Below are 56,866 nucleotides of genomic sequence, written 5' to 3'. Positions count from 1 at the left end.
GGAGCGCCTCGTCCTTCTCGACGTCGGAGCCCTCCTTCAGACCGCGGTGCGCGCGCCCGGAGCGACCCGGATCGTCGTACTCGATCGCGATGCGCAACTCGGCGACGAGGATGTCGGGCCAGACCTCCTGGCGGCCGTGGAACATGCGCGCGGTGCGCACGGCGTTCGCGCGGTGGTGGAGCCGGATCCGCTCGCCGAGCAGGACCCTGAGCCGCTGCTCGGTCATCGACGTGCCGACCCGCAGGCCGTGCTTCATGAAGGGCATGCCGGCCTCGCGGGCGGCACCCGGAGCGGCGGCGTTGGCGCGGCACTTCGCGCACCCGGTGCCGGTCAGCACCTCCATCACGCTCGCGCGGTACCGGTCGTGGCCGCGCACGCAGTTCCAGTCGTACTCGGCGCCGATGCGCGTCTCGGCGGCGAGTCGTCGACGCTGCGCGGGCGCCACGCGACCGAGCAGCTCACCGCGACTGCGCTGCGTCTCGTGCACGAGCATGCAGACGGGGCAGGCGCGGCGCAGCGAGACCGCCCCGGCGTCGTCGGCGTCGGCGCCGTGCCCGCACCCGAACCTCACCGCGACCATTCGACCCGCCGTCCTCGCATGACCCCATGCTCGCGGATGCCACCGACATGATCGGGCCGGCGGCGCGATGCCGCGGTCCGGGCGACGGCGGAGCCCGCTGTCGGCGGTCCGAGGCAGAATCGAGGCGTGCGGATCGCGATCGCGACGACGAGCGCGGGGCGCGTGGAGTTGCTCGACCCCGACGGCGGCCTGCACCTCGACTGCGACGCCGCCGAGCTGCCCGAGCGGGTCGCCCGGCTCGAGGCCGAGGCCGCACCGCGGTGGGTCTGGCGCGACACGCGCGAGTGGGCGCCACGCCTCCTCGGCGCAGGGGTTCGCGTGGCCCGATGCCACGACCTGCGCCTGTGCGGGGCGATTCTCGCCTCGTCGACCGCCGTCGCCGCGGGCGGCTCGATCGTGCGCGAGCGGCCGACGTGGTTGCCCGCCGGCCCCGCGGAGGGCGGGCTCGACCCGGCGGCGGCGCCCGCGCCATCCGTCGACCGCGGCCCCGCGCTGTTCGACTTCGAGCCGGCGCCCCGCGGCAAGGCGCACGGTTCGCCCTCCGTCGCCGACCTCGCGCGCGAGCACGACCGGCAGGTCGCCCTCGCCGCGGCATCCGATCGCCCGTCGTCGATGCGGCTGCTGCTCGCCGCCGAGTCCGCGGGTGCGCTCATCGCCGCCGAGCTCCACGCCGCGGGCCTGCCGTGGCGACGATCGGTGCACGAGCGCGTGCTCGAGGAATCGCTCGGGCCACGACGGCCGGTCGGCGGCAAGCCCGCGCGGATGGAGGAGCTCGCCGTGGCCGTCCGCCGCGAGCTCGAGGCACCCGCTCTGCGCCTCGACTCGCAGGCCGACCTGCTCCGCGCGCTGCGTGCGGCCGGCATCGGCGTCGACTCGACCGCGAAGTGGGAGCTGCGCGAGCACGAGCACCCGGCGGTCGCGCCGCTCCTGGCCTACAAGCGGCTCGCGCGGCTCCTGTCGGCGAACGGCTGGGCCTGGCTCGACGAGTGGGTGGTCGACGAGCGGTTCCGCGCGGACTACGTCGCGGGCGGAACGGCGACGGGGCGCTGGGCGACTTCCGGCGGCGGAGCACTGCAGCTGCCGAAGGCCGTGCGGGCCGCGGTGGTCGCCGACCCGGGGTGGAGCCTGGTCGTGGCGGATGCCTCGCAGCTCGAGCCGCGCGTCCTCGCCGCGCTCGCGCGCGACCCCGCGATGGCCGCGGCCGGGCGCGGGCGCGACATGTACCGCTCGATCGTCGATGCGGGCGTGGTCGCGACGCGTGACGAAGCCAAGGTCGCGCTCCTCGGCGCGATGTACGGTGCGACGACCGGCGACAGCGGCCGGCTCGTGCCGCAGCTCGCGCGCGCGTACCCGCGCGCCATGGCGCTCGTCGATCGCGCCGCTCGCGACGGCGAGGCGGGCCGCCAGGTGACGACGCTCCTCGGCCGTTCGTCGCCGCTGCCGCCGCCGTCGTGGCATGTCGCGCAGGCGGCGGCGTCGCAGCCCGACGCGACGGCCGTCGAGGAGCGCCGTGCCCGTTCATCCGCGCGCGAGTGGGGCCGCTTCACACGCAACTTCGTGGTGCAGGGCACGGCGGCCGAGTGGGCGCTCTGCTGGCTCGCGGGCGTGCGCACCCGGCTCGCCGCGATGGAGGCGGGCGGAACGCGGGCGGCGGCGTCCGGTCCGGTGTTCGAGCGCGCACCCCACCTCGTCTACTTCCTCCACGACGAGCTCATCGTGCACACGCCGGCCGATCAGGCCGATGCCGTCGCCGATGCGGTCCGCGCCGCCGCCGAGGAAGCCGGACGACTGCTCTTCGGCGACGCGCCCGTGGAGTTCCCGCTCGACCTCGCCGTGACCGGGAGCTACGCGTCGGTCGGCGCCTGAGCGGACGACGCCTGAGCGGTCCGCGACGGCCGGCGCCCGCGCTTCGGGCGCTCGGCGCTGGGTGCGAACGCCGCCGCGTCGAGGTCGGATGCCACGAGCTCCTCGAGCCACGCCAGCATCGCGTCGGCGCGGGCGTGCTCCGCCGAGGCCGCGCCGGCGGCGAGGCGAGCGCGGGCGTCCATCCCGGCATCCACCGTGGCATCCGCCGCCGCTCGCCGCCCGCTCCACCGCTCCCGCTCGGCCTCGATCACCGGGCCCGCCTCGATCGAGGGCATCGACACCGCGATGAGCACGCGGTCGACGCTCTCGTGCCACGGGTCCGTGCCCGCGCCGTCCTCCCCGCCGAGCCAGGCCTCACCCGCGGCCCGCCCGGCGCGCGTGAGCCGATGCAGGGGCAGTCCGTCATCGGTCGAGCCCGCGGGCTCCACGAGGCCCTGCGCGGTCAGCCGCTCGAGCGTCGAGTAGGTCTGCCCGACGTTCACCACGCGGCGGCCCCCGGTGCGCGCCGCGAGGTCGCCGTGCAGTTGGAAGCCGTAGGCGGGGCCGTTCATGAGCAGCACCAGCAGCGCATCGCGGACGGCCACATCGCCTCCTCGGTATCGGGGTGGAATCACTCACCGAGTAGGGAGTTTAGCGCCTGCGCCGCGGATCGCCGCGGATTCTCCTTGTCAGGCCGCGCGAACCGGGGCATACTCGACCTGACGACTCGCTCGTCACAACCGAACACGCCGCCGCCGCCAGGCTCGTTCCAGAGGTCGTAGGGGAAGACGCACCTCACGAGGAACGGAGCAGGAGATGGCGGAACAGGTCACGCGGGCCCAGCGCGCCGCGCGAGGCGTGCTGTTCGTGCACTCGTCCCCACGGGCCGTCGGCCCGCACGTCGAGTGGGCGGTCGGTCGCGCGCTCGGCACTCCGGTGAACTTCGAGTGGACCGAGCAGCCGGTGCTTCCCGGAACCCTCCGGACCGAGTACGCGTGGACCGGTGAGCCGGGCGCGGGCGCACGCATCGCCTCCGCGCTGCGCGGCTGGGAGCAGCTCCGCTTCGAGGTGAGCGAGGACCCCGGTGCCGAGTCCGACGGTGCCCGGTGGATGCACACGCCCGACCTCGGCGTGTACTACGCGCAGACCGACACGGCGGGCAACGTCGTGATCCCCGAGGACCGCATCCGCTACGCGATGGAGGTCGCGGCGTTCGACGCCGGCGAGCTGCACCGCGAGCTGAGGCTCGCGCTCGGCCAGGCGTGGGACGACGAGCTCGAGCCGTTCCGGCACGCGAGCGACTTCGCCCCCGTCATCTGGCTGCATCGCGTGGGCTGACGCGCACCGCGCGGTGGCGTGACGCGTCGACCGGTCGACGAAGCTCCCGGAGGCGTACGAGCGAAACCGCAGTCGGTGGACTGCATCGGGCCCCGACGCCGTGAGGCGATCGGGGCCCGATGCATGCGACGGATGCCGCGGCATCCGGTGTTCGCGACGGTCGTCAGCTCGCCTGTCAGACGGCGCGGAACGCGGCGACCGCGTTGTGCCCGCCGAAGCCGAACGAGTTGCTGATCGCGATGAGGTCGCCCTCGCCGAGCGCACGCGGCGAGGTCACCACGTCGAGCGTGATCTCCGGGTCCTGCTCGTCGAGGTTGATCGTCGGGGGAGCGGTGCGCTCGTGGAGCGCCAGCACCGTGAAGATCGACTCGATCGCGCCGGCGCCGCCGAGCAGGTGCCCGGTCGAGGCCTTCGTCGCGGTCACGGCGATGCCGTCGAGCGCGTCGCCGAACACGCGGCGCAGCGCGTTGTACTCGGCGATGTCGCCGACCGGCGTGCTCGTCGCGTGCGCGTTGACGTGCCGGACATCGGCCAGGCTCGCCCCCGCGCCCTCGATCGCGGCCTTCATCGCGCGCGCGGCCGCCGAACCCTCGGGGTCGGGCGCCGTGATGTGGTACGCGTCGCTCGTGATGGCGCCGCCGAGCAGCTCGGCGTAGATGCGCGCGCCGCGCGCCTTCGCGTGCTCCTCGGTCTCGAGCACCAGCGCGGCCGCGCCCTCGCCCATGACGAAGCCGTCGCGACCCACGTCGTACGGACGCGAGGCGATCGCCGGGTCGTCGTTGCGACGCGAGAGCGCCTGCATCGAGGAGAACGACGCGATGGTGACCGGGTGGATCGCCGCCTCGGAGCCGCCCGCGATGACGACGTCGGCGACGCCGTCCTGGAGGTGCTCCCACGCGTTGACGAGCGACTCGGTGCTCGAGGCGCAGGCCGACACGACGGTGCGGATGCCGGCTCGCGCGTGCAGGTCCATGCCGACCGCGGCGCCGGGGCCGTTCGGCATGAGCATGGGCACGGTCATCGGCAGCACGCGACGCGGGCCGCGCTCGCGCAGGGTGTCCCACGCGTCGAGCAGCGTCCAGACGCCGCCGATGCCGGTCGCCCAGTCGATGGCGAGCCGCTCCGGGGCCACCTCGGGGGCGCCGGCGTCCGCCCACGCCTCGCGCCCGGCGATGAGGGCGAACTGGCTCGACGGGTCGAGGCGCTTGATCTCGTGGCGCTCGAGCACGTCGGCGGGCTTCACCTTGGCCGACGCGGCGAAGGTCACGGGCAGGTCGTACTGGCCGACCCACTCGTGCGCGAGCGTGCGCGCGCCGGACTCGCCGGCGAGCAGGGCCTTCCAACTGTCACGGGCGGTGCCGCCGATCGGCGTGGTCGCACCGATGCCCGTGATCACGATCTTCTTGGTCATACGAAGTCACTCCGATGGGGCGATGGGAACGAGGCGTGGAACGGAACGGACGGGCCGGCTCCACGCCGGCCCGCCCGCACGTCACTAGGCCTGCGCGTTGACGATGAAGTCGACGGCGTCACCGACGGTCTTGAGGTTCTTGACCTCTTCGTCGGGGATCTTCACGTCGAACTTCTCCTCGGCGTTGACGACGATCGTCATCATCGAGATGGAGTCGATGTCGAGGTCGTCGGTGAACGACTTGTCCGCCTCGACCGTGTCGGTCGCGATGCCGGTCTCGTCGTTGATGAGCTCGGCCAGGCCGGCGAGCACTTCTTCGCGGGTCGATGCCATGGTTCTTCTCCTTGCAGGGGTATGTCTCGTATGACCGAGACACAGTCTAGATGGACGGGGGTCGGCGGCTCAGGGCAGAACCACCACTTGGGCGCCGAACACGAGTCCGGCGCCGAAGCCGATCTGGAGGGCGAGGCCTCCGGAGAGCTCGGGGTGCTCCTCGAGCAGTCGGTGCATCGCGAGCGGGATGGACGCGGCCGACGTGTTGCCGGTGGTCGCGATATCACGGCCGATCACGACCGAGTCGGGCAGCTTCAGCTGCTTGGCGAACTCGTCGATGATGCGCATGTTCGCCTGGTGGGGGATGAACGCGGCGAGGTCGTCGGACGTGATGCCCGCGGCATCCAGCGCCTGCTTGGCGACCTTCGCCATGTCCCACACGGCCCAGCGGAAGACCGTCTGGCCCTCCTGACGGAGCGTCGGCCACTCGGCGGCGCCGTCGCGGAACTCCACGAGCGTGTGGTTCATGCCGACGGCGCCCGCCTTCGAGCCGTCGGAGCCCCAGACGGTGGGAGCGATCGCCGGCTCGTCGCTCGGGCCGACGACCACGGCGCCCGCGCCGTCGCCGAGGAGGAACGAGATCGTGCGATCGGTCGGGTCGACGACGTCGGAGAGCTTCTCGGCGCCGATCACGAGCGCGTAGTGGGCGGCGCCCGCGCGGATGAGGGCGTCGGCCTGCGCGACCGCGTAGGCGTAGCCGGCGCACGCGGCGTTCATGTCGTACGCGGCCGCCGGGTTCGCGCCGACCCGATCGGCGACGACCGCCGCGATCGACGGCGTCTGCTGCACGTTCGAGATGGTCGCGACGATGACGAGGTCGATCTGGTCGGCGGGCACGCCCGAGCGCTCGATCGCCTCGCGCGCGGCATCCGTCGCCAGGTCGACCGCGAGCACGTCGGCACCCGCGCGAGCGCGGGTGATGATGCCCGTGCGCTGTTGGATCCACTCGTCGGACGAGTCGATCGGGCCGACGAGGTCGTCGTTCGGGACCGCGTTCTCGCCGCGTGCGGCGCCCACCGAGTACAGGCGGGTGTAGGCGGGACCGGTCGACTGGCTGAGCGTGGGGTGCGTCATGCGTTCTCTCGTGTCGTGGGTGCGGGGTTCAGGCGGCCTGCTGCTCGATGAGCTCGATCGCGGCGGGCAGGTCGTCGGGGGTCTTGACGGCGACGGTCGGCACACCCTTCAGCGCGCGCTTGGCGAGGCCGACGAGCGCACCGGCGGGGGCGAGCTCGATGATGCCCGTCACGCCGGCGTCGGCGAACGAGTCCATGCAGCGGTCCCAGCGGACGGGCGAGGCGACCTGGCCGACCAGCAGGTCGACGAAGGCGGTGCCGGATGCCACGGTCGAACCGTCGCGGTTCGTCCAGAGCGTCAGCTCGGGGTCGGCGGGCGAGAATCCGGCGGCGACCTCGGCGAGGCGCTCGCGCGCGGGCTGCATGTAACGGGTGTGGAAGGCGCCGGCGACCTGGAGCGGGATGACGCGGGCGCCGGCGGGCGGCTCGGCCTTCAGCTGCTCGAGCGCGTCGAGCGCGCCCGCGACGACGATCTGGCCGCCGCCGTTGAAGTTCGCGGGCTCGAGGCCGAGCGCCTCGAGGCGGGTGAGCAGGTCGGCCTCGTCGGCGCCGATGACGGCGCTCATGCCCGTCGCGATGAGCGCAGCGGCATCCGCCATGGCACGCCCGCGTTCGCCGACGAATCGCATGGCGTCGGCGTCGCCGAGCACCCCGGTGGCGGCCGCCGCGGTGATCTCGCCGACGGAGTGGCCCGCGACGCCGCCGAGGCGGGCGGCACGACCGCCGGCCGTGAGCGCGTCGAAGGCGAGGATGCCGGCCGCGACGATGAGGGGCTGGGCGATCGCGGTGTCGCGGATGGTGTCGGCGTCGCTCTCGGTGCCGTGCAGCGCGAGGTCGACGCCGGCGGCCTCGGAGAGACCCGCGAGGCGCTCGGCGAACGCGGGCTCGGCGAGCCAGGGAGCGAGGAAACCGGGGGTCTGGGAGCCCTGACCAGGGCAGACGACGACGATCACCGTCTCAGTCTGCCAATCCCGCGCAGGCGATGTGTGTGCACTCGCCACAAGGTATTCGTCGGACCCTTGTCCTGCCCGCACATACGCCGGTCAGCTCGAGGGGCGGCGGCGCGGCGTCGACTCGTGATCGCTCATCGACCCGATGATGAGGGCCGACTGCAGGATGAGGGCCTCGCGCGCGCCCGTGGCATCCCACCCGATCACGTCGGAGACGCGCTTCAGGCGGTACCGGACCGTGTTCGGGTGGACGAACAGCTCGCGTGCGGTCGCCTCGAGCGATCGACCGTTGTCGAGGTAGCTCCAGAGCGTCGTGAGCAGCTCGGTCGAGTGCGCCTGCAGTGGACGGTAGATGCGGTGCACGAGCGTCGCCCGCGCGAGCGGGTCGCCGGCGAGCGCGCGCTCGGGCAGCAGGTCGTCGGCGTGCACCGGTCGCGGCGCGTGCCGCCACGACCGCGCCACGGCGAAGCCGGCCAGCGCCGCCTTCGCGCTCTTCGACGCGTCGACGAGGTTCGGCACCTCGTGCCCGAGCACCAGGTGGCCGGGGCCGAAGTTCGACTCGAGCTGCGTCGCGATCTCCATGAACGACAGCGCCGGGGCGGTGCCCACGGGCTCGTCGGACTCGCCACCGCGCGGTTCTGCGCGACCGATCACGACAACGAGTCGGTTGCCCTGCACCCCGATCAGCACGTCGGCATGCATGTGACGGGCCGCGCGGCGCACCTGGTCGACGTCGAACAGCTTCGGCGCGGTACCGACGAGCACCGCGACCTCGCCATGGCCGTGCCACCCGAGCGCCGCGATGCGGCTCGGCAGCTCGTCGTCGTACTCGCCCGAGAGGATCGAGTCGACGACGAGCGCCTCGAGGCGCGCGTCCCAGAGGCCGCGCGCCTCGGCGGCGCGTGCGTAGACGTCGGCGGCGGCGAAGGCGATCTCGCGCGAGTACAGCAGGATCGCCTCGCGCAGCGGCTCGCCGCCGTCCTTCACGCGCTCCTCGACGACCTCGACCGTGACGCGGATGAGCTGCAGCGTCTGCTGCAGGCTCACCGAGCGGAGGAGCTCGCGCGGCGCCGCGCCGAACACGTCGGCGGCGATCCACGGCGTCGACCGCGGATCGTCGAACCAGGCGATGAACGACGAGATGCCGGCCTGCGCGACGAGGCCCACCGCCGAGCGACGGCTCGGCGGCATCTCCCCGTACCAGGGCAGCGTGTCCTCCAGACGCTTCAGCGTCTGCGTCGAGAGCTCACCCGAGATGGTTCGCAACCATGCGAGGGTCTCCGCCTTGGTCCTGGGCTTCGTCGCCACCGTCGGAACGCCTGCTAGCTCTCGCCGCCGGCGTTGCCGGTCGTGCCCGCGTTCACGTCGTGGAGCCGGTACCGCTCGATCGCCTGCGCCGGGAGCGAGCGATCGACCTCGCCGCGCTCGGCGAGGAGCTGCAGGGTCCGGACCACGACCGAGGGGCCGTCGATCTTGAAGAAGCGACGGGCCGCCGGACGCGTGTCGGAGAAGCCGAAGCCGTCGGCGCCGAGCGTCGCGTACTGGCCGGGCACGTACGGACGGATCTGCTCCTGTACGGCGTGCATGTAGTCGGAGACCGCGACGAACGGCCCGCGGGCGCCCGCGAGCTTCTGCGTGAGGTACGGCACGTGGCGGTCGGCCTCCGGGTGGAGGAAGTTGTGCTCGTCGGCACGGAGGCCGTCGCGCGCGAGCTCCGACCAGCTGGTCACCGACCACACGTCGGCCGAGATGCCCCAGTCCTGCGCGAGCAGGTGCTGCGCCTCGATGATCCACGGCACCGCCACGCCCGAGGCGAGGAGCTGGGCCTTCGGGCCCTCGCCCGAACCCTCGGAGATGCGGTGGATGCCGCGGACGATGCCGTCCACGTCGACCGACTCGGGCTCGGCGGGCTGCACGAGCGGCTCGTTGTAGACCGTCAGGTAGTACATGACGTTCGGGTCGGCATGGGTGCCCCCGTACATGCGGTCGAGGCCCGAGCGCATGATGTGCCCGATCTCGTAGCCGTACGCCGGGTCGTAGGAGACGACCGCGGGGTTCGTCGCCGCGAGGAGGGGCGAGTGGCCGTCGGCGTGCTGCAGGCCCTCGCCCGTGAGTGTGGTCCGGCCGGCCGTCGCACCGATGATGAAGCCGCGCGCCATCTGGTCGCCGGCCGCCCACATCGCATCGCCCGTGCGCTGGAACCCGAACATCGAGTAGAAGACGTAGATCGGGATGAGCGGCTCGCCCTGCGTCGAGTACGACGTGCCGACGGCCGTGAACGCGGCGAGCGCGCCCGCCTCGTTGATGCCGACGTGGACGATCTGGCCCTGCGGGCTCTCCTTGTAGGCCAGGAGCAGCTCGCGGTCGACCGACGTGTAGTGCTGGCCCATCGGGTTGTAGATCTTCGCATTCGGGAAGAACGCGTCCATGCCGAAGGTGCGGGCCTCGTCGGGGATGATCGGGACGATGCGGTTGCCGAAGTCCTTCGACCGCATGAGGTCCTTCAGGAGCCGGACGAACGCCATGGTCGTCGCGATCTCCTGCGTGCCCGAGCCCTTCTTCGCGATCGCGTACGCCGAGTCGTCGGGCAGCGAGATCGCGGTGTGGTTCGAGCGGCGCTCGGGAAGGTAGCCGCCGAGCTCGCGGCGACGCTCGTGGAGGTACTGGATCGCCTCGTCGTCGTGGCCCGGGTGGTAGTACGGCGGCAGGTAGGGGTTCTCCTCCAGCTGCGCGTCGGAGATCGGGATGCGCATGGTGTCGCGGAACGTCTTCAGGTTGTCCAGCGTCATCTTCTTCATCTGGTGCGTCGCATTGCGACCCTCGAAGGCCGGACCGAGGCCGTAGCCCTTGATGGTCTTGGCGAGGATGACGGTGGGCTGGCCCGTGTGCTCGGTCGCCGCCTTGAACGCCGCGTAGACCTTGCGGTAGTCGTGACCGCCGCGCTTGAGGTTCCAGATCTGCTCGTCGGAGAGGTCCTTGACGAGCTCGAGCGCGCGCGGGTCGCGGCCGAAGAAGTTCTCGCGCACGTACGCGCCCGACTCCGCCTTGTAGGTCTGGTAGTCGCCGTCGGGCGTGACGTTCATGAGGTTGCGGAGCGCGCCGTCGTGGTCGCGGGCGAGCAGGTCGTCCCACTCGCGGCCCCAGACGACCTTGATGACGTTCCAGCCGGCGCCGCGGAAGAAGCTCTCGAGCTCCTGGATGATCTTGCCGTTGCCGCGGACCGGGCCGTCGAGGCGCTGCAGGTTGCAGTTGATGACGAAGGTGAGGTTGTCGAGGCCCTCGTTCGCCGCGACCTGGAGCTGGCCGCGGCTCTCGACCTCGTCCATCTCGCCGTCGCCGAGGAACGCCCAGACGTGCTGGTCGGAGGCGTCCTTGATGCCGCGGTTGGTGAGGTACTTGTTGGCCTGGGCCTGGTAGATCGCGTTGATCGGCCCGAGGCCCATCGACACGGTCGGGAACTGCCAGAACTCCGGCATGAGGCGCGGGTGGGGGTACGACGAGAGGCCTGCCGGCGCGTGCGACTTCTCCTGGCGGAAGCCGTCGAGCTGGTCGGTGGAGAGCCGGCCCTCGAGGAACGCACGCGCGTACGTGCCGGGGGAGGCGTGGCCCTGGATGAAGATCTGGTCGCCGCCGCCGGGGTGGTCCTGGCCGCGGAAGAAGTGGTTGAACCCGACCTCGTAGAGCGCGGCCGACGATGCATACGTCGAGATGTGGCCGCCGACGCCGATGCCGGGTCGCTGCGCGCGGTGCACGGTCATCGCAGCGTTCCAGCGGATCCAGGCGCGGTAGCGGCGCTCGAGCTCCTCATCGCCGGGGAAGGCGGGCTCGTTCTCCGGCGCGATCGTGTTCAGGTAGTCCGTGGTCGGCACCATGGGGACGCCGAGGTGGAGCTCCTTCGAGCGCTTGAGCAGGCTGAGCATGATCTCGCGCCCGCGCTGGTGGCCCTTCTCGGCGACGAGGGCGTCGAGGGACTCCGCCCACTCGTTGGTCTCCTCCGGATCGGAGTCCATCGCCTCGACCGAGTACGGGTCCTGGTCGTTGACAGTCACACTCGACCTCTCTCTTCAGCAGATCGTGCCTCTTGACCGTGCGTTGCGCACGACGAAGACCGGGTCACGGTCGGGGGCACCACGCCATCCTAGTGATTCTACGGGGACGCATGGCGGGCTAGGCTGGCGCGCGTCCAGCCGGAACCCGAGGGAGGCGCTCGTGATCCTCGGCCCCGGGGCGCTCGCCCCCGAGTTCGCACTGCCCGATCAGCACGGCGCACCGCAGCGTCTGGCCGATCGGCGCGGCATCCGACCGGTGGTCCTGGCGTTCGTGCCGTTCGCGTTCTCGCGCGTCTGCACGCGCGAACTCGGCGAGCTGGACGCCGCCCTGCCGATGTTCGAGGCCTCGGGCGCCGAGCTGTTCGTGGCCTCGATCGATTCGAAGCACGCCCTCCGGGCGTGGGCTGAGGAGCAGGGAGTCGGACTGAGCCTGCTCTCCGACTTCTGGCCGCACGGCGCGGTCGCGCGCGCATACGGCGCGTTCGACGAGCAGGCCGGATTCGCGCGGCGCGCGTCGTTCGCAATCGGCGCCGACGGCGTCATCCGCTCGTCGTTCGAGGCGCCCGCGGGCGAGGCGCGCCCGCTCGAGGCGTACCGCGAGGCCCTCGCGTCGCTGCGGTAGGCCCGGGCGAGCGGATGCCGCGTCCGCGCGACGCTACGATCGAAGTGCCGCCGCACGCGGCGAGGGCCTTTAGCTCAGTTGGTAGAGCGCCACGCTTACACCGTGGATGTCGTCGGTTCGAGCCCGGCAGGGCCCACCCCCGATCCATCGTCGGCCACTGGCCGGGCCGGAGCCCCCGGCGGCGGATAGGGTGAGTGGGTGCCAGTCCGCCTCGCCGACGTCCTCTCGACCGTGGAACGACTCTGGCCCGTGTCCGGCGCCGAGCCGTGGGACGCCCCCGGTCTGGTGACCGGCGACCCCGAGCGCGAGGTCGCCCGCGTGCTGCTCACCGTCGACGCCGTCGCGTCGACCGTCGACGAGGCGATCGACTCCGGTGCCGACCTCATCGTGGCGCACCATCCGCTGCTGCTCCGCGGCGTCACCTCGATCGCCGAGGACCGCTACAAGGGCGCGCTGCTCGCCAAGCTCATCCGCGCCGATTGCGCGCTCGTCGGCGCGCACACCAATGCCGACATCGTCGAGACCGGGACCTCAGCGGTGCTCGCCGATCGCCTCGGCCTGGTCGACTCCGTTCCGATCGTGCCGAATGCGACGGATGCCGCGCGCGGCCTCGGTCGCGTGGGGCGCCTCGCCGAGCCGACGACGCTCGGCCGGCTCGCCCGCCGCCTCGCGGAGATCCTTCCGCCCACGGCGACCGGCGTGCGCGTCGCCGGCGGGTTCGACGATGCGGTCGAGACCGTCGCGGTCTGCGGGGGAGCGGGCGACTCGCTGCTCGCGCACGAGGCGGTGCGGTCCGCCGACGCGTACGTCACGGCCGACCTCAGGCACCATCCGGCCTCCGAGGCCCGTGAGCAGGCGATGCTCGGCGGTGGCCCGGCGCTCGTCGACGTCTCGCACTGGGCCAGCGAATGGCTCTGGCTGGATGCCGCGGCCCGCGAGCTGCGCAAGGCGCACCCCGACCTCGAGGTCGCGGTGAGCGACCTCCGCACCGACCCGTGGGACTTCCAGGTGGTCCAATGACCGCCCCCGCGACCTCCGCCCCGACGACCGACGACCGAGTCCCGAACCCCACGAGGAGCACCACGTGAAGGCCAGCCCCGCCGACCAGGAGCAGCTGCTCCGCCTCCAGGCCATCGACACGCGCCTGCAGCAGCTCGCGCACCGCCTGCGCTCGCTCCCGCAGACGGCCGAGCTCGCCTCGCTCGGCGAGCGCGACACCGCGGTGCGCGGCCGCCGCGCCGAGGCCATCGGGACCCTCGAGGACGCGCGCACCGAGCTCGGACGCATCGAGTCCGACGTCGAGGTCGTCGAGAAGCGCATCGCGCGCGACGGCGACCGGCTGACGCACACCTCGTCGATGAAGGACGTGCAGGCGCTCGAGTCCGAGCTCGTGTCCCTCCGCAAGCGCCTGAGCGACCTCGAGGACGCCGAGCTCATCGTGATGGAGAAGGTCGAGGCCGCCGAGGCGCACGTCGCGGAGATCGATCGCGAACGGGCCGAGCTCGCCGAGTCGACCGCGGCCCTCGAGGCGGCGCGCGACGAAGCGGCAGGCGGGCTCGGCACCGAGCGCGAGCAGGCCGAACGCGATCGCGCGACGATCGCGTCGACGCTCCCCGACGACCTGCTCCGCTTCTACGAGGACCGTCGCGTCCGCGGCGGCGGCATCGGCGCCGCCCTGCTCCGGCAGCGGACGTGCGGGGGCTGCACCATCACCCTCACGGGATCCGACCTCGAAGCCGTGCGTCGCGCGGCGGACGAGGAGCTCGTGCAGTGCCCGGAGTGCGACCGGATCCTGGTGCGCACGGGCGAGTCGGGGCTCTGACACCCGCGCCGACCCACGTGCTCGCGTCGGCGCGGTAGCCTTGGAGGGCGAGCGGGTCGGCAAGACGGCCGCGTCGCCCGAGCGATCGGGCGCCGAGGAACGTCCGGGCTCCGCAGGGCAGGACGGTGGGTAACGCCCACCCGGGGTGACCCGCGAGACAGTGCCACAGAAAGCAGACCGCCTCGGGCCTCGGCCCGGGGTAAGGGTGAAACGGTGGGGTAAGAGCCCACCAGCGACCGCGGTGACGCGGTCGGCTCGGTAAACCTCGTCCGGAGCAAGGCCAGACAGGGAACGATGGGGCTGCCCGTCCCGTTCCCGGGTAGGCCGCTGGAGGGCTGCGGCGACGCAGCTCCGAGAGAGATGGCCGTCCAGCCGGTGTCGCGCAAGCGCCCGGTGAACAGAACCCGGCGTATCAGCCGGCCCGCTCGCACCCAGCCGTCATGGGCGCGCTCAGAACCGCGCCGCGAGCGCCGCGGCCCCGAGGATCCCCGCGTTGTTGCGGTGCACCGCCGGCACGATCGGGGTCTTCAGGTCGAGCATCGGCAGGAAGTGCTCGTGGTGCTTCGAGACGCCGCCGCCGACGACGAAGAGGTCGGGGGAGAACAGGAACTCCACGTGCGAGTAGTACCGCTGGAGCCGCTCCGCCCACTGCTCCCACGAGAGATCCTCGCGCTCCATAGCGGAGTACGCCGCACGCGACTCGGCGTCGTGGCCGTCGAGCTCGATGTGGCCGAGCTCGGTGTTCGGCACCACGACGCCGTCGAAGATCAGGGCCGAACCGATCCCGGTGCCGAGCGTCGTGAGGATGACCAGGCCGTCCTCGTCCTTGGCGGCTCCGAACTTCGCCTCGGCGTAGCCGGCGGCATCCGCGTCGTTGATGAAGTGGATCTCGCTGCGGAGCTCCTTCTCGAACATGCGCTCGGCCTCGAGCCCGATCCACTCGTCGGAGACGTTCGCGGCGGAGAGCGTGCGGCCGTGCTTGACGATGGCGGGGAAGCACACGCCGAGCGGCAACGACGAGTGGCCGCGGTCGGCGACCTCCGACAGGAGCTCGCCGGTCGCCGCTAGGATGTCGGCCGGGCGACCGCCGGGCGGGGTCTTCACCTTGATGCGCTCGGTGACGAGCTCGCCCGTGCCCAGATCGACCACCGCGCCCTTGATGCCGGTTCCGCCGATGTCGATGCCGATCGCACGCTCAGTCGCCATGGCGCCACGATACCGCGCGGCCGTCGCACGGTCGGTGACGACCCGGCCGGCGGGTGTCGCGGTCACGGCAGCGTGAGGATCTCCGCGCCCCGCTCGGTCACGACGAGCGTGTGCTCGAACTGCGCCGTCAGCGACCGGTCGCGCGTGACGACCGTCCAGTCGTCCTCCCAGAGGTCCCACTCGGTCGTCCCGAGCGTCAGCATCGGCTCGATCGTGAAGACCATGCCCGTCTCGAGCACCGTGGTGGCGGTCGGGTCGTCGAAGTGCGGGACCACGAGCCCGGTGTGGAAGGCCCGCCCCACGCCGTGCCCGGTGTAGTCGCGCACCACGCCGTAGCCGAAGCGCTTCGCGTACGATTCGATCGCGCGGCCGATGACGTTCACCTGCCGGCCCGGGGCGACGGCGCGGATGCCTCGGGCGAGCGCCTCTCGCGTGCGATCGACGAGCAACCGGGTCTCCTCGTCGGCCTCGCCGACCACGAACGTCGCGTTCGTGTCGCCGTGCATGCCGTCGAGGAAGGCGGTCACGTCGAGGTTCACGAGGTCGCCGTCGGCGAGCACGGTGTCGTCGGGGATGCCGTGGCAGATCACCTCGTTGACCGACGTGCACGACGACTTGGGGTACCCGCGGTAGCCGAGCGTCGACGGGTAGGCGCCGTGCGCGACGACGTACTCGTGCGCGATGCGGTCGAGCTCGTCGGTCGTCACGCCGGGACCGATGGCGGCGGCGGCGGCCTCGATCGCGCCCGCTGCGACGCGCCCGGCCGCGCGGATGCGCTCGACCTCGTCGGGCGAGTACCGGTCGCCGCCCGTGTTCGGGGAGGGGGCCGCGCGGCCCACGTACTCGGGCCGGGGGATCGACGCCGGCACGGCGCGCAGGGGCGAGAGTCGGCCGGGGATCAGACGGCCGGCGGGGTCCTTGGGCATAGGATCAGCCTATGTCGAGGGACGTGGAGCATCAGTTCTGGTACAACCTCAACACCGGTGAGGTCGAGGAGGGGTTCGTCTCGCCGGCCGTCGAGCGCGTGGGTCCGTTCGAGACGCGCGCCGAGGCCGAGCAGGCGCTGGAGATCCTCCGCGCGAACAGCGCGAAGTGGGCCGAGGAGGACGCCGCCGAGGAGTGACGCCCGTGCCGACGGGCCCGATGGCTCGTCAGTACGAGTGCTCCTCCGTCGGGTAGGCGCCCGATGCGACATCCGCCGCCCACGCTCGCGCGGCGTCGCCGAGGACCCCGGCGAGGTTCGCGTACTGCTTGACGAACCGCGGGATGCGGCCGGTCGTGAGGCCCGCCCAGTCGGTCCACACGAGCAGCTGCCCGTCGCAGTGCGGGCCGCCGCCGACCGAGATCGTCGGGATGTGCAGGAGCTCGGTGACCTGGCGCGCGGCGTCGGCCGGCACCATCTCGAGGACGACCGCGAACGCGCCCGCGTCCTGGATCGCCTTCGCATCGGCGAGCAGCTGCTTGACGCCCTCGCCCCGGCCCTGGATGATGTGGCCGCCGAGGCCGTGCTCGCTCTGCGGCGTGTAGCCGATGTGCGCCATGACCGGGATGCCGGCGCCGACGATGCGGCGGATCTGCTTCTGGCTGCGCTCGCCGCCCTCGAGCTTGACCGCGTGCGCGCCGGCCTCCTTCATGAAGCGGATGGCGGTGTGCAGCGCCTCGTCGGGGCCGTTCTCGTACGAGCCGAACGGCATGTCGGCGATGACGAACGCGCGCTCGACCGCGCCGGCGACCGCGCGCGTCAGCGGGATGAGCTCGTCGACGGTGACGGGCAGCGTGGTCTCGTAGCCGAGCACGTTGTTGCCCGCCGAGTCGCCGACGAGCAGGAAGTCGATGCCCGCCTCGTCGAAGATCCGCGCGGTGAGCTGGTCGTAGCTCGTGAGCCCCGTGATCTTGATGCCGTCGCGCTTGGCGGTCTGGAAGTGCCGGGTGCGGACGCGCTTCGGCCCGCTGGGAGTGCTCGATGCGCCGCCGTAGGGGTTCTCGGCCACGGGGGGCTCTGAGGGGGTCGCTGCGCCGTCGGATGCGTGGTCGGACATGGCGCCAGTCTCGCACAGCGCGGGCGTCATCCGGGCGGGGCGGCCGAGCCCGACCGACTACGCTGAGAGCATCGAGGAAGGGTGTGCATGGACAAGCAGCGCGACTTCGTTCTCCGGACCATCGAGGAACGAGGAGTCAAGTTCGTCAGGCTCTGGTTCACCGACGTCGTCGGCACCCTGAAGTCGGTCGCGATCGCGCCGGCCGAGGTCGAGGGCGCGTTCACCGAGGGCATCGGGTTCGACGGCTCCGCGATCGAGGGCCTCAGCCGGACCTTCGAGTCCGACCTGCTCGCCTTCCCCGACCCGACGACGTTCCAGACGCTGCCCTGGCGCGGCGACATCGACCCGACGGCGCGCATGTTCTGCGACATCACGACGCCCGACGGGGAGCCGGCCGTCGCCGATCCGCGGAACGTGCTGAAGCGCACGCTCGCTCGGGCCGCCGACGCCGGGTTCACGTTCTACACCCACCCCGAGATCGAGTTCTACCTCCTCAAGTCGTCGAAGTACGGGCCCGAGGGGCCGCAGCCGGTCGACTCGGCCGGGTACTTCGACAACGTTCCGGGCGGCACCGCGCACGACTTCCGTCGACGCTCCGTCCGGATGCTGGAAGACCTCGGCATCTCGGTCGAGTTCAGCCACCACGAGGCGGGCCCGGGTCAGAACGAGATCGACCTCCGCTACGCCGACGCCCTCACCACGGCCGACAACATCATGACCTTCCGCACGGTCGTGAAGGAGGTGGCGATCGAACAGGGCGTCTACGCGACGTTCATGCCGAAGCCGTTCTCCGACAAGCCCGGCTCGGGCATGCACACGCACCTCTCCCTCTTCGAGGGCGACGCGAATGCGTTCTACGAGCCCGGTGCGCAGTACCAGCTCTCCAAGATCGGCCGTCAGTTCATCGCGGGCCTCCTCCGCCACGCGAACGAGATCTCGGCCGTCACGAACCAGTTCGTGAACTCGTACAAGCGGCTCTGGGGCGGCGATGAGGCGCCGAGCTTCATCTGCTGGGGCCACAACAACCGCTCGGCCCTCGTCCGCGTGCCGCTGTACAAGCCGAACAAGGGGCAGAGCGCGCGCGTCGAGTACCGTGCCATCGACTCCGCCGCGAACCCCTACCTGGCGTTCTCGCTGCTCCTCGCCGCCGGGCTCAAGGGCATCGAGGAGGGCTACGAGCTCCCCTCGGAGGCCGAGGACGACGTGTGGGCGCTGACCGACAGCGAGCGTCGCGCGCTCGGGTACCGGCCGCTGCCGGCGAGCCTCGACCACGCGATCGAGTACATGGAGACCTCCGAGCTCGTCGCCGACACGCTCGGCGAGCACGTCTTCAACTACGTGCTCGCGAACAAGCGCGCCGAGTGGCGCGACTACCGCACGCAGGTCACGCCCTTCGAGCTGCAGCGCAACCTCGAGATCCTCTGACGGCCGGCACCGGATGACGCGCACCGCCCCGACCCTCGGAGCGCTCGCGCGCGCCGGATTCGCCGACCTCGACCTCGCCGCAGCGCATTCGGCGGAGCTCGCGGATGCCGCGGGGGTCGAGCCGGAGGCCCTGGTCGACGCGCTGGGCGCCGCGGCCGCCCCCGACCTGGCGCTCGCCGAACTCCTCCGCCTCCACGAGCGCTCGTCGGAGCCGGTCGCCGCGATCGTCCGCGATCCGAGCGCACTCGACCGGGCGGCGCGCCTGCTCGGCGCATCCCGCGGGTTCGCCGAGTTCTTCCTCAGGAACCTCGACGAGCTCTCTCTCCTGCACGCGCCGCCGACGCCGCCCCCGTCGGCCGAGGAGGCCGCGTCCGAGCTGGTCGCGGTCGCGGCATCCGTCGACGCGCCCGTCTCGCAGCTGGCGGATGCCGGAGCACGCGCGCTGCGCGTTCGGTATCGACGGCTGCTGGCCGCCGTCGCGATCTGGGACCTCACCCGCAACGACGCGGTCGACGCGCTCGACACCGTTGCGTCGGGACTCGCGGACCTCGCCGGCGGCGCGATCGAGGCGGCGCTCCACCTGGCGCGCCGGGTCGCCGGCCGCGAGGCGGGGGAGCCGGCGGCCCCCGGCCGGTATCCGGCGGCCGAGGTCGCCGGAACGCGCCTGGCCGTCATCGGAATGGGCAAGGCCGGCGCGCGCGAGCTCAACTACGTCAGCGACGTCGACGTCATCTTCGTCGCGGAATCCGCCGACGAGGAGGTCGCGTCGAGCGCTCGGGCACTCGAGATCGCGACGAAGCTCGCGATGGCGATGATGCGCGCCATCGGCGAGCCGGGCATCGAGCCGCCCCTCTGGGAGGTCGACCCGAACCTCCGCCCCGAGGGCAAGGACGGCGCGCTCGTGCGCACGCTCGAGTCGCACCTGCAGTACTACGACCGGTGGGCGAAGAGCTGGGAGTTCCAGGCCCTGCTGAAGGCCCGGCCGATCGCGGGCGACGCGGAACTCGGCGCGCGCTACGCGGCCGGGGTCGCACCGAAGGTCTGGGCCAGCTCGTCGCGCGAGGGCTTCGTCGAATCGGTGCAGCGCATGCGGGAGCGCGTGACCGACCACATCCCGTCCGACGAGGTCGACGTCCAGCTGAAGCTCGGGCCCGGCGGACTCCGCGACATCGAGTTCACCGTCCAGCTCCTCCAACTCGTCCACGGCGCGACCGACGAGGCGATCCGCCAGGCCGGGACCCTGCCGGCCCTCGCGGCGCTCGCCGAGCACGGCTACGTCGGCCGCGAGGAGGCCGCCGAGTTCTCGCGCGACTACCGGGTGCTCCGCGTCCTCGAGCACCGCCTGCAGCTCGCTCGACTCCGCCGCACGCACCTGATGCCGCGCGACGACGCGGACCGCCGCGTGCTCGCACGCGCGTCGGGTCTTGCACGCACGTCGGGCGAGCTCACCGAGGCCTGGCAGGCGACCCGTCGCCGCGTCCGGGGCCTGCACGAGCGACTGTTCTACCGCCCGCTGCTGTCGGCGGTCGCGGCCCTGCCCGCCGAGGGGCTCGAGCTCACGAGCGCGCAGGCCGAGGCGCGCCTGGCAGCGATCGGGTTCACGGACCCGCGCGGCGCGTTGGCGCACATCGCCGCCCTGACGGCGGGCGTCTCACGGCGCGCCACGATCCAGCGCCACCTCATGCCCGTGCTGATCTCGTGGTTCGCCGGCGGCGCCGACCCCGACTACGGCCTGCTCGCGTTCCGCCGGATCAGCGACGCCCTCGGCACGACGCACTGGTACCTGCGACTGCTGCGCGACTCATCCGATGCGGCGCTGCGCCTCACGCGCGTGCTCTCCGGATCCCGCTTCGCGGGCGAACTCCTCGAACGCATCCCCGAGGCGGTCGCATGGCTGGAGGACGTCGACGAACTCCGGCCGCGTCCGCTGTCGGCGCTCCGCGAGGAAGGCGACGCGGTCCTCGCCCGTCACGGCGAGCTGGATGCCGCGGCGAAGGTGCTCCGCGCGATGCGGCGCCGCGAGGTCCTCCGGCTCGCCCTCGCGGCGATCCTCGACGTGTGCACGGTGGAGGAGCTGGGGTACGGGCTCAGCGACGTCGTCGAGGCCCACCTCGAGTCGCTGCTCCGCGCCATCCGCCGTGGCGACGACGGCATCGAGTTCGCCGTGATCGGCATGGGCCGGTTCGGCGGGCGGGAGCTCGGCATCGCCTCCGATGCCGACATCCTGTACGTCTACCGCGCGACGACCGCCGAGCCCGACGCGGCGCACACGCGCGCCCTGAAGATCGTGTCCGAGCTCGTGCGGACGAGCGAGGACGCCCGGCTTCCGTTCGAGCTCGATGCGGGGCTCCGCCCCGAGGGCCGCAACGGCGTCGTCGCGCGTTCGCTCGAGGCGTACCGCGCCTACTACGCCCGCTGGTCGCTCACCTGGGAGGCCCAGGCGCTGCTCCGGGCGCGCGGCGTCGCCGGCGATCCCGCACTCGTCGACGACTTCACCGAACTGGCGGACACGGTCCGGTACCCGAGCGGCATCGCCGACCAGGAGGTGCGGGAGGTCAAGCGGATCAAGGCGCGCGTCGAGAACGAGCGCCTCCCGCAGGGCGCGGATCCGACGAGGCACCTGAAGCTCGGCCGCGGCTCGCTGAGCGACGTCGAGTGGTTCGTCCAGCTCATCCAGCTCGAGCACGCGGCGGAGGTTCCGGCGCTGCGCACCACCTCGACGCTCGACGCGCTCTCAGCCTCCGTCGAGGCGCGACTGGTCGGCGCGTCCGATGCCGAGACCCTGCGGGCCGCCTGGATCATGGCCTCGCGCGCTCGCTCGGCGCTGACGCTCTGGCTCGACAAGACCACCGACGTGCTGCCGGTCGAACGCACGCAGCTCGAGGGCATCGCCCGGATCATGGGCTATCCGCCGGGTTCGGCGACGGCCCTCGAACACGACTACCTGGCGGTCACGCGTCGCGCGCGTGCGGTGTTCGAACGCGGATTCTACGGCGCCCAGCCGCGGCGCGAGCCGACGGTCGGCTGAGCGATCGGCGTCCCGGTGACCGGCCCCGGCCGGGACGCATCGACGCGCCCGGACCCGATCGGCCCCCGTCGACCCGGGACGACACGAGGGCCCGTGTCGCAGAACGCGACACGGGCCCTCGGCTCTCTGGGGGGATGGGGGAGAGAGTCTAGACGCCGTAGTACAGCTCGAACTCGAACGGGTGCGGACGCTGGGCCAGCGGCTTCAGCTCCTTCTCGCGCTTGTAGTCGATCCAGGTCTCGATGAGCTCCTTGGTGAACACGCCGCCCTCGAGGAGGAAGTCGTGGTCGGCCTCGAGCGCGTCGAGCACGGCGTCGAGCGAACCCGGCACCTGCGGGATGGCCTTGGCCTCCTCGGGCGGGAGCTCGTAGAGGTCCTTGTCGACGGGCTCGTGCGGCTCGATGCGGTTCTTGATGCCGTCGAGGCCGGCCATGAGCTGCGCGGCGAAGGCGAGGTAGGGGTTCCCCGAGGCATCCGGCGCGCGGAACTCGATGCGCTTGGCCTTGGGGTTCGTGCCCGTGATCGGGATGCGGATCGCCGCCGAGCGGTTGCCCGCCGAGTACACGAGGTTGACCGGGGCCTCGAAGCCCGGCACGAGGCGGTGGTACGAGTTCACCGTCGGGTTCGTGAAGGCGAGCAGGGCGGGGGCGTGGCGGAGGATGCCGCCGATGTACCAGCGAGCGACGTCGGACAGGCCGCCGTAGCCGGCCTCGTCGTAGAACAGCGGCTTGCCGTCGTTCCAGAGCGACTGGTGGGTGTGCATGCCCGAGCCGTTGTCGCCGAAGAGCGGCTTCGGCATGAACGTCGCCGTCTTGCCCCACTCGTTCGCGGTGTTCTTGACGATGTACTTGAACTTCAGGATGTCGTCCGCAGCGTGGACCATCGTGTCGAACTTGTAGTTGATCTCGCCCTGGCCGGCGGTGCCGACCTCGTGGTGCGAGCGCTCGACCTCGAGGCCGGCCTCGATGAGCTTGAGCACGATGTCGTCGCGGAGGTCGGCGTGCTGGTCGACCGGCGAGACGGGGAAGTAGCCGCCCTTGTACGCGGTCTTGTTGGCGAGGTTGCCGCCCTCTTCGGCGCGACCCGAGTTCCAGGCGCCCTCGCTGGAGTCGACCGAGTAGAAGCTCGCGTTCTGCTTCACCTCGTAGCGCACGTCGTCGAAGATGTAGAACTCGGCCTCGGGGGCGAAGAACGCGGTGTCGGCGATGCCGGTCGAGGCGAGGTACTTCTCGGCCTTCTTGGCGACCTGGCGCGGGTCCTTGCCGTAGATCTCGCCGTTGCGGGGGTTGTAGATGTCGAAGACCATGATCAGGGTCCGCTCGGCGCGGAACGGGTCGATGTAGGCCGTCGAGACGTCGGGGATGAGCTGCATGTCGGACTCGTGGATCGACGCGAAACCGCGGATCGACGAGCCGTCGAACAGCTGGCCGACGGTGAAGAAGTCCTCGTCGACGGTGGAGGCCGGGATGTTGAAGTGCTGCTGCACACCCGGGAGGTCGGTGAAGCGGATGTCGAGGAACTTGACGTCCGTCTCCTTGATGAACTTGAGGACTTCGGAAGAATCACTGAACATGTGACGGTGCTCCAAGGGAAGGTTGAGGGCGAGGACGCAGTCGTTCGACCGGTTGCGACGCTATCCGGACGGGGTTTCCCTCCCATGACACCGATGTTTCGACCGTGTTACACGGTGGCCGATCGGTAGACTCGTGCGGTGCCAGACCCCGCGACGCCGACCGGCGACATCCCACCCAGCACGTATCCGGGCGAACGCCTCGGCCTCCCCGAGGAGGGCATCGGCTCGGTCGGGCGCATCGGCCGCCGCATCGCGGCGCTCATGGTCGACTGGCTCATCGCGAACGTCATCGCTCTGCTCGTCGGCCCCTACGCGTCGACGGCGCAGTCGTGGGCGACGCTCGGCATCTTCGCGCTGATGCAGGTCCTCTTCATCCCCACGATCGGGGGAAGCGTCGGCCATCGCCTGCTCGGGATGCGCGTCGTGCCGATCCGCGGGGGATGGGTCGGGCTCTGGCGCCCGATCGTCCGCACGCTCCTTCTCGTCGTCGTCGTGCCCGCGCTCGTCTGGGACTCCGACCAACGCGGCTTCCACGACAAGGTCGCCGGCACGGTCCTGATCCGCGCCTGACCGGTCGGGCGTGCCCGACGAGCGGTGAGGGCGCAGACGACCGCGGCATCCGCTCTGGTGAACGGATGCCGCGGGGAGTCGTCGGAGGTCAGCGCATGCGACCGCGCTGCGGGCGCACCCGCATCGGGTCGACGCCCTTCGGGATGGGCAGCGGCGCCTGGAGCGAGTTGAGGCGGTTCGTGACCGCGAGCACCTCGGGCTTGGTGAGGCTGCGCTTGGTCTTCCGGAGCGTCGCGGCGAGGCGGTGCAGCTCGACCGAGCCCACCTCGTGCCCGACCGAGAGCGTGGTCACGGGAACGTTCGGGAGCACGCGCTCGACCTTGCGCTTCTCGTCGGCGAGCATGCGCTCGGTCCGCGAACGGGGCCCTTCGCTGATCAGTGCGACGCCGCCGCGCCCCACGGCGCGGTAGACAGCATCCTGCGTCTTGCCGTTCACCGCGACCGGCATCTCGTTGCCGACCCAGCTGCCACGGAGCCCGCTCCTGAGCACCGCGCCGACCGCACCGGGCTGGCCGTCGATCTGCGAGTAGGCGGCGCGCTCCGCGCGGCGACCGAGGATCACCAGCGCGATGAGCAGGCCCGCGAGGACGCCCGCGATGATCCAGAGGGCGATCGTGAAGCCGTTGCCGCCGCTCAGCCACAGGGCGAGGCCGAGGCCGACGGCGACCGGCGCCAGGAAGCCGAGGAGCATGAGCCACTGTGCGCTGGAGTCGTAGCGGCGGGTCATCTGGAAGACCTGCCACATCTGCTTCATGCGGCCGGGCTCCTTCGGGGGCTTGGGAGCGGACCCGGCGTCCTTGGTGCGTGCCATGCGTCAAGGATACCGGCGGCGACGGGGCCGCTCGGACCGCGAGTCGCGGATCCGTGCGGCCCCGTGCCATCCGTCGTACGCGGCCTCGTTCAGCCGACCGCCTGGGCGAATCCGAGCGATGCGTCGGCGAGGTGCGCGAGTTCCGGCGGGAGCTCGCGGCCCTTCGCGTGCATCGACTGCGCCCAGAGGCGTCCGGCGCGGTACGAGGAGCGGACGAGCGGCCCGGCGAGGACCCCGAGGAAGCCGATCTCCTCGGCCTCGGCCTTCATCTCCACGAACTCCTCCGGACGCACCCATCGCGCGACCGGCAGGTGGCGAGGGCTCGGGCGGAGGTACTGCGTGATGGTGATGATGTCGGTGCCGGCATCGTGCAGGTCGCGGAGCGCCTGCGAGACCTCCGCACGCTCCTCGCCCATGCCGAGGATCAGGTTGGATTTCGTGATCAGTCCCGCGTCGCGGCCCTGCGTGATCACATCGAGCGACCGCTCGTAGCGGAAGGCGGGGCGGATCCGCTTGAAGATGCGCGGGACCGTCTCGACGTTGTGCGCGAACACCTCGGGCCGAGCGGAGAACACCTCGCCGAGCAGCTCGGGATTCCCCGAGAAGTCGGGCACGAGGATCTCCACGCCGGTCCCGGGGGACTGGGCGTGGATCTGGCGGATCGTCTCGGCGTACAGCCAGGCGCCCTCGTCGGGCAGGTCGTCGCGCGCGACGCCCGTGACGGTCGAGTAGCGCAGCTGCATCCGGACCACGGACTCGGCGACGCGACGCGGCTCGTCGACGTCGTAGTCCGCGGGCTTTCCGGTGTCGATCTGGCAGAAGTCGCACCGCCGGGTGCACTGCGATCCGCCGATGAGGAAGGTCGCCTCGCGGTCCTCCCAGCACTCGTAGATGTTCGGGCAGCCCGCCTCCTGGCAGACCGTGTGCAGCTCCTCGCTCTTGACGAGCTGCTGGAGCTGCCGGTACTCCGGGCCCATCTTCGCGCGCGTCTTGATCCACTCGGGCTTGCGCTCGATCGGGGTCTCGGCGTTGCGGACCTCGAGGCGAAGCATCCGCCGCCCGCCGGGATCGGCGCTCATGCGGCCACCGCCGGGGCGAACTCGGCGTCGAGGCGTTCACGCACCGTGTCGGCGACGTCGGCCGGCGTCACGGTCCGTCCGAGCACGCGCGACATGGTGGTCACACCGGCATCGCGGATGCCGCACGCGACGATCTTTGTATAGGGCACGAGCGAGTTCGAGCAGTTGAGCGCGAAACCGTGCATGGTCACGCCCTCAGCGACGCGGATCCCGATCGCGGCGATCTTCTCCTCGACGCCGTCGTGGACGATCCATACGCCCGACCGACCGTCGACCCGGCGGCCGTCGATGCCGAACTCGGCGAGGACGTCGATCAGCACGCCCTCGAGACGGCGGACGTAGCCCACGACGTCGATCGGTTCGGCGAGGCGAAGGATCGGGTAACCGACGAGCTGGCCCGGACCATGCCAGGTGATTTTGCCACCGCGGTCGACATCGACGACGGGAGTGCCGTCGACCGGTCGTTCGTCGGGGGAGGTCCGCTTGCCGGCGGTGTAGACCGGCTCGTGTTCGAGGAGGATGACGGTGTCCGGTCGCTGACCGGAGACCACCGCCTGATGGACGGCGCGCTGGAGGGCGAGGCCCTCGCTGTACGGCACGGAGTTGGCGCTTAGCCCCGTGTCGACGTAGTCGAGCATGCCGTCCAGTCTAGGCGGCGTCCCGTCCTCCACCGTCCGGTCGGCGGAGCCGTCGTCCACGATGCGCGGTCCGGTCGCACCGCGCGCACGCAGCCCTGCGGCATCGTCGGTCCCCATGGCCCTCCGTTCGCGACGCACGGCCCGCTCCGGCGGTCCCCACCGCATCGACCCCGTTCCCGGCCCTCCGACCGCAGACCCGCCGAGCACGCCGTCCGCGGTGCTCGCGGGGTATCGGCTGCTTCGGCGGCTCGCGTGGGGCGAGCGAGCCGACGTGCACCTCGCGGTCGTCGAGCGACCCACCGGCGGGTCGCCCGACGAACCCGACCCCGCGCCCGTGCTCGTCGTCGTGCGCGTCTACGACGGCGCCGCCGATGACGAGGCGATCTCGATCGAGATCGAGGCCATGGAGCACGATCCCACCGGAACCGTGCCCCGCCTTCTCGACCTCGCGACGCTGGCGGACGGGCGCGCCTGCGTCGTCGTCGAACGCATCGACGGCCGGTCGCTCGCGTCGATGCTCGAGGCGGCGGACCTCTCGCCCGGGCAGGTCGTGACCGCGCTCGCGCCGCTCGTGGTCGCCACCCGAGACCTCGGGCGCCGTGGTCTCGTCCATTGCCGCCTCGCGCCGTCCGACGTGCTCGTCGACGGGATCGGTCGTCCGCGCCTGATCGGCCTGGGTGCGCTCGAGCGTACCGACGCACGCGTCGCCGCTCCGGAGCGCAGCGAGCGCACACGGCGGGCGCATGCGGCGCTCCTCGCCCTGATGGAGACGGTCGTGGCCGCGTCGAGCGCACCCGAGCGATTCCACTCGCCGATCGAGCTGGCGCGCGGCATGCTGCACGAGCGCCCGTTCCTTCCTGACCACGAAGCGATCGAGCGCGCCCTGTTCGCCGTCGCCGAGCCGACCCCGCTCGTCGTCCCGATCCGACCGGCCTACGCCGGCACCCTGCCGTCGCGTGCGGTGCCGGTCCCGATCGGACTCGATCGCACGACCCTCGACGCTGCGGTCGAGTCGCCGCACGCCCTCTCGACCGGCTCCGAGCCGTTCGCAAACGACCCGACCCCGCTCGGTTCGGGCGGGAGACGACGGAGTGCCGCACGCCGGCTGGCCGAGCTGGCGCAACTGCCCGGGCTCGCCGATGGGCTGGGGGAGGCGATCGGCGGAGGGGCCGGCGCGGCCGCGCGCCGGCGCGTCGCGGCGTGGATCCGACGCCGTCCGGCGGTGCTCGCCACGGGCGGCTTCGTGGGTGCGGGCGCACTCGTCCTGCTGCTCACCGCCGTGCCGCCGGCTGCCGCTGGTGCAGGCGGCTCCGAGGTCGCGGACCGGTCGCCGGTCGCGACGGCATCCGGACCACCGACGACCTCGCCGCCGGCGGACTGGGCGGAGACCGGTGGCGCGTCGGAGATCGCCGCCGCGGTGGAGCCGGGCGACGGAGAGGCCGACGACGGCGCGATCGGGACAGCGCAGGCTGATCCGGTCGAGGCAGCGGCCTCGCTGCTCGAGATCCGGGCGGGATGCCTCGCGGGCCGCGACCTGGCGTGCATCGCAGCGTACGCGCAACCCGGCGCTCCGATCGAGGCGCGTGACCTGGCCGCGATCGCGTCGAGCGAGCCGATTCCAGTGGAGACGGCCGACCTCTCGGCGATCTCGGTCACCGCGGAGCTCGGCGACGCGATCGTTCTGAGCGTGCCGTTCGCGGGTGAACGCGAACCGGCCTCGCTCCTCATGATGCGGAGCGAGGCCGGTTGGCGTCTGCGGGAATGGTTCGACTAGATGCCGAGGTCGCCCTCGAAGTCGCCCTCTTCGAGGCGAGCCTTGACCGCCGTCAGGAAGCGGGCGGCGTCGGCGCCGTCGATGATGCGGTGATCGTAGGACAGCGCGAGGTAGACCATCGAGCGGATCGCGATCGCGTCTGAGCCGTCCTCGGAGATCACGACCGGACGCTTGACGACGACGCCTGTGCCGAGGATCGCGGTCTGCGGCAGGAACACGACCGGCGTGTCGAACAGCGCGCCGCGCGAGCCGGTGTTGGTCAGCGTGAACGTGCCACCCGCGAGCTCGTCGGGCTTGAGCTGGTTGTTGCGGGTGCGCTCGGCCAGGTCGGCGATCTGCGCGGCGAGACCGGCGATGTCGAGCTCGCCCGCGTCGCGCACGACCGGCGTGAGCAGGCCCCGCTCGGTGTCGACCGCGATGCTCAGGTTCTCGCGCTCCGGGTAGACGATGGCGTCGCCGTCGACCGTCGAGTTGATGATCGGGTACGCGCGGAGCGCCTCGACCGCGGCCAGCGCGAAGAAGGGCAGGAAGGAGAGCTTGGTCCCGGTCTTCTCCTGGAACGTGCCCTTGACGCGGTCGCGCAGGCGCGCCACGCGGGTGACGTCGACCTCGACGACCGAGGTGAGCTGAGCCGTCGACTGCATCGAGACGACCGCGCGCTCGGCGACGACCTTGCGCAGGCGCGTCATCGGCTGCGTGGTGCCGCGCAGCGGGGAGGTCTCGAGCGGCTGGCGCTCGGCCTTCGGTGCGGGGGCCTCGCCCGCGGGAGCGGGGGCACCCGCCGAGATTACGTCCTGCTTGCGGATGCGCCCGCCGACGCCGGTACCGGTCACCGACGCGAGGTCGACGCCCTGCTCGTTTGCGAGCTTGCGGACGATCGGGGTCACGTAGCCGGAGGTGCCGGCGTGCGCGCCGCCCTGCTGGGCGGTCGGAGCCTGCTCCGCTACCGGGGTCGGAGCGGGGGCCGCGGGCTGCGCCGCCGGTGCCTGCTCGGGCGCCGGAGCGGGCTGAACCGGGGCCGCAGGCTGAGCAGGGGCCTCCTGGGCGGGCGCCTGCTGCGGGGCCGGAGCCGGAGCGGCGGGCGGCGCCTGCTGTGCCGGTGCCTCCTGCGGGGCGGGAGCGGGCTGAGCCGGAGCCTCCTGCGCGACGGGCTGCGGCGCGGGGGCCTCCTGCGGAGCGGGGGCCGGAGCCGGCGCGGCCTCGGCCTCGGGCGCGGCCTGAGCCTCCGGCGCGGCCTCGGCCTGCGGCTGCTCGGCGGGTGCCTCGCCGCCGCCCGAGCCGTCGCCGATGGTCACGAGCGCAGTGCCGACCTCGACGGTCTCATCCTCCTGGACGAGGATCGCCTCGATGACGCCCGCGACGGGCGACGGGATCTCGGTGTCGACCTTGTCGGTCGAAACCTCGAGCAGCGGCTCGTCGACCTCGACCCGGTCTCCCACGTTCTTCAGCCAGCGGGTGACCGTGCCCTCGGTGACACTCTCGCCGAGTGCCGGGAGGCTGACGGATTCGCTCATTCGCTTGTCTCCTTCACAGCGTGTGACGCGTTCTAGCTTATTGCAGTCGTATTTCGGCGCGACGGGGTCAGAGCGCGTGGAGCGGCTTGCCGGCGAGCTTCAGGAACGCCTCGCCGAGCGCCTCGTTCTGCGTCGGGTGCGCGTGGATCAGGGGGGCGATGTCCTCGGGGTACGCCTCCCAGTTCACGGCGAGCTGGGCTTCGCCGATGAGCTCGCCCACGCGGGCGCCGATCATGTGCACGCCGACCACGGGGCCGTCGTTGACGCGGACGACCTTGATCGATCCGCTCGTCTCGAGGATGTGGCTCTTGCCGTTGCCGGCGAGGTTGTACTCGTAGGAGGACACCTGGTCGGCGCCGAACTTCTCGGCCGCGCGCGCCTCGGTGTAGCCGACCGAGGCGACCTCGGGCTCGCAGTACGTGACCTTCGGGATGTTGACGTCTTCCACGATGATCGGGTTCAGGCCCGCGATCTCCTCGGCGACGAAGATGCCCTGCTGGAATCCGCGGTGGGCGAGCTGGAGTCCGGGAACGATATCGCCCACGGCGTAGACGCCGGGAACGCTCGTCTCGAGGCGCTCGTTCGTGATGACGAAGCCGCGGTCGACGGTGACGCCGGCCTCCTCGTAGCCGAGGTTCTGGGTGACCGGGCCGCGACCGACGGCGACGAGCAGGAGCTCGGCCTCGACGGTGTCGCCGTTCTCGAGCGTGACGACGACGCCGTCGTCGTGCTGCGTGACCCCCTGGAAGCGCACGCCGAGCTTGTACTCGATGCCGCGCTTGCGGAACGCGCGCTCGAGCTGCTTCGAGATCGACTCCTCCTCGTTCGGGACGAGGTGGGGGAGCGCCTCGATGATCGTGACCTCGGCGCCGAAGGAACGCCAGACGCTGGCGAACTCCACGCCGATGACCCCGCCGCCGAGGATCGCGACCTTGCTCGGGACGAAGTCGAGCTCGAGGGCCTGCTCGCTCGTGATGACGCGACCGGCGATGTCGAGGCCGGGAAGCGAGCGCGAGTACGAGCCGGTGGCGAGGACCACGTTCTTCCCGGTGAGGCGCTCGTCGCCGACGACGACGGTCTTGGGGCCCTCGAGGCGGCCCTCGCCCTCGAACACCGTGATGCCGCGCGCCTTGATGAGGCCCTGCAGTCCCTTGAACTTGCTCGAGACGATGCCCTCGCGGTACCGCGTCACCGCGGCGACGTCGATGCCCTCGAAGCTGGACTTGACGCCGAACTTCTCCGACTCGCGCGAGTTGTCGGCCACCTCGGCCGCGTGCAGGAGCGCCTTCGTCGGGATGCAGCCCCGGTGCAGGCACGTGCCGCCGAGCTTGTCCTTCTCGACGAGGGCCACGCTGAGGCCGAGCTGGACGGCGCGCAGCGCCGCTGCGTACCCTCCGCTGCCGCCTCCGAGGATGACGAGGTCAAAGTTCTGCTCGGACAAACGGAATCTCCCTTGCGCATCGGATCTGCGGCGCGAGTCACCCGGTTTCGTGGCCGGGGAACGTCTGGGGCGTGGATCGCCCCAGACGACTGTACTACCTGGCGGAGGCGCGCTCGCCCAGCGCGATGAGGGTGCGCACGGCCGCACCGGTGCCGCCCGCGCCGGTGAATCCCCAGGGCGCGGCGGTGTTGTAGGACGGCCCGGCGATGTCGAGGTGGGCCCACGCGATCCGGGGCGCGTCGTCCCCGTCGCGGCGGCCGACGAACTGCTGCAGGAAGACGCCCGCGAGCAGCATGCCGGGCACCACGGTGCCGAGCTTGGTGTTCGCCAGGTCGGCGACGTCGGACTTCAGCAGGGGGAGGAGGTCGTCGGGCAGCGGCATCGGCCAGGTGGGCTCGCCCGCGGCATCCGCTGCGCTGCGGACCTCGGCGACGAGGTCGTCCTCGCCCATGAGCCCGGTGATGCGGTTGCCGAGGGCGACGACCTGGGCGCCGGTGAGCGTCGCGACGTCGATGATCGCATCGGGCTGCTCCTCGCTCGCGGCGGCGAGCGCGTCGGCCATGACGAGGCGTCCCTCGGCGTCGGTGTTCAGCACCTCGACCGTGGTGCCGCCCTTCATGCGGATCACGTCGTTCGGCCGCGCCGCGGTGCCCGAGGGCATGTTCTCGGCGAGGCAGAGCCATCCGGTCACCCGCACGGGCACCTCGAGCTCCGCGAGCGCGACGATCGCGGAGAGCACGGCGGCCGCACCCGCCATGTCGGACTTCATGCCGACCATCGAGGCGCCGGGCTTCAGCGAGAGCCCGCCGGAGTCGAAGGTGATCCCCTTTCCGACCAGAGCGAGGTGAGCGGATGCCCCGGCCGGGGCGTACTCGAGGCGCACGAGTCGCGGCGGGCGCGACGAACCGCCGCCGACCGCGAGGATGCCGTTGAAGCCGCCCTCGGCGAGCGCGGCCTCGTCGTAGACGCGGACCATGATGCCGGCCGATTCGGCGGCCTGCGTCGCGAGGTCGGCGAGCACGGCCGGAGGCAGGTCGTTCGGGGCGGTGTTGACGAGGTCCTTCGTCCGCGCGACCGCGGCCACGACGCTCCGGACGCGGTCGAGGCGGACGGCGTCGGCGTCGTGCGCGGCGTGGAGGGTGAGCTCGTCGGGACCGGTCGGACCCTCGCGGTACTCGGTGAACGTGTACGCGCCGAGGGCGGCGCCCTCGACGAACGCCTCGGCGAGGTCGGCGTCGAGCCCGCCGCCGGCGAGCGCGACCGACGTCGTTGAGGCGAGGGCGCGGAGCGCGGCGCCGCCCGCGTGACGCAGCGACGCGGCATCCGTCGTCTCGCCGACGCCCGTCGCGACCACCAGGCCGTCGCCGTCGGGCGCCGGGAGCTTGGTGACCTCGTCGAGCCCGCCCTTGGCGCCCAGCCGCTCGAGGGCCGGGCCGACCCACTCGAATCCGCCGTCGACGAGGGGCGCGGGGCCGTCGCCGCTGCGGCGGACGGGCACGACGACGGCGTCGGCGTCGGAGGTCTCGGCGGGGGAGGACGTGAGTTCGATCGAGGGAACGGACATGGCTCGATCGTAGGTGTTCGCCCCGACCCGACCCGCATCCGCGTGTTCGCTCCGAGCGTGGCCGCCGCGACGTGCTCGCGGCCGGGTGCGGCCGGCCCGTCGGTACCCTTGACGTATGCGCGATCCCCGCTCCCTGTACGAGCTGAATGCCGACGTCGAGGTGCCCCTCGGACTCCCGCTCGTCGCCGGGCTCACGGGGTTCGCCGACGCGGGTTCGGCGGTCGCCCAGACGACGGAGTACCTGCTGACGACCCTCGACAGCGAGGTCGTCGCGACATTCGATGCCGACGAACTGCTCGACTACCGCGCGCGGCGGCCGGTGATCCTCTTCGAGGGCGACCACCTCACCGACTACCGGCCCCCGAGGCTCTCGCTCGACCTGGCGCGCGACGAGCTCGGCCAGCCCTTCCTGCTGCTCACGGGGTTCGAACCCGACTTCCAGTGGGAGCGCTTCGGAGCTGCCGTGCTCGGGCTCATCGAGCGCTTCGAGGTGTCCTCGACCACGTGGATCAACTCGATCCCGATGCCCGTGCCGCACACGAGGCCGATCGGCGTCACCGTGAGCGGGAACCGGACCGACCTCATCGAGGCGATGTCGGTGTGGCGGCCGACGACTCAGGTGCCGGCCAACGCGCTACATCTCGTGGAGTACCGCCTCCAGACGCAGGGGCACCCGACGACGGGCTTCGTGCTGCTGGTGCCGCACTACCTCTCGGACGCGGAGTTCCCGTCTGCCGCGGTCACCGCGCTCGAGGCGGTGAGCGCATCGACCGGTCGCATCTTCCCGACGGATTCGCTGCGCGAGCAGGGGCGCGAGTTCACGGCGCGGATCGACGAGCAGGTCGCCGAGAACGGCGAACTCGCCAAGCTGGTGCACACGCTCGAGGAGCGTCACGACGACTACATGGAGGGCACGAGCCTGCGCTCGCCCCTCACCGACGAGGACGGCGAACTCCCGTCCGCCGACGAGATCGGCGCCGAACTCGAGAAGTTCCTCGCCCGGCGGCGCAACCGGGACGCCGGCGACGACTGAACGCGGTTCACGGGGAATGCCGGCACGGCGCCGGACGTTGGACTGTGTGCAGGTCGAATCGCGCCCCGGAACCCGTGTCGTCGCGGGCGGTCGACGCGTCGCGGCCTGTATAATGGGGGGAAGGACCCGTTCTGGTCCGCCGTGCGACTCACGTCGCCTCCGCTGCGGACTTGACATGGGTCCTCATCGTGTCCGAAATCACCGGGTCGCGACGCAGTCAGACCGCACGGCCGCCCACCCAGGGGCAGGCGCCGCGCGACGGTGAGGAAGAGGTTCAGTACACATGGCAGCCAAGACCACCACGCCGACGACCGACGAGTCGGCCGAGGCGCCTCGCGCCGCGGGTTCGACCAAGCGGGCGCCGGCGTCGAAGTCGACGAAGGCCACGGCCACCAAGGCCGCATCCGCCAAGAGCACCGCATCGAAGAAGAGCGCCACGACGGCGTCGAAGACGCCCCGTACGTCGACCGCGAAGGGCGGCAAGGCGAAGAGCACCAAGGCGAAGGGTGTCGACGGCGCCGACGAGGAGGAACTCGACGAGGACGCCGAGCTCGAGGATGCCGCCGATGAGGCGACCGACACGTCGGGCGCCGAGGAGTCGACGGATGACTCGAGCGACGACGAGGAGGCCAAGCCCGCGGCCGTCGAGCCCCACCCGACCGGCGCGATCGTGCTCCGCGCGTCCGACGACGAGGACGAGATCCCCGTCTACTCGACGACGATCACCGGCGCGACGGCCGACCCGGTCAAGGACTACCTCAAGCAGATCGGAAAGGTCGCGCTGCTGAACGCGGCCGAAGAGGTCGAGCTGGCGATGCGGATCGAGGCGGGCCTCTTCGCCGAGGAGAAGCTCTCGCACATGTCGGACGCCGAGAAGCGCTCGCAGCTCGGCCGCGAGCTGCAGTGGGTCGCCCGCGACGGGCAGCGCGCGAAGAGCCACCTGCTCGGCGCGAACCTCCGTCTCGTGGTCTCGCTCGCCAAGCGCTACACCGGTCGCGGCATGCAGTTCCTCGACCTGATCCAGGAGGGCAACCTCGGCCTCATCCGTGCGGTCGAGAAGTTCGACTACACCAAGGGCTTCAAGTTCTCGACCTACGCGACGTGGTGGATCCGCCAGGCGATCACGCGCGCGATGGCCGACCAGGCCCGCACCATCCGCATCCCGGTGCACATGGTCGAGGTCATCAACAAGCTCGCCCGCGTGCAGCGCCAGATGCTCCAGGACCTGGGCCGCGAGCCCACGCCGGAGGAGCTGTCGAAGGAACTCGACATGACCCCGGAGAAGGTCATCGAGGTCCAGAAGTACGGCCGCGAGCCGATCTCGCTGCACACCCCGCTCGGCGAGGACGGCGACAGCGAGTTCGGCGACCTGATCGAGGACACCGAGGCGGTCGTCCCGGCCGACGCGGTCGGCTTCACGATGCTGCAGAAGCAGCTCGAGTCGCTGCTCGACTCGCTGAGCGAGCGCGAGGCCGGCGTCATCCGCATGCGCTTCGGCCTCGGCGACGGCATGCCGAAGACGCTCGACCAGATCGGCGACACCTTCGGCGTGACGCGCGAGCGCATCCGCCAGATCGAGTCGAAGACGATGGCGAAGCTCCGCCACCCGTCGCGGTCCCAGTCGCTCCGCGACTACCTCGAGTAGGCCGCACGTGAAGTACGCGCCGGCGATCCTCGTCGGCCGGCTCACCAGGATCGCCGCTCGGCTGCGCAAGCCGGGCGGCGGTTCGGCGGTGCCCGGCCTCGTCGTCAATACGATCGCCCCCGGCTATCTCCGCACGACCCTCTCCGGGTTCCCGCACGGCCTCGTCGTCGTCTCGGGCTCGAGCGGCAAGTCGACGACGACGAAGATGCTCGTCGCCATCCTCCGCGCGCACGGCGAGTCGGTCTTCACCAACCCGTCGACCGCGAACATCAGCCAGGGCCTCACGTCGGCGCTCCTCGAGCAGGCCGACTGGCGCGGCCGCGTTCCGGGCGACGTCGCGGTGCTCGAGATGGACGAGGGCCACGGTGCGCGCGTGATGGAGGGCGTCGACGCCCGGATCGTGACGCTGACGAACGTCATGGTCGACCAGATCGACCGGTTCCACGACTCCGACATGGTCGCCGGGATGCTCGCGAAGATCGCGGCCCGTGCGCACGGTTCGGTCGTCGTGAACGCCGACGACGCGTACCTCGAGCGGATCGCCGCCGGGCTCGGCGACGGCGTCGCGATCCGGCGCTTCGGCGTCGCGCCCGAGGTCCTCGCCGCCGCTCCGCGCGGGCTCGGCCACACCGAGACCAGCCCGGAACGCCTCGACCGGAGCGCCGGCGTGGTCGTGGCATCCGTCGACGGGGCGTCCGCCGTCCTCGCCGACGCCGGTCGCGACCTCGCCATCGGGCTGCCCGCGCGCGGCACGCACTACGCCGTCGACGCGGCCGCCGCGTACAGCACCGCACGTGCCGTCCTCGGGGAGCAGTTCGACCCGGAGGTCGCGGCTCGGGCACTCAGCTCCATCCCCGCGGTCTTCGGACGCGGCGAGCGGGTGAGCGTCCGCGGGCAGGAGGTCGACTTCGTGCTCGTGCAGAACCCCGCGAGCTACCAGCTCAACGTCGACAGCATCGCACCGGGGACCGAGCAGATCCTGTTCGCGATCGGATCGGACGTCCGCGACCCGTCCTACTTCTGGCCGACGGATGCCTCGTCGCTCGGCCGGGTCTCGATCGTCAGCGGATCCAAGGCCGACGAGGCCGCCCTGATGCTCGCGTACGACGGCGTCGGGATCGATCGCGTCGAGCACGACCTCGGACGAGCGCTCGACGACTTCCTCGCCGCGCCCGCCCCGGCGACCGGCGTGAAGACGATCGTCTTCACGGCCGACGCCATGCGGCGGACGCGCACGCACCTCGGCCTCACGGGAGCGGAATGACCCTCACCATCGTCTCGCTGCTGCCGTCGCTGCAGAACACGAACGGCGACGCGGAGAACGCGGCCGTCCTCGCCAGCCGCGCCCGATGGGCGGGGCTCGACGTGCGCGTCGTCCCGGTCGAGGTCCCCGAGGACCTTCCCGAGCGCGTCGACGCGGTCGTGCTCGGTTCGGGCAGCGACTCGTCGCTCGAGCGGAGCCGCGAGGTCCTGCTCGGACTGCACGACGAGCTCCGCCGGTGGGGCACGGAGGGCGTGCCGATCCTCGCGGTCGGCACGGGGTGGGAACTGCTCAGCTGGGGCATCGAGCTCGCCGACGGTCGCAGCATCGAGGGCCTCGGCATCCTCGCGGGGCGTGCGGTGCCGCGCGAGGGCCGCGCCGCGGGCGACCTGGTGGTCAAGGCCTCGGGCGGGCTCGGACTGCTCGTGGGCTTCGAGAACCACGCACGCGACTACGTCGGCGCGGAGGCCTCGCCGGTCGGGCGCATCCTGGCCGGTTCGGGCAACGGTCGCGGCTCGGGCCAGGAGGGCGTGCGCATGGGCGACGTCATCGGCACGCACCTGCACGGCCCCGTGCTCGCCAAGAACCCGCAGCTCGCCGACGCGATGCTGGCGCGCGCGTGCGAGCGCGCAGGGCTCGAATACACGCCGGGGGAGCGGACCCACGAGGTCGACCGGTACGCCGACGCCGCACGCACCCAGCAGCTGCGCACTGCGGGCGTCGCGGCATCCGCCACCTGACGCCGACGAACGACGCCGTCACGACGAACGCCCCCGGATTGCTCCGGGGGCGTTCTCGTCGTCGTGGGACGCGCGTCAGTTGCGCGTGTCGGTGAGGAGCCGGCTCGACTCGTCGTGCCAGCTGTGGGCGATCTGCGAGAGCTTCTCCTCGTGCTTGCGGCCGTGGTGCGCGCAGAAGAGGAGTTCGCCGCTCGCGACGACCACGCGGATGTAGGCCTGTGCGCCGCAGGCGTCGCAGCGATCGAGCGCCGTGAGCTCGTGCGGGGTGTCGAGTTCGTCGACCGCACCGGTGTCGGTGGTCTGGTTCATGGCGCCTCCTCCGTAGATCACGAGCCGTTTCCGTCACTCAATGAAAACACGACTTCGCCTCCGAACCTTCCGTGCGACCCCTCATTTCGCTCTGCGCGAAGCGCCTGAGCCGGGAACAGGGGTGGCCCTCAGTAGGCTTGTGCGACGTGAGCTCCGACTATTCCGCCCGTCATCTCTCCGTCCTCGAGGGCCTCGAGGCGGTCCGCAAGCGACCGGGCATGTACATCGGCTCGACCGACTCGCGGGGCCTCATGCACTGCCTCTGGGAGATCATCGACAACTCGGTCGACGAAGCCCTCGCAGGCCACGGCACCGAGATCGACGTCGTGCTGCACGCCGACCACAGCGTCGAGGTGCGCGACCGCGCCCGCGGCATTCCGGTCGACATCGAGCCGAAGACCGGGCTCACCGGTGTCGAGGTCGTGTACACGAAGCTGCACGCGGGCGGCAAGTTCGGTTCCGGGTCCTACTCCGCGTCCGGCGGTCTCCACGGCGTCGGCGCGTCCGTCGTGAACGCGCTGTCGGAGCGCCTCGACGTCGAGGTCGACCGCGGCGGGGCGACGTGGGCGATGTCGTTCCATCGCGGCGAGCCGGGCATCTTCGACGATGCGGGCGCCCCCTCGCCCGCCTCGGCGTTCCGGCCGTTCGAGCAGTCGAGCGAGCTGCGCAAGGTCGGGCGTGTCGCCAAGGCCGTGACGGGCACGCGCGTGCGCTACTGGGCCGATCCGCAGATCTTCACGCGCGGCGCGAGCTTCCAGCTCGAGGATCTGCTGAATCGGGCGCGGCAGACCGCGTTCCTGGTGCCGGGCCTCGCGATCACGGTGTCCGACGAGCGCGGCGAGGAGCCCGAGACGCACCGCTTCCAGTTCGAGGGAGGGATCTCGGAGTTCGCCGAGCACCTCGCCGTCGACGGCCCCGTCACCGACATCTGGCGCCTGACGGGCGACGGCCGCTTCACGGAGACCGTCCCGGTGCTGAACGACCACGGTGCGATGATCCCCACCGACGTCGAGCGGCACTGCCACGTCGACATCGCACTGCGATGGGGCACGGGGTACGACACCGTCATGCGGAGCTTCGTCAACATCATCGCGACGCCGAAGGGCGGCACGCACCAGTCCGGCTTCGAGCAGGGGCTGCTGAAGTTCGTCCGCCAGCAGGTCGAGCAGAACGCGCGGCGGCTGAAGGTCGGCAACGACAAGCTCGACAAGGACGACGTGCTCGCAGGGCTCACCGCCGTGCTCACGGTGCGGCTGCCCGAACCGCAGTTCGAGGGCCAGACGAAGGAGGTCCTCGGCACGCCCGCGGTGCGCTCGATCGTGGCATCCGTCGTGCAGAAGGCGCTCGGCGAGCGCTTCGCCTCGACCAAGCGCGACGACAAGGCGCAGACCTCGATGCTGCTCGAGAAGGTCGTCTCCGAGATGAAGGCGCGCATCTCGGCGCGCACCCACAAGGAGACGCAGCGCCGCAAGAACGCCCTCGAGACCTCGTCGCTGCCGGCGAAGCTGGTCGACTGCCGGTCGACGGATGTCGCGCAGAGCGAACTGTTCATCGTCGAGGGCGACTCGGCCCTCGGCACCGCCAAGCTCGCGCGCGACAGCGAGCACCAGGCGCTGCTGCCGATCCGCGGCAAGATCCTCAACGTGCAGAAGGCGTCGATCGCCGACATGCTCGGCAACGCCGAGTGCGCGTCGATCATCCAGGTGATCGGCGCCGGCTCAGGGCGCAGCTTCGACCTCTCCGCCGCACGGTACGGCAAGGTCATCATCATGAGCGACGCCGACGTCGACGGCGCCCATATCCGCACGCTGCTGCTCACGCTGTTCTTCCGCTACATGCGTCCGATGATCGAGGACGGCCGCGTCTTCGCGGCGGTGCCGCCGCTCCATCGCGTCGTGGTCATGAACCCCGGCTCGAAGCCCAACGACGTGATCTACACATACTCCGAGAAGGAGCTCGCGGGCGTGCTCGCGACTCTCCGGAAGCAGGGCAAGCGGTACCAGGACCCGATCCAGCGCTACAAGGGCCTCGGTGAGATGGACGCCGACCAGCTCGCGTCGACCACCATGGACCGGCAGCACCGGACGCTGCGTCGCGTGGGCGTGGCCGATGCCGAGAACGCCGGTCGCGTCTTCGAGCTCCTCATGGGCAACGAGGTGGCGCCGCGCAAGGAGTTCATCGTCGACAGCGCGGCGGCGCTCACGCGGGATCGCATCGACGCCTGAGGAATCCGCCCGGATCGACCGGCTGACGCGAACGCGCCCGTCGCACCATCGGTGCGGCGGGCGCGTTCGATCGATCGACGTCGAGCGCAGGTCAGCGGATGGCGCGGCCGATCACCTGCACGACGGCGTCGAGCGTCTGACCCGAACCGTCGCGCTTCGCGCCACTCTCGGGAAGCGCGCGAAGCGAACCGTCGGCGCCGAGGGCCCGTGCCGGACCCGGACCGACCCACGCGACCGAGAGCCCGTCCTGGCCCTTGAGGAACCGATGCGCGCGCACGCCGCCGGTCGCTCGGCCCTTGCCCGGGAACTCGGCGAAGTCGGAGACCTTCGCCGCGCCGGGGTCGGCGCCGAGGAGCGTATCGGCGGCCGCCGCCACGGTGACGACCACGGCCGACTCGACGTCGGCACGCGGAAGCACCGTGAACGAGACCACGCGCGCCGCGGCGTCGAGCTTCACGCCGGCCATGCCGCCCGCCGGGCAGCCCTGGGGTCGCACGGCCGACGCGGGGAAGTGCAGCAGCTGCGCATCGCTCGTGACGAACACGAGCTCGTCGTCGTCGCCGCCCTGCGACGCGCCGACGACGCGGTCGCCCGGCTTCAGCGAGACGACCTCGAAGTCGGGACGGTTGGGGTAGTTGCCGGGCGAGACACGCTTGACGACGCCCTGCTCGGTGCCGAGCACGATCGGCTGCTGGGAGTCGAGCGAGACGACCGCGAGCACCTGCTCGCTCCGGTCGGGCAGCGCGAGGTAGTCGGCGATGCGCACGCCCGCCCCGAGCTGGACCGAGTTCGGCGGCAGTGCGGGCAGGTCCATCGGCGAGAAGCGGATCAGGCGACCCTTCGATGTGACCGCCCCGATCTCGGTGCGGCTCGTCGTCGCGACCTCGGAGCGCACCGCGTCGTGCTTCGAGCGCCGGCTCGGGGGCGTGAGGGTGACGGATGCCTCGCCCTCGGGTGCATCGACCCGGGCGATCCGCCCGGTCGCACCGAGGATGACCCGGCACGGCACGTCGGCGTGCTCGAGGGTCGCGGGGTCGACCGCCTTGCGCGTCTTCGGCTGGACACGGGCCTCGGTGAGCATCGTGCGCCGCGGGGTGCCGAAGAGGTCGGCGGCACGATCCAGCTCCTCCGCGACCTGTTCGCGGATGCGCACGTCGCTCGCGAGGAGCTCCTCGAGGGCGGCGATCTCGGCGAGCAGCTGGTCGCGCTCGGCCTCGAGCTCGATGCGGGAGAACTTCGTGAGCCGTCGGAGGCGGAGCTCGAGGATGTACTCGGCCTGCAGGCGGCTGAGGTCGAAGACCTCCTCCAGGCGCGTGCGGGCGGCTTCGGCGTCGTCGCTCGAGCGGATGACCTGGATGACCTCGTCGATGTCGAGGATCGCGATGAGCAGGCCCTCGACGAGGTGCAGCCGTTCGCGCCGGCGGGCGAGCCGGAACTCCGAGCGCCGGGTGATGACGCGGATGCGGTGGGCCAGGTAGACGTCGAGCAGTTCGCGGAGGCCGAGCGTCTGCGGCTGCCCGTCGACGAGGGCGACGTTGTTGATGTTGAAGGAGTCCTCGAGCGGCGTCATCCGGTAGAGCTGCTCGAGCACCGCCTGCGGGTTGAAGCCGGTCTTGACGCCGATGACGAGGCGGAGCCCCTTGGTACGGTCGGTGAGGTCGGCGACATCCGAGATGCCGGTGATCTTCTTGGCGTTGACGCCGTCCTTGATCTTCTCGATGACCTTCTCGGGGCCGACGAGATAGGGCAGCTCGGTGACCACGAGCCCCGCCTTGCGCGGCGTGAGCTGCTCGACCGATACCTTGGCGCGCGTCTTGAACGACCCGCGACCCGTCGCGTACGCATCGCGCACGCCGGCGAGGCCCACGATCGTGCCGCCCGACGGGAAGTCGGGGCCCGGCACGAACTCCATGAGCTCGTCGAGCGTCGCCCCCGGGTTCCGGAGGAGGTGACGCGCGGCGGCCACGACCTCGACCAGGTTGTGCGGCGCCATGTTCGTCGCCATGCCGACGGCGATGCCGCTCGCGCCGTTGACGAGGAGGTTCGGGATCGCGGCGGGCAGCACCTCTGGCTGCTGGTGCGAGTTGTCGTAGTTCGGGACGAAGTCCACCACGTCTTCGTCGAGGTGCTCGGTCATCGACACGGCGGCCGGCGCCATGCGGGCCTCGGTGTAGCGCGCGGCGGCGGGGCCGTCGTCGAGGGAGCCGAAGTTGCCGTGGCCGTCGACGAGCGGGACGCGGAGCGTGAACGCCTGCGCCAGCCGGACGAGGGCATCGTAGATCGCGCTGTCGCCGTGCGGGTGGAGCTTGCCCATGACCTCGCCGACGACGCGCGCCGACTTCACGTGGCCGCGCTCGGGGCGGAGCCCCATGTCGCTCATCATGTAGAGGATGCGTCGCTGCACGGGCTTCAGGCCGTCGCGCGCGTCGGGGAGCGCGCGCGAGTAGATGACCGAGTAGGCGTACTCGAGGAAGGACCCCTGCATCTCCTCGGCGACGTCGATCTCGTCGATCCGCTCGGCGATGGGTGATGAGGAGGATTCGCTCTTGCCTGGGGTCATTCGTCGTCTCTGCGCAGGGCGTGCACGGGCACGCGCGGGGAACGGGGCCGCGCCCGGCCTGTGCCAGACTGGGCGCGATGCCAGCAATGCTACCGGTGCCCGCCGACGGAGCCCCGCGGCTCACCGGGGTGCTGCCCGCCGCCCTCGCCTCGATCGGCGGGGGCGCCGGCCCGTTCGAGCTCCCGGGCGTCGACTCGGCGGTCGTCGTGCTGGTCGACGGTCTCGGCGCCTCGAACCTGCGCGCACGATCGGGTCACGCCCGGTTCCTGTCGGGAACGATGGCCAAGCGCGACGTGATCCGCACCGTGTTCCCGTCGACGACGGCCGCGGCCATCGCGAGCTTCGCGACCGGCCTCATGCCTGGCGCGCACGGCCTCATGGGCTACCGCGTCCCCGACCGAGCGAACGACCGCGTCGTGAACCAGCTGAGCGGATGGGACGACCGCATGGTCCCCGAGTCGTGGCAGCCGCACGACACCGTGTTCGACCGCGCGGGGGAGCGGGGCGTGCGCGCCGTCGCGATCGGCGGCACCCGCTACGCGACCTCCGGCTTCACCCGTGCCGTGCTGCGCGGCGCGGAGTACCGTGCGGGAGCGAGGATCCACGACCGCTTCGCCGAGGCCCTCCGCGTGCTCGGCGAGGGGCCCGCGCTCGTCTACGTGTACGTCTCGGAACTCGACCAGATCGCGCACGCGCACGGGTGGGAGTCGGACCGGTGGATCGCCGCGCTCGAGACCCTCGATGCCGAGGTCGCCGACTTCGAGCGACGGATGCCGCGGGGCACGGGACTCCTCGTCACCGCCGACCACGGGGTGCTCGACGTGCCGCCGCACCGTCACGTCTTCGTCGACGCCGTGCCGGGCCTGCTGGACGGCGTCCGCCACGTCGCGGGCGAGCCCCGCTGCCTCGGCCTCGTCCTCGAGCCCGACCTCGACGAGGACGCCCGTTCGGCCGTCGCCGATCGATGGCGGGACGCCGAGGGAGACCGCGCCTGGGTCGTCACGCGCGACGAGGCGATCGCCGCAGGGCTCTACGGCGACGTCGAACCGGGCAACCTCGACCGCATCGCCGACGTGCTCGTCGCGGCCCGTTCGGGCGTCGCGTACTACGACCGGCGCGAGGCCGACCGCCGGGGCGAGGAGATGGTCGGCCAGCACGGGTCGCTCACCGACGAGGAGACGCGAATCCCGCTCATCCGGCTCGGGGCGTACCGGCGGGGCTGACGCCGCGAGACCGGCGAACATGACGGATGCCGCGGCGCGAGGCCGCGGCATCCGTCATGGCGTTCGTCAGGCCGGGTACTGGCCGCGCTTGACCTGCGGCTTCGGCAGTCGGAGCGGGCGCAGCTGCAGCGCACGCATCGCCGCATACCAGCGGAAGCGCTCGACCTTGGTCGCACCGAACTTGGCCCCGAGCTTCCGCTGCAGCGTGAAGCCGAGGATGATGACGTCGACCACGGAGACCAGGAAGAAGCCCCAGAGGGCGAAGATCCCGATGGTCTGGACCTCGTAGCTCGGGACGAACGTGAGCACGATCACGGCGAACATGACCGGGATGAGGATCTCGCCGATGCTGAAGCGCGCGTCGACGTAGTCGCGCACGTACTTCTTCTGCGGACCGCGGTCGCGCGCGGGCAGGTAGCGCTCGTCGCCGGCGGCCATGCCGACGCGGGCGCGCTCGCGCGCCTCGGCGGCCTTGGTGCGCGCCTGGCGCGCGGCCTCCTTGCGGTCGTTCGGCACGAGCGGGCGCTTGTTCGCGGCCTCGCGCTCGGCGCGGGTCGGAGTGGGTGCGCCCTTGCCGACCTTGGACGTCGCCGGTGCGGCGTCGTCGGGTGCGGAAGCGGGCGTCTCGGTCTTGGGGTGCTTGGCCACGGGGGAGTCCTCGTCGAATCGGTTCCTCTTAAGATTAGCCGCATGAGCCAGACCCGACCCGACACATCCTCACGCGCCCTCGCCGCCGCCGACGCCGAACCCGCCCTCACGGTGGAACGACTCCGCGCCGCGGTCGAGGCGGGCTTCCCCTCGACGGTCGCCGACCTCACGGAGCTCGTGCGGATCCCGTCGGTGTCGTGGGCGGCCTTCGACCCCGAGCACGTCGCGCGGAGCGCGGAGGCGGTCGCCGAACTCGTGCGCGGCCTCGACGTGTTCGACGTGGTCGACATCCGGCGTGCGCCGATCGGCGACGGCGGCGAGCTCGGCCAGCCCGCCGTGGTCGCCCGCCGTGATGCCCGCAACGGTCGGCCGACCGTCCTGCTCTACGCGCACCACGACGTCCAGCCGCCCGGCCGCGACGAGGACTGGGAGTCGACGCCCTTCGAGCCGACGCTCCGGGGCGACCGCCTGTACGGCCGCGGCGCCGCCGACGACAAGGCCGGCGTCATGGCCCACGTGGCCGCGATCCGCGCACTCGTCGACGTGCTGGGCACGGACCTCGACCTCGGCATCGCCCTCTTCATCGAGGGGGAGGAGGAGTTCGGCTCGCGATCGTTCTCGACCTTCCTCCGCGAGAACCGCGACCTGCTCGAGGCCGACGCGATCGTGGTCGCCGACTCGAACAACTGGGACGTCGACACGCCCGCGCTCACCGTCGCGCTCCGCGGCAACGTGACCTTCCGGCTCACGGTCTCCACGCTCGCGCACGCGTCGCACTCGGGCATGTTCGGCGGCGCCGTCCCGGATGCGATGCTCGCGGCCATCCGCCTGCTCGGCACCCTGCACGACGACGAGGGCGCGGTCGCCGTCACCGGACTGTCTTCGGCCGACCTGGAGACCCCGGCGTACGACGAGGCGCAGCTCCGCGCCGAGACCGGGCTCCTCGACGGGGTGACGCCGATCGGCCGCGGCACGATCCTCTCGCGAATCTGGGCGCAGCCGTCGATCACGGTCACCGGGATCGACGCGCCGACCGTCGCGAACGCCTCGAACACGCTCATCCCTCGCGTCGCGGTCCGGATCAGCGCGCGCATCGCGCCCGGACAGGACGCCGCCGAGGCGCTCGAGGCGCTGCGCGCCCACGTGCACGCCAACGCGCCGTTCGGGGCCCACGTCGTGATCGACGACGTCGACACGGGCCAGCCCTTCCTCGTCGACACGTCCGGCTGGGCGGTCGCCGAGGCCAAGGCCGCGATGGCCGAGGCGTGGGGCGTCGAGCCGGTCGACATCGGCGTCGGCGGCTCCATCCCGTTCATCGCCGAGCTCGTCGAGGAGTTCCCGGAGGCGCAGATCCTGGTCACCGGCGTCGAGGACCCCGACTCGCGGGCGCACAGCCCGAACGAGTCGCTGCACCTCGGAGTGTTCCGTCGCGCGGTGCTCGCCGAGGCCGCGCTGCTCGCGCGCCTGCACGCGCGGGCGGGGGAGTAGCAGGAGAGCGCCGCCGCCCGCGGGCGGCGGCGCTCGCCGCCCGCCACCGCGGCGGATGACGCCTCAGGGCGAACGCGCATCCTGCGCAGGTACAATCGGGCTGACCGACCTTCATCGAGGAGCGATATGAGCGACACGATCACCGACGCCGCCCACGGCGTGAAGCTGAGCGATCCGGCTGCCGACAAGGTGCGCAGCCTCCTGTCGCAGGAGGGCCGCGACGACCTGCGTCTGCGCGTGGCCGTCCAGCCCGGCGGGTGCTCCGGCCTCATCTACCAGCTGTACTTCGACGAGCGCCTGCTCGACGGCGACGCGGTCGTGGACTTCGAGGGCGTCGAGGTCGTGGTCGACAAGATGAGCGTCCCGTACCTCGACGGCTCGACGATCGACTTCGAGGACACGATCCAGAAGCAGGGATTCACGATCGACAACCCGAACGCGCAGGGCAGCTGCGCGTGCGGCGACTCGTTCCACTGAGTTCGCACGCAGCAACGCGATGAGGGAGACCGCCACGGCGGTCTCCCTCATCGCGTTTCCGGCCGTCGGACCGCAGTTCCGATGCACATCGGGCTGAATGCGCGCTGATGGTGCACGAGCGGGCCGCCGACTCGGAGTAGGCTAGGGCTGATCAATGCGCCTCGCTGAGAGGCGCCTTCGAATCTCCCGAAAGGTCACCGGTGCGCCACAATCGCCGTCTCCGATGGGCTGCTGTTCCGATCGCAGCGACGCTCAGCCTCGTCCTCGCCGGATGCACGCAGGCTCAGCTGAACGGATTCCTCCCCGGCTTCGTCGAGGGCGAGGAGCCCGTGACGAACCACACCGAGCGGGTCTCGGGCCTGTGGGTGACGTCGTGGATCGTGCTGCTCGTGGTCGGCGTGGTGACCTGGGGCCTCACGATCTGGGCGGTCGTGGCCTACCGCCGGCGCAAGGGCCAGACCGGCCTCCCGGTCCAGCTCCGCTACAACATGCCGATCGAGGTCTTCTACACCGTCGTCCCGCTCATCCTGGTGCTCGGGTTCTTCGCATTCACCGCCCGCGACCAGCAGGTGATCGAGGCGCGCTTCGCCGAAGACGACATCGACGTGAAGATCGAGGCCATCGCCAAGCAGTGGTCGTGGGACTTCAACTACGTCAACGAAGACGTCTACAGCGCCGGCATCCAGGCGCAGCTCGACGACGAGGGCCCCGCCGGCTCCGTCAAGCAGGACGAGCTGCCCACGCTGGTCCTCCCCGTCGGCGCCAACGTCGAGATCGCGCTCGAGTCGCGCGACGTGATCCACTCGTTCTGGGTCGTCGACTTCCTCTACAAGAAGGACATGTTCCCGGGCAAGACGAACTACATGTCGTTCGTCCCGGAGCGCGAGGGCACGTACGCCGGCAAGTGCGCCGAGCTCTGCGGCGAGTACCACTCGCTCATGCTCTTCAACGTCGAGGTGGTCTCCGAGGCCGAGTACGAGGACTACATCGAGGAGCTCCGCGACTCCGGCAACGAGGGCCAGCTCTCGACCGAGTACGACCGGAACCAGAACCTGCCCGGCACGGGCGCGCCCGAACTGAATGAGGAGCACGAAGGCGAATGAGCACCACCACCGCACCGGCTCGCCCCGCGACCTCGTCGCAGCCGTTCGGCGCTGCGAAGGTCGAGCGCAAGGGCAACGTCCTCGTCAAGTGGATCACCTCCACCGACCACAAGGTCATCGGGTACCTCTACCTGATCACCTCGTTCATCTACTTCTGCATCGGCGGCGTGATGGCCCTCATCATCCGCGCGCAGCTGTTCGAGCCGGGCCTCGAGGTCATCCAGACCCGTGAGCAGTACAACCAGCTGTTCACGATGCACGGCACGATCATGCTGCTGATGTTCGCGACTCCGCTGTTCGCCGGCTTCGCGAACGTGCTGATGCCGCTCCAGATCGGTGCGCCCGACGTCGCCTTCCCGCGTCTGAACGCGTTCGCCTACTGGGCGTTCAACTTCGGCTCGCTCATGGCCGTCGCCGGATTCTTCACTCCCCAGGGCGCCGCGTCGTTCGGCTGGTTCGCATATCAGCCACTCGCCTCGACCACGTTCTCACCAGGAGTCGGTGGCAACCTCTGGATGCTGGGACTCGGCCTCTCCGGCTTCGGAACGATCCTCGGCGCGGTGAACTTCATCACGACGATCGTCACCATGCGCGCTCCCGGCATGACGATGTTCCGGATGCCGATCTTCACGTGGAACACCCTCGTGACCTCGATCCTCGTGCTGATGGCGTTCCCGGTCCTCGCCGCCGCGCTCCTCGCGGCCGCCGCCGACCGCGTGTTCAACGCCCACATCTACGACCCCGAGAACGGGGGAGTGATCCTGTGGCAGCACCTCTTCTGGTTCTTCGGCCATCCCGAGGTGTACATCATCGCCCTGCCGTTCTTCGGCATCGTGTCCGAGATCTTCCCGGTCTTCAGCCGCAAGCCGATCTTCGGATACAAGACCCTGATCTACGCGACGATCGCGATCGCGGCGCTGTCGGTCACCGTGTGGGCGCACCACATGTACGTCACCGGCTCGGTGCTCCTGCCGTGGTTCGCGCTCATGACGATGCTCATCGCGGTGCCGACCGGCGTGAAGATCTTCAACTGGATCGGCACGATGTGGCGTGGTTCGATCACGTTCGAGACACCGCTGATCTGGTCGCTCGGCTTCCTCATCACGTTCGTCTTCGGTGGCCTGACCGGCGTCATCCTCGCCTCGCCGCCGCTCGACTTCCACGTGTCCGACACGTACTTCGTCGTCGCCCACTTCCACTACGTCGTCTTCGGAACGGTCGTCTTCGCGATGTTCGCCGGCTTCTACTTCTGGTGGCCGAAGTGGACCGGCAAGATGCTGAACGAGACGCTCGGCAAGTGGCACTTCTGGCTGCTGTTCATCGGCTTCCACACGACGTTCCTCATCCAGCACTGGCTGGGCGTCGTCGCGATGCCGCGCCGGTACTACTCGTACCTGCCGGAGGACAACATCACCTGGATGAACCAGCTCTCCACGATCGGTGCGTTCATCCTGGCGATCTCGCTGATCCCGTTCTTCCTGAACGTCTACATCACCGCGCGCCGCGCACCCAAGGTGACGGTCAACGACCCGTGGGGCTACGGCGGGTCCCTGGAGTGGGCGACGAGCTGCCCGCCGCCGCGGCACAACTTCACGTCGATCCCGCGCATCCGTTCGGAGCGTCCGGCGTTCGACCTGAACCACCCCGAGGCGGGCATCCCGGTCGGCATCGGTCCGGCCAAGGACGCGCCCCACGCCCCCGTGATCGACGCAGAGACCAAGGAAGTCAAGTAGATGCGCGCCAATGTCATCCTGTTCTGGGTCCTGACCGGCTTCTTCGCCCTCTCGGCCGCGGTCTACATCTTCTGGACGGCGATCGACGAGCGTGAGCCGGGCGTCGAGTGGGTCGGCCTCGTGGCCATCTCGCTCAGCGCGGTGCTCAGCGCATTCATCGCGTTCTACCTCGGCCGCGTCCACAAGGAGCAGGGCGGGGAACTGCCCGAGGACCGACTCGACGCGAACATCGACGACGGTGACGCCGAGCTCGGCTTCTTCAGCCCGTGGAGCTGGTGGCCGATCCTGCTCGCCGGTTCGGCGGCGCTCGCCTTCCTCGGGCTCGCGGTCGGCGTGTGGATCTCGTTCCTGGCGATCGGTCCTGCGCTCGTCAGCCTCGTCGGGTGGGTCTACGAGTACTACCGCGGGAACTTCGCCCGCTGATCGGGCAACCGCGTCACGACGTCCTCGGTGCTCCGGCACCGGGGACGTCGTCGTTCATGCGCGATGCGCGGCCGCGATGCGCCACGGTCCTGCCCGGATGACGTCGTCGAGCGCGAAGCCTGCTGACCGCAACGTGTCGTACATCGCGTCAGGGCGGTGCAGGTAGCCGCGGTACTCCTTTCCGCGCAGTCGCATCATGAGGTTCGCCGCACCGACGAGGGCGCGCCTCGGCCACGTTCGCGCCGGATGGCTGAACACGACGGTCCGACGCGCGTGTGCCGCGGACGCGGCGAGCAGCGCGACGGCATCCGGGTAGCAGCAGACGACGCGGTGCAGCACGACGTGATCTGCGACCGAAACGTCTAGGTCCGCGGTGGCGAGGTCGACGCCGACGAGGCGCCGGGCGCGGGAGGAGAGACCCGCCTCGTCCAGGAGCGCCCGCGCAGCCGACTCGTACGCGCCGGACATCTCGAGGTTCGTCGTGCTCGAGGCGCCGTGGCGGAGCAACTCGAGCTGGATGGCACCGATGCCGCCCCCCACTTCGAGCACGGACGTTCCCTCGACGCCCTCGGACTCGATGCGCTCGGCGATGCGACGCTCGGATCCGGTGAGACCCTTGCGCCGATAGCGCCGGTCGAGCTGTCGCGCGAAGCGTGCGTCGAAGGCCTCGTCGTACCGAGACTGGCCCGGACTGCAGCACTGCTCCATGCGCCCAGTATGCACCCGCGCGCATCGGCGATGCGTTGGCTGATGCACGCCTTCAGGATGACTCGGCGACCTCGAACGACAGCACGTCGACGGACACCGTGACCGTCGCGAGCTCACCGCCGTCAGTGGCGGCCAGCGCAGCCGCGTGGTGAGCCGACGGACCCATCCCTGCAAGTCGTGCGCGCAGCTCGGCATCCGCTTCGATCCGGTACTCGACGCGTGGTCCGCCCCGGCGAGAGAAACCCGCGGCCCCGAGCTGTTCGGCGACCGCCGAGTCCTTCTCGGCGGGGATGTCGAGCAGGGCGCCCCGCGCGCGAAGCTCGCTCAGGTGCGCTGCCGTGGGGACGACCACGATCACGCGACCGTCGTGCCGGAGGATGCGCCGGAATTCGGCAGGATTGCGAGGCGCGAACACGTTGAGGATCGCGTCCGCCGTGGCATCCGCGATCGGGAGGGGGCGCCAGATGTCGAGCACCACGCCGGACGCGCGGGGGACGGCGCGGAGTGCCATCCTGACGGCGTCGGGGGAACGATCTGCGAGCAGGATCCGGGCGCTCGGAATCGAGTCGCTGATCCTGGCGGAGTAGTACCCCGTGCCGCAGCCGAGGTCGGCGACGCGCAGCGCACCCGAGGAGGCCGTCGTTCGATCGTCGGCGACGAGCGAGATGAGTGCGTCCGAGATCGGTGCGAAGACACCCCGGTCGAGCAATCCGGCTCGCGCCGCCAGCATGTCCCGGTCGTCGCCGATCGTCCGCGGGGCCCTCGGCGGGAGGAGGGTCAGGTACCCGAACTTCGACCGATCGAAGCGATGACCGTTCGCGCAACCGTAGACCCGCTCATCGACGGGATCGACTGCGGAGAAGCAGTTCGGGCACCGGAGCCAGGTCGAATCGATCGACATGGCCCGGTGCCCGAACTCAGTTGGTGCGACGATCAGTGGTGATCGTGGTGCGCGGCCTCGAGCTCGCCCTTGGTGACGGGGGCGATCCGGTCCTCGAAGAACCAGCGCGACATGCCGGCGCGGAGGCGCTGGCCGACCGTGATCTTGCCCCGAGCGTTCGGGCGGATCATCAGCGGCTCGTACGACTCGTAGCTCACGAGCTTCCAGCGGTCGTACTCGTCGAGGGGCTGGTGCACCTCGATGAACTCGCCGCCCGGCAGCTTCACGATGCGGCCCGACTCGTAGCCGTGCAGCACGATCTCGCGGTCCTTCTTCTGCAGCGCGATGCACACGCGCTTCGCGACGAAGTACGCGACGATCGGGCCGAGGAAGAGCAGCGCCTGGAGGGAGTGGATCACGCCCTCCATCGTCAGCTTGAAGTGCGTCGCGATGATGTCGGAGGCCGCTGCGGCCCACAGCACGGCGTAGAAGGTCACGCCGGCGGCACCGATCGCGGTGCGGGTGGGGTTGTTGCGAGGACGGTCGACGATGTGGTGCTCGCGCTTGTCGCCGGTGACCCACGCCTCGACGAACGGGTAGATCAGCACGGTCGCGATGAACAGTCCGAGTCCGACCAGCGGGACGAGGATGTTGAACGACCACGTCCGGTCGAACAGCACGAACTCCCAGCCCGGCGGGATGAGGCGCAGTGCGCCGTCCGCGAAGCCGATGTACCAGTCGGGCTGGGTACCGGCGGAGACGGGCGACGGGTCGTAGGGGCCGTAGTTCCAGATCGGGTTGATCGTGAACAGCGACGCGATGAGTGCCAGCACGCCGAACACCAGGAAGAAGAACCCGCCGGCCTTGGCCGCGTAGATCGGGAGGATGGGCGGGCCCACCGCGTTCTGCTGGGTGCGGCCGGGAGCAGCGTACTGGGTGTGCTTGTGCACGACCACGAACATCAGGTGCAGCGCGATGAGAGCCAGGAGGATCACCGGAAGCAGCAGGATGTGGAGCGTGTAGAGGCGTCCGACGATCGCCGTACCGGGGAACTCGCCGCCGAAGAGGAGGAACGAGGTCCAGGTGCCGATGAGCGGGATGCCCTTGATCATGCCGTCGATGATCCGCAGGCCGTTGCCCGAGAGCAGGTCGTCGGGGAGCGAGTAGCCCGTGAAGCCCTCGCCCATCGCCAGGATGAACATCACGAAGCCGATGACCCAGTTGAGCTCGCGCGGCTTGCGGAACGCACCCGTGAAGAAGATGCGCAGCATGTGCAGGCCGATGGCCGCCACGAACATGAGCGCGGCCCAGTGGTGCATCTGACGGACGAAGAGACCGCCTCGGAGATCGAAGGAGATGTCGAGCGTCGAGGCCATGGCCACCGACATCTCGACGCCCTTGAGCGGCACGTACGAGCCGTCGTACTCCACCTCGGCCATCGAGGCCTGGAAGAAGAACGTGAGGAACGTGCCGGTGATCAGGATGACGAGGAAGCTGAAGAGCGCGACCTCGCCGAGGAGGAAGGACCAGTGGTCGGGGAACGCCTTGCGACCGAGTTCCTTGACGAACGTCGAGACGCTCGTCCGCTCATCGATGTAGTTCGAGGCGGCCGCCGTGAAGGTACGACGCTGCGGCTCGCGGGTGGTTGCGGTGCTCAATGACGCTCCCAGAAGCTCGGGCCCACGGGTTCGGTGAAATCGCTCTGCGCGACGAGGTAGCCCTCGTCGTCGACCATGATCGGCAGCTGCGGCAGCGGCCGGGCGGCCGGGCCGAAGATGACCTCGCAGTGGTTCGCCACGTCGAACTGCGACTGGTGGCAGGGGCAGAGCAGGTGGTGCGTGTGCTGCTCGTAGAGGGCCACGGGGCAGCCGACGTGCGTGCAGATCTTCGAGTAGGCGACGATGCCGTCGTACGACCACGACGCACGGTCCGGGAGCTCGTTGAGCTCGTCGGGGTTGAGGCGCATGAGCAGGACCGCGGCCTTGGCCTTCTCTTCGAGCTTGCCGTGGTGCAGTTCGCTGAGCCCCTCGGGGATCACGTGGAAGGCGCTGCCGATCGTGACGTCGGACGCCTTGATCGGAACGCCGGACGGGTCGAGCGTGAGCCGCGTGCCCGCCTTCCACATCGTGTGGCTGAGCAGTTCGACCGGGTTCTCGTCCTGCGGCGCGAGCCCGCGGAACAGGACGACCGCGGGAAGCGGGAAGACGAGGAGCGCGCCGATGAGGCTGTTGCGGATGACCGCGCGGCGCGAGAAGCCCGACTCCCGGTCGGCGTCCTGGAAGACCTTGACCGCGCCCTCGCGGGCGACCTGGTTGCCGCCGACCTTGTGGCGCTCGTCGGCGATCTCGACGTCGGTCATGACCGCCTTCGCCCAGTGCACGGCACCGAAGCCGATGCCGAGCAGGGCGAGCGCCGCACCGAGGCCGATGAACAGGTTGTTCAGGCGGACGTCGCCGACGTCGTTGCCCTCCATCGGGAAGAGCATGTACGCCGCGATCGCCCAGATGCTGCCGAGGATCGACAGGTAGAAGAGCGTGTACACCGTGCGCTGTGCACGCTTCTCCTTCTTCGGGTCCTCATCGGTGACGCGCGGACGGTGCGGCGGGAAGCCGGGGTTCTCGAACGCGTCGGACTGGATGAGGGCGGTGCCCGTCTTCACGGCGGGGACGGTCTCGGCGTGCGACGAGTCGGCAGCGGCGAGTTCGGTGCCGCTGTGGTCGTCCTGTGCCATGGTTCTCCTTCTTCGCTTCTTCGGTGCGGGCCCTAGTTGGACTTCGCCGTGATCCACACGGTGATCGCGACGATGGCGCCGAGACCGAAGATCCAGATGAACAGACCCTCCGCGACCGGGCCGAGCGAGCCGAGCTCGAAGCCACCGGGCGAACGGTTGTCCTGCACGTACTGCAGGTAGGTGATGATGTCGCGCTTGTCTTCCGGCGAGATGTTCAGGTCGTTGAAGACCGGCATGTTCTGCGGGCCCGTGACCATGGCCTCGTAGATGTGCACGCCCGAGACATCCGTCAGCGGGGGAGCGAACTTGCCCTCGGTGAGGGCGCCGCCCGCGCCGGCCACGTTGTGGCACATGGCGCAGTTGATGCGGAAGAGCTCGGCGCCGTTCGCCGCGTCGCCGCCGCCGTTGACGAGGCTGTCGGCGGGGATGTCGGGCCCGGGCCCCAGCGAGGCGACGTAGTACGCGAGCTGCTTGACCTGCTCGTCGGTGAACTGCACGGGCTTCTGCTCGGCCTGCGGGCCCTGCATCTGCATGGGCATGCGACCGGTGCCGACCTGGAAGTCGACGGCGGCGGCGCCGACGCCGATCAGGCTGGGCCCGTCGTTCGTGCCCTGCGCCTCGAGGCCGTGGCAGGTGGCGCAGTTGGCCTGGAAGAGCTTGCCACCCTCCTCGATCGTCTCCTGCGACGTGGGGGAGGGCTCGGCCTGAGCCGTCGTGGTGCTGAAGGCGGCGTACGCGCCTCCGGTGAACACGAGGCCGAGCGCGAGCAGCGCGGCGGTGGCGAGCGGATGCCGGCGGCCGGTGCGTCGCTTCGAGCGGTTCATTGATCTCTTCCTGTTCACGGGCATTGCGAAGTTGGCGCTCCTGGCTCGGGCTACTTGAGGACGTAGATGACGAGGAAGAGGCCGATCCAGACCACGTCGACGAAGTGCCAGTAGTACGACACGACGATCGCGCTGGTGGCCTCCTTGTGGCCGAAGTTCTTGACGGCGAAGACCCGGCCGATCACGAGGAGGAAGGCGATGAGGCCGCCGGTGACGTGCAGCGCGTGGAAGCCGGTCGTGAGGTAGAAGGCCGAGCCGTAGGCGTTCGAGTCGAGCGCGATGCCCTCGGCCACGAGCTGCGCGTACTCGAGCGACTGCCCGGCGACGAAGATGGCGCCCATGACGTAGGTGACGAAGAACCACTCGACCATGCCCCAGTCGCGCAGCTTCCAGCTCGTGCGGTACGGCTGCATGCGCTCGGCGGCGAAGACGCCGAACTGGCACGTGAAGGAGGACGCGACGAGGATCAGCGTGTTGACGAGGGCGAACGGGACGTTCAGCCGGCCGGCCTCGAAGTCCCACAACTCGGGCGACGTCGACCGAAGCGTGAAGTAGATCGCGAAAAGGCCCGCGAAGAACATGACCTCGCTGCCAAGCCACACGATGGTACCGACCGCGACGGTGTTCGGCCGCTTGATCGCAGGCGCACTCGTCTGAAACGTCATTGAGGTGCTCGTCACGTTCACCATTATGGCTGATCCTCGGACGTGTTTTCGGACGGGGCGGGTCCGGATGTCGGACATCATCCCCCGCGAGCCGACGATTCCGCTGGCGGATTCCCGTGAAAACGCCCCGAATCCCGTCGATAGGATCGTGTGCATGCCCTCCATGCAGACCTGGCCGGATGTCCTGAACTCGCTCCTCGCGGGCGAGGACCTCAGCGTGTCGGATGCCGCGTGGTGCATGGAGCAGGTCATGACGGGCGTCGCGACCGACGCACAGCTTGCGGCGTTCCTCATCGCCCTTCGCGTAAAGGGGGAGACCGTCGACGAGATCGTCGGCTTCCGCGATGCGATCCTCGAGCACGCCGTCGAGCTGCCCGTCGACGCGATGGCGCTCGACATCGTGGGCACGGGCGGCGACCGCTTCGGAACGGTCAACGTCTCGACCATGGCCTCCGTCGTCTGCGCCGCGGCCGGCGTGCCGGTCGTCAAGCACGGCAACAAGGCGGCGAGTTCGGCGTCGGGCTCGTCCGACGTGCTCGGTGCGCTCGGCATCGACCTCACGATGCCCGCGCACCGCGTGGCCGAGGTGCTCGACGAGACGGGGATCACGTTCGCGTTCGCCGCGGCGTTCCACCCCGGCTTCAAGCACGCGGGCCCGGTCCGGGCACAGCTCGGGGTGCCGACCGTGTTCAACTTCCTCGGGCCGCTGTGCAATCCGGCCCGCCCCGAGGCATCCGCTGTCGGCGTCGCCCATCTCGATCGCGTGCCGCTCATCGTCGGCGTGTTCCAGACCCGCGGTGCGACCGCCCTGGTGTTCCGCGGGGACGACGGTCTGGACGAGCTCACGACGACGGGGCACAGCCACATCTGGGAGGTCTCGCGCGGCACCGTCAAGGAGCACGACCTCGACCCGCGCGAGCTGGGGATCCCGCGGGCGAGCATCGACCAGCTGCAGGGCGGCGACGCGCAGCACAACGCGAGCATCGTGCACGAGGTCTTCGCCGGTGCGCGCGGTCCGATCCGCGACATCGTCGTGCTGAACGCCGCGGCCGGCCTCGTCGCCTTCGAGCTCGCGAACGACCCGAGCCAGTTCCAGCGGACGATCCTCGAGCGGTTCCACGAGAAGATGGCCGTGGCCGAGGGCGCGATCGACAGCGGGGCGGCCGCGCGCAAGCTCGAGGAGTGGGTCGCCGCGACCCGGCGCTGACACGGCGGACGGGGCCCCGCCGAAGCAGGACCCCGTCCGGTGATCGGTCGAATCTCAGGTGACGTCCTCGTCGACCCAGTCGAAGGTCTTCGTGACGGCCTTCTTCCAGAGGCGGAGCTGCCGGTCCCGCTCGTCGGCGTCCATCTTCGGCTCCCAGCGACGGTCCTCCTGCCAGTTGGAGCGCAGGTCGTCGAGGCCCGACCAGAATCCGGTCGCGAGCCCCGCGGCGTAGGCGGCGCCGAGCGCGGTCGTCTCGGCGACGACCGGGCGCACGACGGGCACGCCGAGGATGTCGGCC

At 70.9% G+C, this 56,866-nt stretch carries 49 protein-coding genes, 1 tRNA gene, 1 other RNA gene and 1 pseudogene (1 of these 52 cut by a window edge); 24 read left to right on the top strand and 28 right to left on the bottom strand.

The window, feature by feature from the left end:
- Window positions 1-571 carry the 5' portion of a hypothetical protein gene (locus GJ743_RS07540; RefSeq protein WP_155051287.1) on the bottom strand. The gene continues 182 nt to the left of window position 1, outside the view, so only the first 571 of its 753 coding nucleotides appear in the window; it begins with the start codon at window positions 569-571; the stop codon falls past the left edge of the window.
- 135 nt (window positions 572-706) lie between these two features.
- Here GJ743_RS07540 and GJ743_RS07535 point away from each other — a divergent pair, with 135 nt between their 5' ends.
- Window positions 707-2,446: a bifunctional 3'-5' exonuclease/DNA polymerase gene (locus GJ743_RS07535; RefSeq protein ID WP_328288911.1), complete on the top strand. Its 1,740-nt coding sequence runs from the start codon at window positions 707-709 to the stop codon at window positions 2,444-2,446.
- Here GJ743_RS07535 and GJ743_RS07530 read toward each other — a convergent pair.
- Complete coding sequence (locus GJ743_RS07530; RefSeq protein ID WP_155051286.1) at window positions 2,425-3,030, bottom strand: PadR family transcriptional regulator; 606 nt, start codon at window positions 3,028-3,030, stop codon at window positions 2,425-2,427. The two genes, GJ743_RS07535 and GJ743_RS07530, sit on opposite strands and share 22 nt — an antisense overlap.
- A 211-nt stretch (window positions 3,031-3,241) precedes the next feature.
- Between GJ743_RS07530 and GJ743_RS07525 the strand changes: the two genes are divergently transcribed.
- Entirely contained in the window at window positions 3,242-3,763 is a 522-nt protein-coding gene (locus GJ743_RS07525; RefSeq protein WP_155051285.1) for a DUF3145 domain-containing protein, read from the top strand.
- 175 nt (window positions 3,764-3,938) lie between these two features.
- On the opposite strand, the gene GJ743_RS07520 is transcribed toward GJ743_RS07525, so the two are convergent.
- From GJ743_RS07520 to aceE, 6 genes are all read right to left on the bottom strand, one after another.
- A complete protein-coding gene (locus GJ743_RS07520; RefSeq protein ID WP_155051284.1) occupies window positions 3,939-5,174 on the bottom strand; it encodes a beta-ketoacyl-[acyl-carrier-protein] synthase family protein in 1,236 nt (411 codons plus the stop codon).
- Between the two features lie 84 nt (window positions 5,175-5,258).
- Complete coding sequence (locus tag GJ743_RS07515; protein WP_129234072.1) at window positions 5,259-5,507, bottom strand: acyl carrier protein; 249 nt, start codon at window positions 5,505-5,507, stop codon at window positions 5,259-5,261.
- A gap of 69 nt (window positions 5,508-5,576) precedes the next feature.
- A complete protein-coding gene (locus GJ743_RS07510; RefSeq protein WP_155051283.1) occupies window positions 5,577-6,581 on the bottom strand; it encodes a beta-ketoacyl-ACP synthase III in 1,005 nt (334 codons plus the stop codon).
- Between the two features lie 28 nt (window positions 6,582-6,609).
- Window positions 6,610-7,533: an ACP S-malonyltransferase gene (locus tag GJ743_RS07505; RefSeq protein WP_328288910.1), complete on the bottom strand. Its 924-nt coding sequence runs from the start codon at window positions 7,531-7,533 to the stop codon at window positions 6,610-6,612.
- 90 nt (window positions 7,534-7,623) lie between these two features.
- Window positions 7,624-8,838, bottom strand: coding sequence for a PucR family transcriptional regulator (locus GJ743_RS07500; protein WP_376862052.1), 1,215 nt, complete (start codon window positions 8,836-8,838; stop codon window positions 7,624-7,626).
- A gap of 14 nt (window positions 8,839-8,852) precedes the next feature.
- Complete coding sequence (gene aceE / locus GJ743_RS07495) at window positions 8,853-11,579, bottom strand: pyruvate dehydrogenase (acetyl-transferring), homodimeric type (RefSeq protein ID WP_328288909.1); 2,727 nt, start codon at window positions 11,577-11,579, stop codon at window positions 8,853-8,855.
- A 160-nt stretch (window positions 11,580-11,739) separates the two neighbouring features.
- Between aceE and GJ743_RS07490 the strand changes: the two genes are divergently transcribed.
- From GJ743_RS07490 to rnpB, 5 genes are all read left to right on the top strand, one after another.
- Complete coding sequence (locus GJ743_RS07490) at window positions 11,740-12,201, top strand: peroxiredoxin (protein ID WP_328288908.1); 462 nt, start codon at window positions 11,740-11,742, stop codon at window positions 12,199-12,201.
- Between the two features lie 63 nt (window positions 12,202-12,264).
- A tRNA-Val gene (locus tag GJ743_RS07485) sits at window positions 12,265-12,337 on the top strand.
- Between the two features lie 62 nt (window positions 12,338-12,399).
- Window positions 12,400-13,221, top strand: a complete 822-nt coding sequence (locus tag GJ743_RS07480) for a Nif3-like dinuclear metal center hexameric protein (RefSeq protein ID WP_328288907.1) — start codon at window positions 12,400-12,402, stop codon at window positions 13,219-13,221.
- Window positions 13,222-13,285: 64 nt separating this feature from the next.
- Window positions 13,286-14,023 carry a zinc ribbon domain-containing protein gene (locus GJ743_RS07475; RefSeq protein ID WP_328288906.1) on the top strand — a complete coding sequence of 246 codons (738 nt, stop codon included), beginning with the start codon at window positions 13,286-13,288 and terminating at the stop codon, window positions 14,021-14,023.
- Between the two features lie 52 nt (window positions 14,024-14,075).
- An RNA gene (gene rnpB / locus GJ743_RS07470) (RNase P RNA component class A) lies at window positions 14,076-14,451 on the top strand.
- A gap of 22 nt (window positions 14,452-14,473) precedes the next feature.
- Here the strand turns inward: rnpB and ppgK are convergent.
- Both ppgK and map read right to left on the bottom strand, forming a co-directional pair.
- A complete protein-coding gene (gene ppgK / locus GJ743_RS07465; protein ID WP_155051280.1) occupies window positions 14,474-15,229 on the bottom strand; it encodes a polyphosphate--glucose phosphotransferase in 756 nt (251 codons plus the stop codon).
- A gap of 62 nt (window positions 15,230-15,291) precedes the next feature.
- Window positions 15,292-16,155 (bottom strand): type I methionyl aminopeptidase, encoded by an 864-nt coding sequence (gene map, locus GJ743_RS07460; protein WP_155051279.1) that lies wholly within the window; start codon window positions 16,153-16,155, stop codon window positions 15,292-15,294.
- Between the two features lie 11 nt (window positions 16,156-16,166).
- Between map and GJ743_RS07455 the strand changes: the two genes are divergently transcribed.
- Window positions 16,167-16,352 (top strand): SPOR domain-containing protein, encoded by a 186-nt coding sequence (locus tag GJ743_RS07455; protein WP_155051278.1) that lies wholly within the window; start codon window positions 16,167-16,169, stop codon window positions 16,350-16,352.
- Window positions 16,353-16,380: 28 nt separating this feature from the next.
- Here the strand turns inward: GJ743_RS07455 and panB are convergent, their stop codons facing one another.
- The gene (panB, locus tag GJ743_RS07450; protein ID WP_155051277.1) at window positions 16,381-17,268 is read right to left on the bottom strand and encodes a 3-methyl-2-oxobutanoate hydroxymethyltransferase; all 888 of its coding nucleotides are present in this window, start codon (window positions 17,266-17,268) and stop codon (window positions 16,381-16,383) included.
- An 87-nt stretch (window positions 17,269-17,355) separates the two neighbouring features.
- Here panB and GJ743_RS07445 point away from each other — a divergent pair, with 87 nt between their 5' ends.
- Together GJ743_RS07445 and GJ743_RS07440 are read left to right on the top strand one after the other, a co-directional pair.
- On the top strand, window positions 17,356-18,693 hold the full coding sequence (locus tag GJ743_RS07445; RefSeq protein ID WP_155051276.1) for a glutamine synthetase family protein: 1,338 nt from the start codon (window positions 17,356-17,358) through the stop codon (window positions 18,691-18,693).
- A 13-nt stretch (window positions 18,694-18,706) separates the two neighbouring features.
- A complete protein-coding gene (locus GJ743_RS07440) occupies window positions 18,707-21,721 on the top strand; it encodes a bifunctional [glutamine synthetase] adenylyltransferase/[glutamine synthetase]-adenylyl-L-tyrosine phosphorylase (protein ID WP_155051275.1) in 3,015 nt (1,004 codons plus the stop codon).
- 148 nt (window positions 21,722-21,869) lie between these two features.
- On the opposite strand, the gene glnA is transcribed toward GJ743_RS07440, so the two are convergent.
- Window positions 21,870-23,294: a type I glutamate--ammonia ligase gene (gene glnA, locus GJ743_RS07435; protein ID WP_155051274.1), complete on the bottom strand. Its 1,425-nt coding sequence runs from the start codon at window positions 23,292-23,294 to the stop codon at window positions 21,870-21,872.
- A gap of 138 nt (window positions 23,295-23,432) precedes the next feature.
- Between glnA and GJ743_RS07430 the strand changes: the two genes are divergently transcribed.
- On the top strand, window positions 23,433-23,864 hold the full coding sequence (locus GJ743_RS07430) for an RDD family protein (protein WP_328288905.1): 432 nt from the start codon (window positions 23,433-23,435) through the stop codon (window positions 23,862-23,864).
- A gap of 88 nt (window positions 23,865-23,952) precedes the next feature.
- Here the strand turns inward: GJ743_RS07430 and GJ743_RS07425 are convergent, their stop codons facing one another.
- From GJ743_RS07425 to lipB, 3 genes are all read right to left on the bottom strand, one after another.
- Window positions 23,953-24,675 (bottom strand): DUF4191 domain-containing protein, encoded by a 723-nt coding sequence (locus GJ743_RS07425; RefSeq protein ID WP_155051273.1) that lies wholly within the window; start codon window positions 24,673-24,675, stop codon window positions 23,953-23,955.
- Window positions 24,676-24,764: 89 nt separating this feature from the next.
- The gene (lipA, locus tag GJ743_RS07420; RefSeq protein ID WP_155051272.1) at window positions 24,765-25,754 is read right to left on the bottom strand and encodes a lipoyl synthase; all 990 of its coding nucleotides are present in this window, start codon (window positions 25,752-25,754) and stop codon (window positions 24,765-24,767) included.
- Window positions 25,751-26,392 carry a lipoyl(octanoyl) transferase LipB gene (gene lipB / locus GJ743_RS07415; RefSeq protein ID WP_155051380.1) on the bottom strand — a complete coding sequence of 214 codons (642 nt, stop codon included), beginning with the start codon at window positions 26,390-26,392 and terminating at the stop codon, window positions 25,751-25,753. Before lipB ends, lipA begins: the two co-directional genes overlap by 4 nt.
- 115 nt (window positions 26,393-26,507) lie before the next feature.
- Between lipB and GJ743_RS07410 the strand changes: the two genes are divergently transcribed.
- The gene (locus tag GJ743_RS07410; RefSeq protein ID WP_155051271.1) at window positions 26,508-28,166 is read left to right on the top strand and encodes a serine/threonine-protein kinase; all 1,659 of its coding nucleotides are present in this window, start codon (window positions 26,508-26,510) and stop codon (window positions 28,164-28,166) included.
- Here GJ743_RS07410 and sucB read toward each other — a convergent pair.
- The 3 genes from sucB to GJ743_RS07395 form a co-directional block, all read right to left on the bottom strand.
- Window positions 28,163-29,680, bottom strand: a complete 1,518-nt coding sequence (gene sucB, locus GJ743_RS07405) for a 2-oxoglutarate dehydrogenase, E2 component, dihydrolipoamide succinyltransferase (protein WP_155051270.1) — start codon at window positions 29,678-29,680, stop codon at window positions 28,163-28,165. The two genes, GJ743_RS07410 and sucB, sit on opposite strands and share 4 nt — an antisense overlap.
- 67 nt (window positions 29,681-29,747) lie before the next feature.
- Window positions 29,748-31,121: a dihydrolipoyl dehydrogenase gene (gene lpdA / locus GJ743_RS07400; RefSeq protein WP_155051269.1), complete on the bottom strand. Its 1,374-nt coding sequence runs from the start codon at window positions 31,119-31,121 to the stop codon at window positions 29,748-29,750.
- Window positions 31,122-31,215: 94 nt separating this feature from the next.
- Window positions 31,216-32,685 (bottom strand): leucyl aminopeptidase, encoded by a 1,470-nt coding sequence (locus GJ743_RS07395; protein ID WP_155051268.1) that lies wholly within the window; start codon window positions 32,683-32,685, stop codon window positions 31,216-31,218.
- A 115-nt stretch (window positions 32,686-32,800) separates the two neighbouring features.
- Between GJ743_RS07395 and GJ743_RS07390 the strand changes: the two genes are divergently transcribed.
- From GJ743_RS07390 to GJ743_RS07375, 4 genes are all read left to right on the top strand, one after another.
- Window positions 32,801-33,718, top strand: coding sequence for a proteasome assembly chaperone family protein (locus GJ743_RS07390; protein ID WP_155051267.1), 918 nt, complete (start codon window positions 32,801-32,803; stop codon window positions 33,716-33,718).
- 283 nt (window positions 33,719-34,001) lie between these two features.
- Window positions 34,002-35,363: an RNA polymerase sigma factor gene (locus GJ743_RS07385; protein WP_155051266.1), complete on the top strand. Its 1,362-nt coding sequence runs from the start codon at window positions 34,002-34,004 to the stop codon at window positions 35,361-35,363.
- A gap of 7 nt (window positions 35,364-35,370) precedes the next feature.
- Window positions 35,371-36,627: a Mur ligase family protein gene (locus GJ743_RS07380; RefSeq protein ID WP_155051265.1), complete on the top strand. Its 1,257-nt coding sequence runs from the start codon at window positions 35,371-35,373 to the stop codon at window positions 36,625-36,627.
- Entirely contained in the window at window positions 36,624-37,364 is a 741-nt protein-coding gene (locus GJ743_RS07375; protein ID WP_155051264.1) for a type 1 glutamine amidotransferase, read from the top strand. Before GJ743_RS07380 ends, GJ743_RS07375 begins: the two co-directional genes overlap by 4 nt.
- Window positions 37,365-37,439: 75 nt before the next feature.
- Here the strand turns inward: GJ743_RS07375 and GJ743_RS07370 are convergent, their stop codons facing one another.
- The gene (locus GJ743_RS07370; RefSeq protein WP_155051263.1) at window positions 37,440-37,673 is read right to left on the bottom strand and encodes a DUF7455 domain-containing protein; all 234 of its coding nucleotides are present in this window, start codon (window positions 37,671-37,673) and stop codon (window positions 37,440-37,442) included.
- Window positions 37,674-37,819: 146 nt separating this feature from the next.
- On the opposite strand from GJ743_RS07370, the gene GJ743_RS07365 reads away from it, so the two are divergent.
- On the top strand, window positions 37,820-39,898 hold the full coding sequence (locus GJ743_RS07365) for a DNA gyrase/topoisomerase IV subunit B (protein ID WP_328288904.1): 2,079 nt from the start codon (window positions 37,820-37,822) through the stop codon (window positions 39,896-39,898).
- A gap of 91 nt (window positions 39,899-39,989) precedes the next feature.
- On the opposite strand, the gene GJ743_RS07360 is transcribed toward GJ743_RS07365, so the two are convergent.
- Window positions 39,990-42,458, bottom strand: coding sequence for a DNA gyrase/topoisomerase IV subunit A (locus GJ743_RS07360; RefSeq protein ID WP_155051261.1), 2,469 nt, complete (start codon window positions 42,456-42,458; stop codon window positions 39,990-39,992).
- Window positions 42,459-42,535: 77 nt separating this feature from the next.
- Here GJ743_RS07360 and GJ743_RS07355 point away from each other — a divergent pair, with 77 nt between their 5' ends.
- The gene (locus GJ743_RS07355) at window positions 42,536-43,681 is read left to right on the top strand and encodes an alkaline phosphatase family protein (RefSeq protein ID WP_230386636.1); all 1,146 of its coding nucleotides are present in this window, start codon (window positions 42,536-42,538) and stop codon (window positions 43,679-43,681) included.
- 66 nt (window positions 43,682-43,747) lie between these two features.
- Here the strand turns inward: GJ743_RS07355 and GJ743_RS07350 are convergent, their stop codons facing one another.
- The gene (locus GJ743_RS07350; RefSeq protein ID WP_328288903.1) at window positions 43,748-44,329 is read right to left on the bottom strand and encodes a DUF3043 domain-containing protein; all 582 of its coding nucleotides are present in this window, start codon (window positions 44,327-44,329) and stop codon (window positions 43,748-43,750) included.
- A gap of 42 nt (window positions 44,330-44,371) precedes the next feature.
- On the opposite strand from GJ743_RS07350, the gene GJ743_RS07345 reads away from it, so the two are divergent.
- From GJ743_RS07345 to GJ743_RS07325, 5 genes are all read left to right on the top strand, one after another.
- Window positions 44,372-45,817: a dipeptidase gene (locus GJ743_RS07345; RefSeq protein WP_155051259.1), complete on the top strand. Its 1,446-nt coding sequence runs from the start codon at window positions 44,372-44,374 to the stop codon at window positions 45,815-45,817.
- A gap of 126 nt (window positions 45,818-45,943) precedes the next feature.
- Entirely contained in the window at window positions 45,944-46,294 is a 351-nt protein-coding gene (gene erpA, locus GJ743_RS07340) for an iron-sulfur cluster insertion protein ErpA (RefSeq protein ID WP_155051258.1), read from the top strand.
- A 200-nt stretch (window positions 46,295-46,494) separates the two neighbouring features.
- Entirely contained in the window at window positions 46,495-47,397 is a 903-nt protein-coding gene (gene ctaC, locus GJ743_RS07335) for an aa3-type cytochrome oxidase subunit II (protein ID WP_328288902.1), read from the top strand.
- Window positions 47,394-49,130, top strand: coding sequence for an aa3-type cytochrome oxidase subunit I (gene ctaD / locus GJ743_RS07330; protein ID WP_155051256.1), 1,737 nt, complete (start codon window positions 47,394-47,396; stop codon window positions 49,128-49,130). The genes ctaC and ctaD overlap by 4 nt, the downstream gene beginning before the upstream one ends.
- Complete coding sequence (locus tag GJ743_RS07325) at window positions 49,131-49,553, top strand: cytochrome c oxidase subunit 4 (protein ID WP_155051255.1); 423 nt, start codon at window positions 49,131-49,133, stop codon at window positions 49,551-49,553.
- A 54-nt stretch (window positions 49,554-49,607) separates the two neighbouring features.
- Here GJ743_RS07325 and GJ743_RS07320 read toward each other — a convergent pair whose 3' ends face one another.
- From GJ743_RS07320 to ctaE, 6 genes are read right to left on the bottom strand one after another with little or no spacing between them, the layout of a single operon-like run.
- Complete coding sequence (locus GJ743_RS07320; RefSeq protein WP_196216950.1) at window positions 49,608-50,261, bottom strand: methyltransferase domain-containing protein; 654 nt, start codon at window positions 50,259-50,261, stop codon at window positions 49,608-49,610.
- A 52-nt stretch (window positions 50,262-50,313) separates the two neighbouring features.
- Window positions 50,314-51,162, bottom strand: a complete 849-nt coding sequence (locus GJ743_RS07315; protein WP_155051254.1) for a methyltransferase domain-containing protein — start codon at window positions 51,160-51,162, stop codon at window positions 50,314-50,316.
- Between the two features lie 32 nt (window positions 51,163-51,194).
- Window positions 51,195-52,799: a cytochrome bc1 complex cytochrome b subunit gene (qcrB, locus tag GJ743_RS07310; protein WP_155051253.1), complete on the bottom strand. Its 1,605-nt coding sequence runs from the start codon at window positions 52,797-52,799 to the stop codon at window positions 51,195-51,197.
- Entirely contained in the window at window positions 52,796-53,872 is a 1,077-nt protein-coding gene (gene qcrA, locus GJ743_RS07305; RefSeq protein ID WP_155051252.1) for a cytochrome bc1 complex Rieske iron-sulfur subunit, read from the bottom strand. The genes qcrB and qcrA overlap by 4 nt, the downstream gene beginning before the upstream one ends.
- A gap of 32 nt (window positions 53,873-53,904) precedes the next feature.
- The gene (qcrC, locus tag GJ743_RS07300) at window positions 53,905-54,696 is read right to left on the bottom strand and encodes a cytochrome bc1 complex diheme cytochrome c subunit (RefSeq protein WP_155051251.1); all 792 of its coding nucleotides are present in this window, start codon (window positions 54,694-54,696) and stop codon (window positions 53,905-53,907) included.
- 50 nt (window positions 54,697-54,746) lie between these two features.
- Entirely contained in the window at window positions 54,747-55,385 is a 639-nt protein-coding gene (gene ctaE / locus GJ743_RS07295) for an aa3-type cytochrome oxidase subunit III (RefSeq protein WP_129233265.1), read from the bottom strand.
- Between the two features lie 130 nt (window positions 55,386-55,515).
- On the opposite strand from ctaE, the gene trpD reads away from it, so the two are divergent.
- The gene (gene trpD, locus GJ743_RS07290) at window positions 55,516-56,568 is read left to right on the top strand and encodes an anthranilate phosphoribosyltransferase (RefSeq protein WP_155051250.1); all 1,053 of its coding nucleotides are present in this window, start codon (window positions 55,516-55,518) and stop codon (window positions 56,566-56,568) included.
- A gap of 54 nt (window positions 56,569-56,622) precedes the next feature.
- Here trpD and GJ743_RS07285 read toward each other — a convergent pair.
- Window positions 56,623-56,866 (bottom strand): annotated as a pseudogene (locus GJ743_RS07285) (glycerol kinase); the annotation flags it as partial.

Origin of the sequence: Agromyces bracchium (assembly GCF_009709675.1) — a bacterium.
GTDB classification, from domain to species: domain Bacteria; phylum Actinomycetota; class Actinomycetes; order Actinomycetales; family Microbacteriaceae; genus Agromyces; species Agromyces bracchium.
This window is presented reverse-complemented; position numbering and strand designations above follow the sequence as displayed.

Bases quoted from the DNA above. Each gene is read 5' to 3' on its own strand.
- GJ743_RS07425 (WP_155051273.1), bottom strand. From the start codon at position 24,675: ATGGCACGCACCAAGGACGCCGGGTCCGCTCCCAAGCCCCCGAAGGAG.
- GJ743_RS07520 (WP_155051284.1), bottom strand. From the start codon at position 5,174: ATGACCAAGAAGATCGTGATCACGGGCATCGGTGCGACCACGCCGATC.
- ctaD (WP_155051256.1), top strand. From the start codon at position 47,394: ATGAGCACCACCACCGCACCGGCTCGCCCCGCGACCTCGTCGCAGCCG.
- sucB (WP_155051270.1), bottom strand. From the start codon at position 29,680: ATGAGCGAATCCGTCAGCCTCCCGGCACTCGGCGAGAGTGTCACCGAG.
- lipA (WP_155051272.1), bottom strand. From the start codon at position 25,754: ATGAGCGCCGATCCCGGCGGGCGGCGGATGCTTCGCCTCGAGGTCCGC.
- GJ743_RS07395 (WP_155051268.1), bottom strand. From the start codon at position 32,685: ATGTCCGTTCCCTCGATCGAACTCACGTCCTCCCCCGCCGAGACCTCC.
- GJ743_RS07320 (WP_196216950.1), bottom strand. From the start codon at position 50,261: ATGGAGCAGTGCTGCAGTCCGGGCCAGTCTCGGTACGACGAGGCCTTC.
- GJ743_RS07455 (WP_155051278.1), top strand. From the start codon at position 16,167: ATGTCGAGGGACGTGGAGCATCAGTTCTGGTACAACCTCAACACCGGT.
- GJ743_RS07445 (WP_155051276.1), top strand. From the start codon at position 17,356: ATGGACAAGCAGCGCGACTTCGTTCTCCGGACCATCGAGGAACGAGGA.
- qcrC (WP_155051251.1), bottom strand. From the start codon at position 54,696: ATGAACCGCTCGAAGCGACGCACCGGCCGCCGGCATCCGCTCGCCACC.
- ppgK (WP_155051280.1), bottom strand. From the start codon at position 15,229: ATGGCGACTGAGCGTGCGATCGGCATCGACATCGGCGGAACCGGCATC.
- GJ743_RS07410 (WP_155051271.1), top strand. From the start codon at position 26,508: ATGGCCCTCCGTTCGCGACGCACGGCCCGCTCCGGCGGTCCCCACCGC.
- GJ743_RS07510 (WP_155051283.1), bottom strand. From the start codon at position 6,581: ATGACGCACCCCACGCTCAGCCAGTCGACCGGTCCCGCCTACACCCGC.
- GJ743_RS07515 (WP_129234072.1), bottom strand. From the start codon at position 5,507: ATGGCATCGACCCGCGAAGAAGTGCTCGCCGGCCTGGCCGAGCTCATC.
- lipB (WP_155051380.1), bottom strand. From the start codon at position 26,392: ATGCTCGACTACGTCGACACGGGGCTAAGCGCCAACTCCGTGCCGTAC.
- GJ743_RS07375 (WP_155051264.1), top strand. From the start codon at position 36,624: ATGACCCTCACCATCGTCTCGCTGCTGCCGTCGCTGCAGAACACGAAC.
- GJ743_RS07440 (WP_155051275.1), top strand. From the start codon at position 18,707: ATGACGCGCACCGCCCCGACCCTCGGAGCGCTCGCGCGCGCCGGATTC.
- GJ743_RS07525 (WP_155051285.1), top strand. From the start codon at position 3,242: ATGGCGGAACAGGTCACGCGGGCCCAGCGCGCCGCGCGAGGCGTGCTG.
- GJ743_RS07345 (WP_155051259.1), top strand. From the start codon at position 44,372: ATGAGCCAGACCCGACCCGACACATCCTCACGCGCCCTCGCCGCCGCC.
- GJ743_RS07370 (WP_155051263.1), bottom strand. From the start codon at position 37,673: ATGAACCAGACCACCGACACCGGTGCGGTCGACGAACTCGACACCCCG.
- glnA (WP_155051274.1), bottom strand. From the start codon at position 23,294: ATGTTCAGTGATTCTTCCGAAGTCCTCAAGTTCATCAAGGAGACGGAC.
- GJ743_RS07315 (WP_155051254.1), bottom strand. From the start codon at position 51,162: ATGTCGATCGATTCGACCTGGCTCCGGTGCCCGAACTGCTTCTCCGCA.
- GJ743_RS07390 (WP_155051267.1), top strand. From the start codon at position 32,801: ATGCGCGATCCCCGCTCCCTGTACGAGCTGAATGCCGACGTCGAGGTG.
- GJ743_RS07385 (WP_155051266.1), top strand. From the start codon at position 34,002: ATGGCAGCCAAGACCACCACGCCGACGACCGACGAGTCGGCCGAGGCG.
- GJ743_RS07360 (WP_155051261.1), bottom strand. From the start codon at position 42,458: ATGACCCCAGGCAAGAGCGAATCCTCCTCATCACCCATCGCCGAGCGG.
- GJ743_RS07325 (WP_155051255.1), top strand. From the start codon at position 49,131: ATGCGCGCCAATGTCATCCTGTTCTGGGTCCTGACCGGCTTCTTCGCC.
- ctaE (WP_129233265.1), bottom strand. From the start codon at position 55,385: ATGGTGAACGTGACGAGCACCTCAATGACGTTTCAGACGAGTGCGCCT.
- erpA (WP_155051258.1), top strand. From the start codon at position 45,944: ATGAGCGACACGATCACCGACGCCGCCCACGGCGTGAAGCTGAGCGAT.
- trpD (WP_155051250.1), top strand. From the start codon at position 55,516: ATGCCCTCCATGCAGACCTGGCCGGATGTCCTGAACTCGCTCCTCGCG.
- qcrA (WP_155051252.1), bottom strand. From the start codon at position 53,872: ATGGCACAGGACGACCACAGCGGCACCGAACTCGCCGCTGCCGACTCG.
- map (WP_155051279.1), bottom strand. From the start codon at position 16,155: ATGCCCAAGGACCCCGCCGGCCGTCTGATCCCCGGCCGACTCTCGCCC.
- panB (WP_155051277.1), bottom strand. From the start codon at position 17,268: ATGTCCGACCACGCATCCGACGGCGCAGCGACCCCCTCAGAGCCCCCC.
- GJ743_RS07355 (WP_230386636.1), top strand. From the start codon at position 42,536: ATGCCAGCAATGCTACCGGTGCCCGCCGACGGAGCCCCGCGGCTCACC.